General features: G+C 60.7%; 50 protein-coding genes and 2 pseudogenes (1 of these 52 running past the window's edge). 30 read left to right on the forward strand and 22 right to left on the reverse strand.

From position 1 onward, the window contains the following. Nucleotides 1-209: 209 nt before the first annotated feature. The 4 genes from V7778_RS19955 to V7778_RS19970 all read right to left on the reverse strand — a co-directional run bounded on the left by V7778_RS19955 (nt 210) and on the right by V7778_RS19970 (nt 3423). Nucleotides 210-548 (reverse strand): DUF1840 domain-containing protein, encoded by a 339-nt coding sequence (locus V7778_RS19955; protein ID WP_335558459.1) that lies wholly within the window; start codon nt 546-548, stop codon nt 210-212. 69 nt (nt 549-617) lie between these two features. Beyond that, nucleotides 618-2180: a hypothetical protein gene (locus V7778_RS19960; RefSeq protein WP_335558461.1), complete on the reverse strand. Its 1563-nt coding sequence runs from the start codon at nt 2178-2180 to the stop codon at nt 618-620. Beyond that, nucleotides 2177-2911, reverse strand: coding sequence for an ABC transporter ATP-binding protein (locus V7778_RS19965; protein ID WP_335558463.1), 735 nt, complete (start codon nt 2909-2911; stop codon nt 2177-2179). Before V7778_RS19965 ends, V7778_RS19960 begins: the two co-directional genes overlap by 4 nt. After that, complete coding sequence (locus V7778_RS19970) at nt 2911-3423, reverse strand: hypothetical protein (RefSeq protein ID WP_335558465.1); 513 nt, start codon at nt 3421-3423, stop codon at nt 2911-2913. Before V7778_RS19970 ends, V7778_RS19965 begins: the two co-directional genes overlap by 1 nt. 146 nt (nt 3424-3569) lie before the next feature. Between V7778_RS19970 and V7778_RS19975 the strand changes: the two genes are divergently transcribed. After that, nucleotides 3570-4532: a GlxA family transcriptional regulator gene (locus tag V7778_RS19975; RefSeq protein ID WP_335558467.1), complete on the forward strand. Its 963-nt coding sequence runs from the start codon at nt 3570-3572 to the stop codon at nt 4530-4532. A gap of 22 nt (nt 4533-4554) precedes the next feature. Here the strand turns inward: V7778_RS19975 and V7778_RS19980 are convergent, their stop codons facing one another. Next, nucleotides 4555-5109 carry an ATP-binding protein gene (locus tag V7778_RS19980; RefSeq protein ID WP_335558469.1) on the reverse strand — a complete coding sequence of 185 codons (555 nt, stop codon included), beginning with the start codon at nt 5107-5109 and terminating at the stop codon, nt 4555-4557. Between the two features lie 185 nt (nt 5110-5294). Here V7778_RS19980 and V7778_RS19985 point away from each other — a divergent pair, with 185 nt between their 5' ends. The 4 genes from V7778_RS19985 to V7778_RS20000 all read left to right on the forward strand — a co-directional run bounded on the left by V7778_RS19985 (nt 5295) and on the right by V7778_RS20000 (nt 10453). Continuing rightward, the gene (locus tag V7778_RS19985; RefSeq protein ID WP_335558470.1) at nt 5295-6353 is read left to right on the forward strand and encodes a tyrosine-type recombinase/integrase; all 1059 of its coding nucleotides are present in this window, start codon (nt 5295-5297) and stop codon (nt 6351-6353) included. Nucleotides 6354-6393: 40 nt separating this feature from the next. Beyond that, complete coding sequence (locus V7778_RS19990; protein WP_335558472.1) at nt 6394-8091, forward strand: hypothetical protein; 1698 nt, start codon at nt 6394-6396, stop codon at nt 8089-8091. Between the two features lie 818 nt (nt 8092-8909). After that, nucleotides 8910-10013: a hypothetical protein gene (locus tag V7778_RS19995; protein WP_335558474.1), complete on the forward strand. Its 1104-nt coding sequence runs from the start codon at nt 8910-8912 to the stop codon at nt 10011-10013. Between the two features lie 20 nt (nt 10014-10033). Continuing rightward, on the forward strand, nt 10034-10453 hold the full coding sequence (locus V7778_RS20000) for a TetR family transcriptional regulator (RefSeq protein WP_335558476.1): 420 nt from the start codon (nt 10034-10036) through the stop codon (nt 10451-10453). A gap of 173 nt (nt 10454-10626) precedes the next feature. Here the strand turns inward: V7778_RS20000 and V7778_RS20005 are convergent. Both V7778_RS20005 and V7778_RS20010 read right to left on the reverse strand, forming a co-directional pair. Further along, nucleotides 10627-11777 (reverse strand): IS3 family transposase gene (locus V7778_RS20005; protein ID WP_335558477.1). Its coding sequence is split into 2 segments (ribosomal slippage): nt 10627-11537 and nt 11537-11777, totalling 1152 coding nucleotides; the frame shifts between segments, so codons are not numbered across the junction. Between the two features lie 508 nt (nt 11778-12285). Beyond that, nucleotides 12286-12621 (reverse strand): H-NS histone family protein, encoded by a 336-nt coding sequence (locus V7778_RS20010; protein ID WP_335558479.1) that lies wholly within the window; start codon nt 12619-12621, stop codon nt 12286-12288. A gap of 140 nt (nt 12622-12761) precedes the next feature. Here V7778_RS20010 and V7778_RS20015 point away from each other — a divergent pair, with 140 nt between their 5' ends. Next, a complete protein-coding gene (locus V7778_RS20015; protein WP_335558481.1) occupies nt 12762-13388 on the forward strand; it encodes a tyrosine-type recombinase/integrase in 627 nt (208 codons plus the stop codon). A gap of 118 nt (nt 13389-13506) precedes the next feature. Here the strand turns inward: V7778_RS20015 and V7778_RS20020 are convergent, their stop codons facing one another. Further along, nucleotides 13507-14313, reverse strand: a complete 807-nt coding sequence (locus tag V7778_RS20020) for a nucleotidyltransferase domain-containing protein (RefSeq protein ID WP_335558483.1) — start codon at nt 14311-14313, stop codon at nt 13507-13509. Between the two features lie 209 nt (nt 14314-14522). Then, complete coding sequence (locus V7778_RS20025) at nt 14523-14822, reverse strand: hypothetical protein (protein ID WP_335558485.1); 300 nt, start codon at nt 14820-14822, stop codon at nt 14523-14525. A 378-nt stretch (nt 14823-15200) separates the two neighbouring features. On the opposite strand from V7778_RS20025, the gene V7778_RS20030 reads away from it, so the two are divergent. From V7778_RS20030 to V7778_RS20040, 3 genes are all read left to right on the forward strand, one after another. Next, nucleotides 15201-16703, forward strand: a complete 1503-nt coding sequence (locus V7778_RS20030; protein ID WP_335558486.1) for a recombinase family protein — start codon at nt 15201-15203, stop codon at nt 16701-16703. A 20-nt stretch (nt 16704-16723) separates the two neighbouring features. Continuing rightward, nucleotides 16724-18220 carry a recombinase family protein gene (locus tag V7778_RS20035; protein WP_335558488.1) on the forward strand — a complete coding sequence of 499 codons (1497 nt, stop codon included), beginning with the start codon at nt 16724-16726 and terminating at the stop codon, nt 18218-18220. A 114-nt stretch (nt 18221-18334) separates the two neighbouring features. Further along, complete coding sequence (locus tag V7778_RS20040) at nt 18335-18712, forward strand: hypothetical protein (RefSeq protein WP_335558490.1); 378 nt, start codon at nt 18335-18337, stop codon at nt 18710-18712. A 90-nt stretch (nt 18713-18802) separates the two neighbouring features. Here the strand turns inward: V7778_RS20040 and V7778_RS20045 are convergent, their stop codons facing one another. Next, nucleotides 18803-19126: a hypothetical protein gene (locus V7778_RS20045; protein WP_335558492.1), complete on the reverse strand. Its 324-nt coding sequence runs from the start codon at nt 19124-19126 to the stop codon at nt 18803-18805. A gap of 610 nt (nt 19127-19736) precedes the next feature. Here V7778_RS20045 and corA point away from each other — a divergent pair. Continuing rightward, nucleotides 19737-20735: a magnesium/cobalt transporter CorA gene (gene corA / locus V7778_RS20050; RefSeq protein WP_335558493.1), complete on the forward strand. Its 999-nt coding sequence runs from the start codon at nt 19737-19739 to the stop codon at nt 20733-20735. Nucleotides 20736-20741: 6 nt separating this feature from the next. Further along, on the forward strand, nt 20742-21707 hold the full coding sequence (locus tag V7778_RS20055; RefSeq protein WP_335558494.1) for a magnesium and cobalt transport protein CorA: 966 nt from the start codon (nt 20742-20744) through the stop codon (nt 21705-21707). 16 nt (nt 21708-21723) lie between these two features. Here the strand turns inward: V7778_RS20055 and V7778_RS20060 are convergent, their stop codons facing one another. After that, nucleotides 21724-22335: a hypothetical protein gene (locus tag V7778_RS20060; protein WP_335558496.1), complete on the reverse strand. Its 612-nt coding sequence runs from the start codon at nt 22333-22335 to the stop codon at nt 21724-21726. 1611 nt (nt 22336-23946) lie between these two features. Here V7778_RS20060 and V7778_RS20065 point away from each other — a divergent pair. The 3 genes from V7778_RS20065 to V7778_RS20075 are packed head-to-tail and all read left to right on the forward strand — an operon-like array spanning nt 23947 to nt 28818. Further along, nucleotides 23947-24351 carry a hypothetical protein gene (locus V7778_RS20065; protein WP_335558497.1) on the forward strand — a complete coding sequence of 135 codons (405 nt, stop codon included), beginning with the start codon at nt 23947-23949 and terminating at the stop codon, nt 24349-24351. 10 nt (nt 24352-24361) lie between these two features. After that, nucleotides 24362-28480: an RHS repeat-associated core domain-containing protein gene (locus V7778_RS20070; RefSeq protein WP_335558499.1), complete on the forward strand. Its 4119-nt coding sequence runs from the start codon at nt 24362-24364 to the stop codon at nt 28478-28480. Next, nucleotides 28465-28818: a hypothetical protein gene (locus tag V7778_RS20075; RefSeq protein ID WP_335558501.1), complete on the forward strand. Its 354-nt coding sequence runs from the start codon at nt 28465-28467 to the stop codon at nt 28816-28818. The genes V7778_RS20070 and V7778_RS20075 overlap by 16 nt, the downstream gene beginning before the upstream one ends. Nucleotides 28819-30304: 1486 nt before the next feature. Here V7778_RS20075 and V7778_RS20080 read toward each other — a convergent pair. The 4 genes and pseudogenes from V7778_RS20080 to V7778_RS20095 all read right to left on the reverse strand — a co-directional run. Next, nucleotides 30305-31342, reverse strand: a pseudogene (locus V7778_RS20080) (YifB family Mg chelatase-like AAA ATPase); the annotation flags it as partial. Nucleotides 31343-31427: 85 nt separating this feature from the next. After that, a complete protein-coding gene (locus tag V7778_RS20085) occupies nt 31428-31964 on the reverse strand; it encodes a hypothetical protein (protein WP_335558503.1) in 537 nt (178 codons plus the stop codon). 36 nt (nt 31965-32000) lie between these two features. Further along, the gene (locus V7778_RS20090; protein WP_335558504.1) at nt 32001-32513 is read right to left on the reverse strand and encodes an adenine phosphoribosyltransferase; all 513 of its coding nucleotides are present in this window, start codon (nt 32511-32513) and stop codon (nt 32001-32003) included. A gap of 89 nt (nt 32514-32602) precedes the next feature. Further along, entirely contained in the window at nt 32603-33031 is a 429-nt protein-coding gene (locus tag V7778_RS20095; protein WP_335558508.1) for a DUF1801 domain-containing protein, read from the reverse strand. 143 nt (nt 33032-33174) lie between these two features. Between V7778_RS20095 and V7778_RS20100 the strand changes: the two genes are divergently transcribed. Together V7778_RS20100 and V7778_RS20105 are read left to right on the forward strand one after the other, a co-directional pair. Next, nucleotides 33175-34170: a tetratricopeptide repeat protein gene (locus V7778_RS20100; protein ID WP_335558511.1), complete on the forward strand. Its 996-nt coding sequence runs from the start codon at nt 33175-33177 to the stop codon at nt 34168-34170. A 42-nt stretch (nt 34171-34212) separates the two neighbouring features. Beyond that, nucleotides 34213-35355, forward strand: a complete 1143-nt coding sequence (locus V7778_RS20105; protein ID WP_335558512.1) for an acyltransferase family protein — start codon at nt 34213-34215, stop codon at nt 35353-35355. Here the strand turns inward: V7778_RS20105 and V7778_RS20110 are convergent. From V7778_RS20110 to V7778_RS20120, 3 genes and pseudogenes are all read right to left on the reverse strand, one after another. Further along, nucleotides 35345-35725: a SirB2 family protein gene (locus V7778_RS20110; RefSeq protein ID WP_335558515.1), complete on the reverse strand. Its 381-nt coding sequence runs from the start codon at nt 35723-35725 to the stop codon at nt 35345-35347. The two genes, V7778_RS20105 and V7778_RS20110, sit on opposite strands and share 11 nt — an antisense overlap. A 43-nt stretch (nt 35726-35768) precedes the next feature. Further along, nucleotides 35769-38261 carry an adenosylcobalamin-dependent ribonucleoside-diphosphate reductase gene (locus V7778_RS20115; RefSeq protein ID WP_335558518.1) on the reverse strand — a complete coding sequence of 831 codons (2493 nt, stop codon included), beginning with the start codon at nt 38259-38261 and terminating at the stop codon, nt 35769-35771. 126 nt (nt 38262-38387) lie between these two features. Next, a pseudogene (locus tag V7778_RS20120) lies at nt 38388-38609 on the reverse strand (accessory factor UbiK family protein); the annotation flags it as partial. Nucleotides 38610-38885: 276 nt separating this feature from the next. Between V7778_RS20120 and V7778_RS20125 the strand changes: the two are divergent. The 5 genes from V7778_RS20125 (at nt 38886) to V7778_RS20145 (ending at nt 44540) form a co-directional block, all read left to right on the forward strand. Further along, entirely contained in the window at nt 38886-39626 is a 741-nt protein-coding gene (locus V7778_RS20125; RefSeq protein WP_335558522.1) for a TorF family putative porin, read from the forward strand. Nucleotides 39627-39645: 19 nt separating this feature from the next. Then, entirely contained in the window at nt 39646-39984 is a 339-nt protein-coding gene (gene glnK / locus V7778_RS20130; RefSeq protein ID WP_211521445.1) for a P-II family nitrogen regulator, read from the forward strand. A gap of 12 nt (nt 39985-39996) precedes the next feature. Beyond that, entirely contained in the window at nt 39997-41400 is a 1404-nt protein-coding gene (locus V7778_RS20135) for an ammonium transporter (protein WP_335558524.1), read from the forward strand. 138 nt (nt 41401-41538) lie between these two features. Next, complete coding sequence (gshA, locus tag V7778_RS20140; protein WP_211521443.1) at nt 41539-42840, forward strand: glutamate--cysteine ligase; 1302 nt, start codon at nt 41539-41541, stop codon at nt 42838-42840. Nucleotides 42841-42992: 152 nt separating this feature from the next. Continuing rightward, the gene (locus V7778_RS20145; protein WP_335558527.1) at nt 42993-44540 is read left to right on the forward strand and encodes a poly(ethylene terephthalate) hydrolase family protein; all 1548 of its coding nucleotides are present in this window, start codon (nt 42993-42995) and stop codon (nt 44538-44540) included. Nucleotides 44541-44690: 150 nt separating this feature from the next. Here the strand turns inward: V7778_RS20145 and soxR are convergent, their stop codons facing one another. Next, nucleotides 44691-45143, reverse strand: a complete 453-nt coding sequence (gene soxR / locus V7778_RS20150; protein ID WP_335558529.1) for a redox-sensitive transcriptional activator SoxR — start codon at nt 45141-45143, stop codon at nt 44691-44693. A 74-nt stretch (nt 45144-45217) separates the two neighbouring features. Here soxR and V7778_RS20155 point away from each other — a divergent pair, with 74 nt between their 5' ends. Further along, nucleotides 45218-45670 (forward strand): ester cyclase, encoded by a 453-nt coding sequence (locus V7778_RS20155; RefSeq protein ID WP_335558531.1) that lies wholly within the window; start codon nt 45218-45220, stop codon nt 45668-45670. Between the two features lie 14 nt (nt 45671-45684). On the opposite strand, the gene V7778_RS20160 is transcribed toward V7778_RS20155, so the two are convergent. Together V7778_RS20160 and V7778_RS20165 are read right to left on the reverse strand one after the other, a co-directional pair. Further along, nucleotides 45685-46071, reverse strand: coding sequence for a VOC family protein (locus V7778_RS20160; protein ID WP_335558533.1), 387 nt, complete (start codon nt 46069-46071; stop codon nt 45685-45687). Between the two features lie 137 nt (nt 46072-46208). Continuing rightward, nucleotides 46209-46856: a DUF4272 domain-containing protein gene (locus V7778_RS20165; protein WP_335558534.1), complete on the reverse strand. Its 648-nt coding sequence runs from the start codon at nt 46854-46856 to the stop codon at nt 46209-46211. Nucleotides 46857-47071: 215 nt separating this feature from the next. Here V7778_RS20165 and gshB point away from each other — a divergent pair, with 215 nt between their 5' ends. From gshB to V7778_RS20205, 8 genes are all read left to right on the forward strand, one after another. After that, nucleotides 47072-48028 (forward strand): glutathione synthase, encoded by a 957-nt coding sequence (gshB, locus tag V7778_RS20170; protein WP_335558536.1) that lies wholly within the window; start codon nt 47072-47074, stop codon nt 48026-48028. Nucleotide 48029: 1 nt separating this feature from the next. Continuing rightward, nucleotides 48030-48434, forward strand: a complete 405-nt coding sequence (locus V7778_RS20175) for a PTS sugar transporter subunit IIA (RefSeq protein ID WP_335558537.1) — start codon at nt 48030-48032, stop codon at nt 48432-48434. A gap of 57 nt (nt 48435-48491) precedes the next feature. Continuing rightward, complete coding sequence (locus tag V7778_RS20180) at nt 48492-48761, forward strand: HPr family phosphocarrier protein (RefSeq protein WP_211521435.1); 270 nt, start codon at nt 48492-48494, stop codon at nt 48759-48761. 41 nt (nt 48762-48802) lie between these two features. Beyond that, complete coding sequence (gene ptsP, locus V7778_RS20185; protein WP_335558566.1) at nt 48803-50572, forward strand: phosphoenolpyruvate--protein phosphotransferase; 1770 nt, start codon at nt 48803-48805, stop codon at nt 50570-50572. A 43-nt stretch (nt 50573-50615) separates the two neighbouring features. Then, entirely contained in the window at nt 50616-51767 is a 1152-nt protein-coding gene (metX, locus tag V7778_RS20190; RefSeq protein WP_335558541.1) for a homoserine O-succinyltransferase MetX, read from the forward strand. Then, on the forward strand, nt 51764-52393 hold the full coding sequence (metW, locus tag V7778_RS20195; RefSeq protein ID WP_335558543.1) for a methionine biosynthesis protein MetW: 630 nt from the start codon (nt 51764-51766) through the stop codon (nt 52391-52393). Before metX ends, metW begins: the two co-directional genes overlap by 4 nt. A 141-nt stretch (nt 52394-52534) precedes the next feature. Beyond that, nucleotides 52535-53431: a M48 family metallopeptidase gene (locus V7778_RS20200; RefSeq protein WP_335558544.1), complete on the forward strand. Its 897-nt coding sequence runs from the start codon at nt 52535-52537 to the stop codon at nt 53429-53431. Nucleotides 53432-53444: 13 nt separating this feature from the next. Beyond that, nucleotides 53445-54395, forward strand: coding sequence for a pseudouridine synthase (locus tag V7778_RS20205; protein WP_335558548.1), 951 nt, complete (start codon nt 53445-53447; stop codon nt 54393-54395). On the opposite strand, the gene V7778_RS20210 is transcribed toward V7778_RS20205, so the two are convergent. After that, nucleotides 54392-57410, reverse strand: partial view of an Ig-like domain-containing protein gene (locus V7778_RS20210; protein WP_335558550.1) — the 3' portion only. Its footprint extends 335 nt past the window's final position; the window shows 3019 of its 3354 coding nt (coding positions 336-3354); the start codon falls outside the window, past its right edge; it ends in the stop codon at nt 54392-54394. The two genes, V7778_RS20205 and V7778_RS20210, sit on opposite strands and share 4 nt — an antisense overlap.

Below are 57410 nucleotides of genomic sequence, written 5' to 3' on the forward strand. Positions count from 1 at the left end.
TTGGCGGGGATCCCAGTTCAATCAGCGCTCGCAGAACCCGAGCAGCGGCAGCAAGGCAGGCCACTCAGCGCCGCCTGTTCCTCAAGCACCAAGACAAACAGCCCCGTCGCTCACGCCACGGGGCTGTTTGTCTTGCAAGCGCACACACAAAACCCTTCCGTCACCCGAACGGGCTTGCCAGTACCGCGATCAATATCCGCGAGAGGTGCTCAAACACCCCACAGCACATCGGTACGGTTGTCCCGCGCCGAGCGCAGCATCTCCAGGAGCGGGTAGACGCGGGTCGGGAAGCTGACGACCTCGATCGTCTCGTGTTCCTTGTCCTCTTCCTCCCCGTGGGCCAGGACATCCTGGGCCACCTGGTCCGTCACCTGATGCTTGCGGCTTTCCTCGACCTCGCCTTCGATCAGCTGGACGGCACGAGGCGCTTCTTCAGCGGTGATCACCCCGCGTTCCGGATCCTTGTGCAGCATATCGAGGATGCGCTTGGCATGTTCCTGGTACATCAGGACCTCTGGATACGATTTGCATTTAAATTTGATCAACATGACAGTCCCGTGATTCAGTTAGTGCCTAAACGATAACACGTCTTCAAAACGGGGTCATCCCGCGCACGCTCACCATGCTTCTCCCTGCCGGTTCCGCGATAACCAGGCCGCCAGCAAGACAAGCACGGCGCCGGCGAGGGCGCCTATCGCTCCGAGAATCAGGGAGCTGGATCCGGAAGCAGCGTGTGCCGCCACCAGCAAGCCGCCCAGCGCTCCCCAGCACAGGCTGCCCGACATCTCGAGAAAATTGCTCAGGAAGTTGGCCTTGCCGCGTCCCTTGAAACTGCTGCGCAGCCCTGGGCGTCCGCACCACAGCACGACCAGTGCCGCGCTCCAGACCGATCCCACGACGGCGAGGCAGGCGAGTATTCCCGCGGCTGGTGCGTGGATGAGCAGCCAAGCCAGCGGCAGGGCCACCACGGCCAGCGGCGGCGCGACGACCGCCGCCAGTTTGGCAAGCCGCACGGTGCGTCCAGCCGCCGGTGCGGTACGCAACAGGTCGGGGACGTCTTCGGCCGAGATGACGATCCAGGCCAACGACCCGGCCAGGGAACCGCACAGCAGCGCCAGGCCGGCGGCGACGGCCGGCAGCTGCAGGGCTGACCGCGAGAAAACGACAAAGCACAAGGGCAGGAGGTAGAGCAGTTGCAGCAGCACCTGCGAGATCAGGTGGGGATCGCGCAAGATCAAGCGCCATTCCTTGATGACGATGGTGTCGAACACGCTGCGTCCGAAGCGAAAGTGCGGCCCTGTCGTGCCGGCAGGACTGGCCCGCAGCTCGGAGACCGACTGCTGCAGGCCTTGCACGAAGAAGCGATGCGTATAGCGGGCGGTCCCGAGGAAGGCCAGGCCCGCGAGCGCCAGCAGGCCGAGGGCAGGCAGCGGGTCGCCCAGCACCGCCCGCGCGGGCAGCCACAGTGCGCTGTCCGCGCCCAGGCTGTCGTCCCGCCCCAGGCGCGCCAGCAGGGCCGCCTCCGCGTCGCGCCGCCGGACCTGCGAGGTTTGCATGTAGAGCTGGGAAACGATGAAGACGGAGGCCCCGGCCAGCGCGCCCAGCACTTGCCCGACAACGCGCGTGCGGCGGGCGCCGAGCATGCGCACCAGGGCCAGGGTCATCAGCATGCCCGCACAGGCACACAGCACCGGCAGGCCGATCACGGCGGGGTAGAGCCCCAGCCACGCAGGCTGTCCGAGCAGCAGGCCGGCATGCGCGAACGGCGCCAGCAGAAAATAGTAGACCGAGGCCGTGCCGGCCGCGATGGCCCCCAGGCGCACGGTGAAGGTGCTGTGCGAGGGCAGCGGCGACGACAGCAGCAGGTCGAGGTCGCCGCGCTCGAACAGTGCCAGCACGCTCGCTTTCAGGCTCGACGACAGCATGGCGGTCGCACCCACGAGCATCACCACGCTGATGGCCGCCAGGAGCGGCAATGCGGTCCGGTCGAAGCCTTCCAGCCGGCGCAAGGTGAACCAGGCGGCCAGGTGCAGCAGGACCCAGCCGCCGGCGAGCAGCGCGATGGCGGCGCCGCCCGGACGCCGACCGCTTGGGGTGCCCGATGAGGCTCCGGCGTTGAACCAGGCCAGGCGCAGCTCGTGCGCCATCAGCCAGCGCACGCTTCCGGGCGCGGCCCTCATGGCCGCCCGGTCAGCGCCAGGAACACGTCTTCCAGGCTGCCGCCCTGGGTGCGGGCCCGCAGCTCGTCCAGTGTACCCTCGGCGATCAGGCGGCCCTGCCGGATGATGCCGATGCGCTGGGCCAGGCGCTCCGCCACTTCCAGGATGTGGGTGGTCAGGATCACGGTGCCGCCTTTCGCCACATGCGAGAGCAGCAGGTCCTTGACCTGGCGCGCCGCCGCCGCATCCAGCCCGGTGAGCGGCTCGTCCAGGATCAGCAGTTCCGGGTCGTGGATCAGGGCGCCGGCGAGCGCAAGCTTCTGCTTCATCCCGCGCGAGAAGCCTTCGGTCAGCTCGTGCGCATGCGGGGCCAGGTCGAGCCAGTCGAGCAGGGCGCGGGCACGCGGCTCGGCGTCCTCGGAACGCACGCCCCACAGGCCGGCCACGAACTCCAGGTATTCGGTGGGTTTCAGCTTCCCGTACAACATCGGCTCGTCCGGCAGATACGCCATCTTCATCTTGGCGGCGGCCGGCGCCGCCGCGAGATCGGTGCCGAGCACCTCGATGCGCCCCGCATCCGGCGCCAGCAGGCCGGTCACCATGCGCAGGGTGGTCGTCTTGCCGGCCCCGTTGGGGCCGAGCAGGGCGTACAGTTCGCCGCGCCTGACCTGCAGGTCCAGCCCGTCCACGGCTGGGCGGCCGAAGTGCTTGCGCAGGCCGGCCAGGCGCAGGGCGGGGACGGTCTCGGCCATCACTGCGGCGTGAAGGAAGTCAGGAACTGCTCCGCCTGTTCAGGCTCCACCGCGCTGCGCTTGCCCAGCACGATCACCTGGTAGAAGCGGACGCCGCGCGCCTCGAAGCGGCCGACCAGCCTGACCGGCTGGCCATTGCCGGTGCCGGTGGCGTCGACCCCGAGGCGGCCCTTGTCGTCGGCGACGGCGGCATCCTCCTTGGCGCCGATATTGCGCAGCAGCGCCTGGCGCATGGCGGGCAGCGCCGCCTGGGCCGCAGCGGCATCCGGCGCGGTGCCGGAACCGACGGCGAAGGTCACGCCTTCGACCTCGGCCGCGGTCATGGTCATGTCCACCCGCAAGCCGTTCAGGTCGACGCTGCGCGTGAAGGACGAGGGCTTGGCCGGGAACAGCACCGTGTAGGCGCCGTCCTGGCTGGGAACCTCGCGCCAGTTGTAGGTAGGGTTACAGGCGGCCAGCAGGGTCGCCAGGGCCAGCACCTGGGCGGCCCGAAAGAAGGGGGGAATTCGCATGGCAGGATGGTAACAGTACTGCGGCCGCCGGGCGATCCCCGCCGCCGGCTGGGTCCGCGGTGGCCTCTCCTAAACGGAGGAGGTGGGCTTTCCTGGTTTCCCTCTTGTCGTATGATCTTCGTGGCATCCATTCACCAGGGCACACCATGAAACGCAGAATCGGCTTCCTGTTCCCGCCGGGCTTCCAGGCGCTCGATCTGATGGCGGCCACCGTCTTCGAGATCGCCAACAACATGGATTCGGGGCCGCATTACGAGTTGACGATGCTGTCCGAGCAAGGCGGTGTCCTGGCCAGTTCCTCGGGCGTGGGCGTGTTCACCGAGGCGGCCGAGCGGCACGACTACGACACCCTGATCGTCGGCGGCACCATGCAGCCGCTGGGCTTGCACTCCACGCCCGGCTTCCTGGCCTTCCTGCGTGAAGCCAGCAAGCGCTCGCGGCGCACGGCCAGCATCTGCACCGGCGCCTTCATCCTGGCCGAGGCTGGCCTCCTCGATGGCCGCCGCGCCACCACGCACTGGGCCCTGGCGCGCGACCTGCAGCGCGCCTATCCGAAAACCCGGGTCGAGGAAGACCGCATCTTCATCAACGACGGCCGCATCTGGACCTCGGCCGGCATGACCGCCTGCATCGATTTGTGCCTGGCGATGGTCGAGAGCGACCTTGGACGCGACGCATCGAAGCACATCGCGCGCCAGATGGTCGTCTACCACCGCCGCAGCGGCGGCCAGTCGCAGTTTTCCGCCCTGCTGGAGCTGGAACCGAAGTCGGACCGCATCCAGCAAGCCCTGTCCTATGCCAAGCGCCATCTGCGCAAGCCCTTGTCGGTGGACGAGCTGGCGGGGGCCGCCAACCTGAGCACGCGCCAGTTCAGCCGCAGCTTCCGGCTCGAGACCGGGCAGTCGCCCGCCCGGGCCGTCGAAGTGCTGCGGGTGGAGGCCGCGCGCGCCATGATCGAGAGCAGCAACCATTCGATCGACGTGGTCGCGCGCGAAACCGGCTTTTCCGATCCCGAGCGCATGCGCCGGGCTTTCCTGCGCGCCTATGGCCAGCCGCCGCAGGCCATCAAGCGCGCTGCGCGCGAGCAGGCGTCCGGGATCGAGCATTGAAGTTCGCAAGCGCGCGCACCGGTCACTGTTCGCGCAGGGCACGCCGGTACTGGATCGCTTCGGCCACGTGCGCCGCCTCGACGTGCGGTGCACCCGCCAGGTCGGCGATCGTGCGCGCGACCTTGAGCACGCGGTGATAGGCCCGCGCCGACCAGTGCAGGTGCCGCGCCGCCGCATGCAGCAGCTGGCGTCCCGCCGCATCGGGCTGGCAGTGGCGGTCGACGGCGCCGCTTTCCAGGCGGCTGTTGGCCTGGCCCTGGCGCTGCAGCTGGCGCGCATGCGCCTGCTCCACACGCTGCGCGATCGTCCTGCTCGCTTCGCCGTCGGCCTCCCCGGCCATGCTGTCGGGCGGCAGCGCCGCCACCTGCAGCTGGATGTCGATGCGGTCGAGCAGGGGCCCCGAGATGCGGTCCTGGTAGCGCTGGACCAGGTCCTGGGTGCAGCGGCATTTTCCTGACGGGTGGCCACGCCAGCCGCAAGGGCAGGGATTCATCGCGGCGATCAGCTGTTCTGAGAGGTGGTAGTTGTGAGTTCGTGACGGAGCGATTAGTATAACTAAATCTTGCCAAGCCGACATTGCCGCGCTTCGTCGTGTACGTTTACCTGTACTGAAACCAAGGTCCTAGGTTGATGAGGTCCGTCATGACATCTCATTGCCTTAAGACACGATCGGATGACGTTTTGCGCTTAATTTTCAGCACAAGTGAGTATGAGTATGCGGGGCGACCTCGGCCCGGACTCCCCATCATCTTGTCGGATGACATGCATCCCGTACAGCCCTTTCAGCAGTTCTTAATCTGGAAGTTGCTGGGGCGCGGTGTTCAACTTTCGTCCATCACGTGGGAGGACTATGGCAGACGTCTGTGGGACTTCGCGCGATTTTTGCATGCCAACGGCTTAGCTTGGAACGAGCCCGTTTACGAATTGGGCAAAAGCGTTGTCGCAAGATACCGTGACTGGTCAGTAAGCGAACTTACGTTAAGCGCTAAAACCGTTAATGGAAGGTTGCGTTTGATCGTTGACTTCTACGAGTGGGCGCACACGCGAGAATTGATCGACCGTCTGCCCTTCGACTATGCAGACGTACGAGTGCCTCAGTTCGACCGTCTCCTTATGCACGTGGACGAAGGTGAACGGACCGTCGGTCGTCCTAATATCATGCTGCGAGAATGGACGGCAATGCCGGAGTTCTTAACATCCGATCAAATACGGATAGTTCGTGCGCTGCCTTTGTCGCCCACTCGCCGTCTTCTCTTCGAGTTGATGGTACGGGTAGGCTTGCGCTCGGTGGAGGCACGAACATTCCCACTACGTTACGTCTTTAATCCAGCCACAAGGCGTGATTGCGCCCCAGATCGAATGATCCGACTCCGATTGGATCCACGCCACATTCACACAAAGTTTGGAAAGGCGCGTGATGTGGATGTGCCGTATTCCCTTATGAGCGACCTATACAGCTACACGCTCTATGAAAGGAATCGCCTCGTTAACGGAGCTTCGCAACAACATCGGGCATCTCTACTTCTCACGACACATGGCATGTCATTTAGCAAAGACGCGGTCGCCGAAACATTCCGTACAGTTTCGGCCCTTGCCGGGTTTCGGGTAACTGCTCTCATGCTAAGGCACACCTATGCGATTTACACGCTTGCCCGGCTTAGAGCGAATCCTGATTACACCGGTGAACCGCTCCTTTACCTGCGCGACAGGCTGGGCCATGAAAATGTTCAGACTACGGCCGTATATCTGGCCCAAATCGAGCAGCTGGCGGGTGCAACGGTTCTATCGATTGCAGACGAGTATGAAGTCCTGTTCGCTTGAGCCAAGCTGATACGCAGGAAGTCCAACTGGAAAGCTCCTAGTGCCAAAAAAGAAAAATTACATTTCAGCTGCGACGTTTGAGCCGCCTGTGCTGTCCATGGGGGCACCGGGTATACGAACAGCCACGTTGGTTTTTAGCGACTTCGTCGGTGACTCCGACCGTACTCATTTGCAACACACTTTTGCCCTTGAGGAGTGGATGGGGCGTGGTATCGATGCATGGGTCTGGGGCACCCTAGAGAGCCTTGGGGATCAGCTGCGTAGTGGCACTAAATCACGTTCGACCATTGCGTCAGTGGGGAAGGGGATGAGGAAGTTTTTTGAGTTCATTACTGAGCACCCGCAACCTCTGGTGGCAGGGCCGTCAGAATTGGTGCCTCTGCATATTACCGCGTACATCGAATGGCTGCAGCAGCAAGCATTAAAGCTGGGCTGGACCACTGATACTGTCCGCATGCGTTACCAAAATCTTAAGTCAGTAGTTAGGCAAATGCATGCTAGAGGCGCCGTCAAGGCCGAGTTGGGCCGCCTCTTCCCAGACCGAGCGCTTCCAAATGGTAACAAGGTTGTGCGAGGGTACAGCGCATTCAGCGATGCCGAGTTACAACGCTTAGCCAAGGCAATTAAGGCTGATCTGACAGATCTGCATCATGGACGTTTAAAGCTTAATCCATCCGAGGCGATCGCGAACCGGTTCCTAATTGTCGCCATGCGAACCGGCATAAACCCGATTCCTCTCCTCGAAATAAAGCGCGATTCATTGAGTCCTGGCCTGTTGCCAGGAACAATGCGGCTCCGCACGGTCAAGCATCGCGGAAACCAAATTCAAGAACGCACGCTCGTGAGAGGAAGTCAGGTCGAGAAGCCGGTCCTCATTCCGACCGATGCTGTAGCTGTGCTTGAACTTACGTTAGCTGACACTGAATCTTTGATTGCGGAGGCCCCGAAGCAACTCCAAAACCGGGTTTGGTTGTATCGGTCCCTCCGGTCACAGGAATTTGGTCAGGTTGTGTGCCTGAGCTACTCCGTGATGCAGGAGTCAATTAAGCAATTGGTGCACCGGCGCGGCTTGTTCGCAGATGATGGTGAGCAGCTGCAGGTAAATGTCAGCCGGTTGCGTAAGTCTTTCGGGAAAAAGGCGTTTCGGATTTCTGACGGAGATGTAGTCACTACAGCCCGAATGCTCGGCAACTCACCGCGCATCGCAGATCTAAATTATCTTCGTGTCGACGAGCAGATTAAAGCCGACGGCGCCGTTTTTTTGGGCGAAGAATTCACAGGACGTTTACGGGGCGGGAGTAGCTCTCCGTGGGCGGAGCCGATCAAGAGCGCCGATAAAACGCCCGTTGCGAGCTGCAAGGACAATTTGTATGGTGAACATGCGCCCAAGGACGGCAACAACTATTGCGACCAGTTTGTGATGTGCTTATTCTGCCCTTCATTTGCGGTAGTCGGTGAGGAGGATGAACTGTGGCGTTTGTTCAGCTACCAGATCTTCGCGCGACACGAACTTTCCAGGCTAGACAAATCCTTAGAACATATCCGAGAGAGCGTCCATGTTCAGCGGTTAATCGACCTGTATCGCCGAGCTATTCCCTTCATTGATCAGTTCACGGAGCAATCTTTCGACAGCAGTCTTGTGAAGCACGCGCGAAAGAAAGCTGAGCTCACGCTACACCCATTCTGGAAGTTCCAGCTTGAGCGTAGCATCACCAGGATTGGTCGGGTCCTTTCATGAAGTCGACCATAGAATCCAGTTCTGCGCTCAAGTCAGGTGTGACTAGTGGTGTAGTTCGTCTCCCGGTTGATCGTACTCTGCGAGCCTACGATCTGCTCGCGGCACAGCCAGTCACGCTGGCGTCTTTAGACCAGTTAACACGTAATCGAGTAGTAGTCTCTGCAGTAGTGGATGACGAGGGCAGGGAGCACGTCGTTAGTAGGCTCGGCGATGACATATGGGACCTCACCGGCCTACGAACGACTCAGAATAATCAGAAATCAACGTGGTATATCAAGTGGCCCAAGGACCTTCCACAAGAGCTGGTAAATGACGCAAAAGCAGCGATCTATGTTTGGCTGAAGAAAGGGCGTGGGAATTCCAAGCGCCCGAGCGGCAGTACCCTTCGCACAGCTGTTCACGCCGGAATCCTTACACTTAGGTATCTTGCGTCGAAGGGCGTGTGTCGCTTCGAAGATGTGCGCCCTATCTACCTAAGCGATTTGGTGAGCGAGTTAAAGGTCATTTTGGAACCCCTTACAATCCGGTCGCGAATGAACTTAGTAGATGTGGCCTGGGACTGCAACTCAGATCTTCTGTATCCGCTAACGACCCATCCGTGGGGAGGCAAGAACTTGGGGGTTTTGTGTGGCGTTGACGACAGAGATGAAGAACTAGCCGGCAGGCGTGGCAAGACACCGGTCATTCCGCCATCAATACAAAGCACCCTGTTCAACTACGCCGAGGCGTGTGTGAACGAATCGGCAGCAGTGTTTGCTCGGTGCAAGGAGGGGCTTCACTCACCTGAGGGACAGCGAGCGAAGAGAGTGAGGAATGCCGTGCTATACCTCGTTCAGATCACCAGCGGCATGAGAAATAGCGAAGCTGTAGCTATCAAAAGCAATGCGTGGCGAATCGAAGTTCGCAATGGCGTGACTTACCATTGGGTTACCACCACCGAGTCCAAGACGGGCAAGGGGGTTGTCGATTTCCTTGTGCCGCCAGAGACTATTGAGGCGCTCCGAGTGTTGCAACAATACGCCGAGCCCCTTCAAGCACGGCTTGCTAAAGAAATTTCCTGGTTAGAACAGCAGCTTTGGAAGGCCGAAGACGACCCTCTCGCGATCACTCGAGGGAGCTTGGCTCGCGTCGAACTCCTGCAGCGCTTAACCGTAGCACGAGCCAGCATCGATAACCTATTCCTTGGACACAGCCAGTACTCTGCGGATGGTTCTGGCAAGCGTAGTCGAGTCGAAGTCATGACTAATATGTCGTCCCGTGCGGCTTTGATCCAGTTAGCCAGGGACGCTGGAGTAAATTGGAAGCTTAATAACCACCAATGTCGTAAGACGTTTGCCTGGACAGTAGCGAATTCCAGCTTAGGCAGAACAGCTCTTATTTTTGTGAAGTGGCAGCTAAAGCACGCAAGCATCAGCATGTCGCAGCTGTACGCAGCGAACCCGCGGCAGGATGCTTCCTTGTACGAGGAATTCTACGAAGAAATGGTGAGCGCACAAGCCGAAGTGCTTGAAAGCTGGTTCGACCCTGAGCAGGCGCTTTCTGGCGGCGGAGGTCGTAAGATTATGCAGACTCGCGCCATCGCAATTAAGGACCGTAAAAGTCTGTTACGCCACACTGCTGAGCACATCACGATTCGTAGTACAGGCCATTCATGGTGTCTCGCGGAGCAGTCCGGTTGCGTCGGCGAGGGAATTTACGAGGCGATTCGCTGCGCCAGTTGCTCTGCGGGTGTCATTGACGAGAGCCATGCCGCGACTTGGCAGAATATTCACCTCAGCAATTTGCAACTGGCGACCATTACCGACTGCGGACCTGTCGTACAACGCCGCGCCGATCGCGAGATCGCGACTTCCGTAGCTGTTCTGGACGAACTTGGCGTGCCTGTACCCGTACAACTAAAGAACCTGGATGAGGCGCTATGACAAGTCTACAGAGCGTGCCAATGGATGAGCTTGCATCGTCTAGCTCCAAGGTATCGGTGGCCAGCACTCGAGTAAGAGATAAGACCGCGACTCTAGAGCGGCTTCAGAGCTCACTGCTGCGAGTGATGGATAGCGGAAGGAGACTGAGCATCAAGGCAGTAGCGGAGGAGGCTGGCGTCACTCCATCCTTGATTCACCACGTTTACCCGGACGTTGCTGAGCAGATCCGCGCCACGATGGGGCGCTCGACACGAGCGCAACGGGATGCCAAGCACGATGAGCTTGTAGATGCAAAGCGTACGATCTCTGACCAAAAAGCTGAACTTCGAGAGTTACGCGCTGACTTGGCTTCGATCGCCTCCGTCAACTTGCAACTGCAGGACCGAATTGATGAGTTAGAGGCTCAACTCGAGGGCAAGCTAGCTCCAATCAGGATCTGACCGCCTCGTGAAAATCAATAAACACCTTCGAGACGAAGATGGGTGAGATACCGATTGGTCGTCTCAGTGCACTTGGGCTGAGACCTATCGCCCCATGGGAGGAAGAGACGTCGCAGTACCTTCAAGACCAGATGGCATACGCTTGTGCGAGCGCATGAATCGCCACCAGTTCGCTAGATACTCTGCAGCCGTAAGAAATGCCGTTTTTCGAATTCGACTGGAGACAGTCGTTCATTGAAGCTGTGACGGCGTTTCGGATTGTAGAACATCTCGATGTAGTCGAAGATATCCTGTCTAGCCTCATCCCGCGTTACATACACCTTGCGGCGAACCCGCTCTCGCTTCAGCAGCTGGAAAAAGCTCTCTGCCACCGCATTATCGTGGCAGTTGCCACGTCTGCTCATGCTCTGCACCAGGTTGTGCGACGCAAGGAAGTCACGCCAGTCGTAACTGCTGAATTGACTTCCTTGATCGGAATGCACCAAGACTTCGGTCGCCGGTTTTCGACGCCACACCGCCATCAATAACGCACTCATCGCCAATTCTTTGTCGATGCGCGAACTCATGGACCAGCCGATGACCTGGCGTGAGAACAAGTCGATTACTACAGCCAGATAAAGCCAGCCTTCGTAAGTGCGCAGGTACGTGATGTCCGTGACCCAGACTTTGTTGGGCTCGAGCACATCGAAGTTACGCCGCAAGTGGTTGGGCGCGACGACAGAAGGCGCGCCGCCGTTCTTGTACCTACGCTTGGAGTAACCGGTTTGGGATCGAATCCCTTCGCTGCGCATCAAGCGATGAACCCGATTGATGCCGCACCGTTCGCCGAGTTCTTGCAAGTCGTAGAAGACCTTGCGATACCCGTAGACCGCGCCGCTCTCCAGCCACGATTGCTTGATGTGACCAAGCAAACGCCGGTCTTCCTTTGCACGCAGACTTTCTGGACTTCGGCGCCAGGCGTAGTAGCCGCTAGGATGGATCTTCAGCATCTTGCACATGCGCTGAACTGAAAACACCGCCTGGTGTTGATGAATGAAGGCGTACCTTACCCTGACGTCTTGGCAAAGTACGCCGCGGCCTTTCGCAGGATGTCACGCTCCTCCGTGACGCGCTTGAGCTCAGCCTTCAGGCGCCGTACTTCATCGGCCTGTGCGTCCTGCGCCTTACGCTCCTCTTCGGGGAGGCTGTAATGCTTCGTCCAGGCATAAATGCTATGAACGCTTACTCCAAGTCGCTCGGCCACCTCTGCCGCTGGGTGTCCACGATCGGTCACCTGCTTGACCGCCGCGATCTTGAATTCTTCCGTGTACCGTTTTCCACTCATGTTGATTCCTTTTGCCTAGAATTATGGCTCAGGAGTATCTAGCGTAGTGGTGGCGATTCACACAGTGTCCCACCGACTCGTTCCAGAAAATCGCCCTTACCGGGTCTTCTTGACGCATTAATAATCCTTTTGGTGCGGATCAGGGATGTCCGCTTCTAGCCGAGTGCAGACCTTAGCGACTTGCGCTCCTATGCGCATGCCCCCAACCTTATGCAGCATTGATCTACGTCATGGTCGCGACAGACGGGCTCTTTATCATGGACCGATGACTACTCAACTTGAACCCAACCTCCACCGTAACGCTAGGTTGCTGGTCGCTGCAGTCCAGTTACGGAAGACGCACGGGCTTCTTATGCCATGCGATTCATCGAGGATCACAACTTCAGCAATGTAGTCATCTGGGAAGTACTGAACCTCATCCCACCTAGAACAGTGGGAGATGCTCCGCAACACTTAACAGGGTAAAAGCGCGCAACCCTAAGCGGTAGGAGTGAGGTCAATGCGGCTCTTAGATTCGGAAGTCGTCAAGCGACTTTCCGCCAGCGATGCCTTCTGCAATCCACTTTGGCTGGCGCCCGCGACCAGTCCATGTTTGAGTATTGTTCTCTGGATTTTTGTAGCGTGCCTGGACCTTTTGCCCTTTACCTTTTCCTTGTTTCAGCTTCTTGTCGCTGGTAGCTAGCAGTTCTTGAACCGATACACCAGCCTCTTGAGCAATCGCCAAGATCTGCTCGCGCGCCTTCTGCAAGTCCTGGTGTTGGCGACTCTTGATTTCCTTTTCAATGTCGTGTTGAAGGCCCTTCAGTTCGCTGAGGTTGTAGCCTGACAGATCGATGTTAGCCATTGATTAAATCCTTTAAAGTTAGTGTATGTTTCCAGTACTGCTTTATTCTACTATGCGACACAAACTGGCTTGACTGCGAATGGAACGTCCTGGACTAACTAGCGTATCAAAATCGGATCTTGCTCACTGAGGAGGTCAACATGAACACAAGTAGCGACACTGCTAGCCGGCGCGTTCCATGGAACAAAGGACGCCTGATTGGTCAGAAGCTTCCTTTGAAGCTGAAGGAAATCTGGGCGATTAGGATTCGACTGCAGCTTGCAGAACGTTTAAGGGATCTTGCGCTGTTTAATCTAGCGATCGACAGCAAGCTCCGCGGTTGCGACTTGGTCAGTTTGAAGGTCAACGACATCGCTCAAGGTGGCAACATATTTCACCGTGCGATTGTCATGCAGCAGAAGACCCATCGGCCTGTTCAGTTCGAAATTACAGAGCAGACTCGTCAGGCACTTCAGGGCTGGATCGCAAGCCGTCAGCTCGCATCAAGCAACCATCTCTTCCCAAGCAGATCGATGAACACTCTTCACCTGTCGACTCGTCAGTACGCACGTATTGTCGTCAAGTGGGTCAGATCCATCGGTCTAGATCCAACGGCGTACGGCACCCATACGATGCGACGCACGAAAGCAACGTTGATCTACCGCCGCACGAGAAATCTTCGTGCTGTACAGCTGCTTCTCGGCCATACTAAGCTAGAGAGCACAGTGCGGTATCTCGGCATTGAAGTTGACGATGCACTCGAAATCGCTGAACAGACCGAGGTCTGACTTCCGCTAGCGAGATTGCTTGCTCAGAACGGTCGAAAGTGGTTCTCAGTAAGGGCCGCTTTCGGCTGTAAAGGGGCGCTACAATCTGCCTGCTTCCGGCCAAGAGCAGACACACCCATCAAACAAGGTCTTCGATCTCTTCCATATGAGCAAACACCGCTTGCTCAACGTCTAAATTCCGTACCAGGTTAGGAAAATCCTTACGCAACTGCTGGTATAGAGTGGCACTGACACGAAGTGCACGAAGGCAGTCGCCCTTTGAATATGTCGGGATTGTCTTCTGCAAGGCCATTGCGAAGTCCGGGTCGGCAAGCTCCATTCGGCGGACTCCCTGAGGCCTTGCGCCGACTCGCCGCAGGGCTAATGGCCCCAAAACTGTTGAGCGAATGTAGTTGATCATGTCGATAGCTTCGAAAATTTCGCCCCGTCCGATCTTCGATGCACCGTAGTGAATCCAGATCCAAAAGCGGTCATCTATCCAATGAATGTTCGGTTGCGGATACGGGCCAAGTCCATGTGTCAATGCAGCTGACGCGCGCTCGTCGCGTTGCCAAAGCAGAGCAGGCTCTTCGACTCGTACATGCGCATCTACCAATGAGACAAACTTCAGGTCGACGTGCAACAAAGGGGAATCGTACAAAGTGATGAGTACTCGTGAGTCCCCTACATGCTCTCCAGTGAACCCAGCGAGGTAGGCGCCAAGCTTTCTTGCTATTGCAAGACGGTCGCGCAAAACTTCCTCTTGGTACTGCGGTTCTGTGACTATGATCAAATCAAGATCAGAGAACTGGTCCATGTTACCGGTGAGATAAGATCCAGCAGCTGCAAGTGCAAGAATTCTTGGGTCTGCAGGGAGAACCTGCAAGGCGTTATCAATGAAAGCGCGAGCCGGCTTCGGCAGTGTCTCAGGGTAGCTGTTTTCCATGGCCAAGCTAAACTGGTAAAAAAGCACAGCTTACCCGACGATGTCATGGAACTTGTCAGATTTTCGTAATCGATGTCTGCGATGGGTCGGCAGCGGACCTTAGGCCGGAGTATCACATCGAGTACTGAGCTAGCTAACCAGGTTGCGGCCGCTAAATCATTCTAGCGCGGGAGCAGGCCTAGTCAAATGCTCTGCTTTTTTCGGTGCCATCAACTGTTCCGGGTAACAGCTATGTATGCGTGGCCCATGGCTTCGCCTGCTGCACTGATCGTTTCGTGGAAAGCAAGTACTTTGGGTATAGCTTGCTTTAGTTCTTTCAGAAAGCTTGAAGGGTTGTCCACATCGAGTACGTTGCCCAAGATAGCCATGTCGAACTGAACAGTATTGATTGCAGTTCGAGCAGCCTTGGCAGTGTGGACAGCGACACGTAAATAGAGCCTCTTATCCAGCCCAAAATCCAATGAGATGTCACGCTCTTTAGTCGAGTCAACAACCAGTACAGTCTTCATCAATCTGCGTTTATCAATAGGGAATGGTTTCGGGTCGGCTTCTCTCTCATAAGTCTAAGATCTTCCCAGTACCATCTGATTGCGCTAAATCAAGCCCATGTGCTGTTGAGCTCGACTTACTTCCGCCCCATTGCTTTGCTCTCGGACGAGGAGGATCACTTACCCTACTGCCGAGCAAGTCCACCGCTACTTCTACATCGATTCCGGAATCAAGTAGATAGAACGCGGCATAGCGCACTCCGTGCAGACGCGCCAGTTCGAGTGCCGTAGCTAGGACCATTGAACTCATCGCTCATCCGTGTGACGTCGTTACTCATCCTCATATAGTCTTCCAGTTGATGTGCCGGGTATTGAGACTACTCAACACTGGAGACTCCCATGGCTCAGCAAAATGCCAACCGGGCGGTGATGTACGTTCGAATGTCAACGGAGAGCCAGGACTACTCGACAGATCATCAGCGTGCGAAGATTAGTGAGTATGCTCATGCGCGTGGGATGGAAATCGTCCGGGAGTACGTGGACGACGGCAAGAGCGGGCTCGACATCAAGCGCCGTGCCGGCCTGTTGAGTCTGATGCGGGACGTACAGTCGGATCAGCCTGACTTCAGCCATATCATCGTCTACGACATTAGCCGGTGGGGGCGATTCCAGGATATTGATGAGGCGGCATATCATGAGCACACCTGTCGCCGTGCCGGCATCGACGTGGTCTACTGCGGAGAGCGCTTCGGTGAGGACTGCGGGCCCTATACCTCACTCCTGAAGAGTATGAAGAGGGTCATGGCCGCAGAATACAGCCGCGACCTTTCCGACAAAGTGTTTATCGCCCAATCTCGCTTCGTTGAGATGGGCTTCAAACAAGGTGGACACGCTGGCTATGGATTGAGGCGCCTGGCACTCAAGGCGTGCGGTACACCAAGAGAGATTCTCCAGTACGGAGAATCGAAAGTTGTCGCTACTGACAGAGTGATACTCGTGTGGGGGCCGGCAGAGGAAGTGGCTGTCGTGCGTCGAATCTACGACCTTTATCTGCGCGTACGGCTCAGCGAGGGCACCATCGTAAGGCGCCTCAACAGCGAGCAGATCCCAAGTGAGTTCGGCCGGCCGTGGACTCAGCATATGCTCAAGTCGGTGCTAACCAACGTAAAGTACTGCGGCACCCTGGCGTACAACAGAAGATCACGCAAGCTCTCCACTCCGTGCCGACACAACGTACGCGATGAATGGGTCGTTAACACTGCAGCGCTCGATCCGATAATCGAGCCGGCAATATTCGAGCAAGCCCAAGCCGAGCGTGCGCGACGGACTCACAGATACTCTCCTTCCGAGCTGATAGATCTTCTACAAGCCTGCCACGGCAAGCACGGCATGATCAATACCAAGATCATTGCGGCAGACCCGACGATGCCTGATACGAAGATGTTCGCCAAGGAGTTCGGCTCTCTGCCACGCGCCTATGTTGCGGCCGGTCTTCCGCGCACCATAGCGTTCGCAGCGGCCGATACCAGAAAGAAGGTCTTAGCGACGCGGAAAGAGCTGCTCGACTGTGTAATTCAACACGCTCAGGCAGGAGGCGCCATCGTTGAAAGAACGTCCAAGCCTTTCGTCCTATCGATGAATGGAAACCTGCTGGTGCGAGTCGATGCATCGGTGCGTCGCAATCCCAGGCGCGGACTACCAAACTGGCTGCTGACTACAGAGCCAGGACTCGACTTCATCATCATGGCGCTTATGAACACAGCCGTGTGTCCCGCGGCCGAGTATTTGCTGGTCCCCACTCGAAATTTACAGCAGAAAGCAATCTACCTAAAGACGACGAACTTCGCCGAGCACTCGGCGCTAAAGTGCGATTCAATAGGTGCGATGTTTGGAAGAGTCTAATCCGGGAACTTGGAGGCCGCATGCTGAAGCCATTTAGCGATCGCGCAGCGCTGTATGTCCGGGCCTCCACTGAGCACCAGAACTATTCGACGGATCACCAGGAAGCAGCCCTACAAGAATATGCCGCTGCGCATGGCTTTCAGATCGTTTGCATATATCGCGACAAGGGACGGAGCGGCCTCACCCTGGATGGACGAACTGGACTGCTGCAGCTCCTTACCGACATTCAGTCAGGATGCGCAGACTTCAATGTTGTCCTGGTTTACGATGTAAGCCGCTGGGGCCGCTTCCAGGACGTTGATGAAAGCGCCTACTACGAGTACGCCTGCAGAAGAGCTGGCATCGCCATCGCCTACTGTGCAGAGCCATTCACGAATGATGGGTCTCCTCTGGCAGCGGTACTCAAAGGGCTCAAGCGGGCAATGGCAGCTGAATACAGTCGGGAGCTGTCTACAAAAGTCTTCCAAGCTCAGTGTCGGCTCACTGGAGCCGGGTTCAAGCAAGGTGGCGTGGCCGGATATGGGCTGCGGCGCATCGCGATCTCTGCCGCCGGCCAGGTCAAAGGCGTACTTAGTCCCGGGGAGCGTAAGAACATGCCCACCGACCGCGTCACTTACACCCGCGGTCCAGACGATGAGGTTGCGGTAGTACATCGCATCTACGACATGTACCTGCTCGAGTCCTTAACTGATACTGGTATCGCGCGGCGCCTGAACAACGAAGGTGTCGAGAGCGGGCTTAGTCGCCCCTGGTCGGCATACCATATCAAGCAAATCCTCACGAACGACAAGTATGCCGGGACTCTCGCGTTTAACCGCAGCACTCAGCGGTTTAGAAGCTCAAGGCGTGCAAACGCACCCGGGACCTGGGTGAAGGTCGAGGACGCCTTCGAGGCGATCATATCGCGGGAAAAGCTGGAGGAAGCGCGAGCCGAGCGTAAACGTAGGCGCAAGTCGTGGACGAACGATGAAATGCTTGATGCACTGAGAGACATTTTCATCGAGCATGGCAAGGTCACCCTCGATCTGATCAACTCCAGCGGCGGGCCTTCTGTGAAGTCCTATGCCTTTCGTTTCAACGGCATCACCTCCGCAATAGGGCTTGCCGGCCTCAGCTGGTCGACCATGTCCCGAAGCACGCTCACCAGGTATCGCATGCGCTGTATCACCCGGGATATGGCGATTGAGCTGGAGCGGTGTGCTGCAGCGGCACAAGCCAGGATCGAGAAGCTCAGCCTTCGGACCTATACCCTGAATGGGGTCATCGTGCGTCTGCTCTGTACGCGCTGCCGGTTCGAACGAAGCCACCCTTGCTGGAAGGTCACGCTAGTACACAAACCAACCGTCGACTTTGTGATATGGGTGCGTGCTACTCAGGACAACGAGAGGGTCGGGCGCATCTATCTCATCCCTGTAGCTGACTTCCCCACCCGCCTCTATATATGGCCATCTCTACGCACGCTTCCCCGGTACGAGCAATATGCTCACTCATCGCTGGCAGCAATGTTTGGTCTATGAAGACATGTAAAGCGCGGCGTAACCCTGCTGGCTCTTGCAGACCGTGACACTGCGCGGTAGCTTTAAGCGATCTACAAACCCTGCTATTGGCCCGCACACAGAACAGGACTATAAATGACCTTTAACCCTTACTGGATGTTTAATCCTTCACTCTTGGGAAGCAATACTCAACGAATCGTTACATCATGGTTTTCTCCAACCATCACCTTTGCCGGCAACGCGGCAATTGAAGAACGAGTCGTACAGGATGTAGCCAGCTACGGCAAACAAATAGGTTGGCTAAATGAAATTGTTCTTGCCTTAGCCTCTGGGAAGCCCGTTCCCGCTGACACACTAGCGTCCATGATCAAAGCAATCGAAAAGATCGAAAGAATTAAGGACGATCTCGCGCAGGACAACTACGACGCAGCAGTTGAGGCGCTGGATCGTTTAAAAAAGACAAACCCGGAGGGATACGAAGCTCTACTTCTTGCTCGAGCCCAGCAGTCTTAAGATAAACGACGGCCTCCCTATTCGCGCCGCAAGTACAAAACTGATCCTTAGCACGGGGCCGCTTTCGACCCGAAGCAGACGCTGATGCGATTAGAGAAACCTCGATAGGAATAACACTGCGAATGGGCTGATCAGTACTGCTACGGTCATCAGCCGCAGTGCTAAAGCTACACCCGACCGGTTTTGAGGGTTTGCCCGCACCAAATCCCATGACCAAGCTGCACTTGTGCCTGCGACTGCGGCCGTCATGATGAAGCCCATGATGAACGGGCCAATCATGCCTATTGGATCCATTATCGGGATGATCGCTCCATGCTCGGGTGTCCAGGTCAGGAGTCCGACGAGCCATACAACAAAGAACATCAAGGGAATTACCCCGATGGTCATCAGCACGTTGGCGATTACCAGCTTCATATGTGTCGACATATGCGTCCTTGGCAAAGACTTGCTATAGCGTCCGCTTTTGGCCGAACCCGGCCGTTGAGCTCAGCATAGCAGGTCGTCAAGGGTCAGAAATCGCAGACTGTCACGAAGAGTAGGAACCGACCCTTAGCTACCCTTTGCTTCTAGAATGTTCAGCGCGTAGCCTTAGTCGCGCGATCCCACACCGCTCAAATTCTTCTTCCAGGATTTCAACGTACGCTAAATCGGATAGGTCTAACGGCTCCGAAGCAAGCCCGCCGTAGGCGTCTCCATCGTGTTTAGCATCGTAGTGCAGCAGCGCACCGGACTCGTACTGCTCGACTTGTCGAGTCGGCAGGCTGTCCTCTGCGACTTCAAAGTACCACCAAGAGGTACCCCAGTCATCATGCTGGTCACCGCCGGTCTCGTTCCAGTGTCGCTTTACATACCTGAGCATTTTTGATCGACTGATAGATTAAACGAAGGTATCGCGACTGCCGAAATCGACCAAGCCTTGTCTGTCGCGACAGGCGGCTCCCGACCCAAAGCAGACATTACAAGGCCGCCTGTGCGACAATCTGCAGGATTGCAAATCTGTCGATCTGATCTTTCAGCGCTTTTCATGATAAATACCTTTGTCCTTCGGAATGGTCGGCTCTGCCAATACCCTGCATCGAAGTACCATTCGGAAGACATCGTCCCAGTTTGGGTTGATCTTGTTGCCACCAGTGACGATGAGCGAGCGATAGTTGAAAACCGCTACGGTGTGACGTTGCCTAGTCATGACGAACTCCAGGATATTGAAGCGTCGGCCCGCTACTACGAAGCAGAAAACGGTCACATTCACTTGCGGACCGATTTCCTGCTGGAGGACGATGGGGGCCCATCCCGTGTTATTACTGTCGCTTTTGTCCTCACCGAAGACATGTTGTTCTCAATACATGCGGAAGACTTGCCAGTTTTTAGGTTGGTCCGGATGCGAGCTAGATCCCGGCCCGGATCGGTAGCGGATTATAGGGATGTCCTCCTTGAGCTGTACGCGACTGATGCGGAATACTCAGCAGATGCTTTAGAAGGAATCTACCAAAACCTAGAGAGCGTCAGCCAGACAGTGCTCCAACACCAGCTTACAGATGAAACCGCAGCCGAAGTACTGAACTCAATCGCACAAGAGGAAGACCTGAACGGACGAGTACGTGGCAACATGATGGATACGCGACGGGCTGTAAGTTTTCTGATGAGGGGTAGATTATTGAATCCTTCGCAGTTTGATGAGGCCAGGCAAATCCTGCGCGACATTGAATCGCTTGATGGTCACACTGTTTTTTTGTTCGAGAAAATAAATTTTTTGATGGATTCGACTGTTGGTTTTATCAACATCAATCAAAATAAGACGATCAAAATATTTTCCGTTGCGTCGGTTGCTTTTCTACCGCCAACACTGGTCGCAAGCATATACGGGATGAACTTCGAAAATATGCCTGAGCTTGGGTGGAAATTTGGGTACCCTATAGCAGTTGCAATTATGATTGCCAGCGCCGTGTTGCCTCTTTTTTACTTCCGGCGACGAGGTTGGTTAGGGTATTCCCGCGTTGTTGCTAAAGGTATAACTTTTGCTTAAATATATATGTTGATCAATTGCGTCGCTTATCAAGACGGCAAAAAGCTGTCAGATATCCCTGTTGCAGATATTAGCGAATATATCATCCTGCCTAATGCATTTGTATGGGTCGCACTGAAAGATTCGTCACCAGCTGAACTAGCGGAAATGCAGTTCGAGTTTGGTCTGCACGAGTTGGCGGTAGAGGACGCACTGGTTGGCCACCAACGACCAAAGATTGAAGAGTATGGCGACTCGCTCTTCGTCGTCATGCACACCGTGGAAGTTAATGATGACGGGCTCCATGTAGGGGAGGTAGGTGTTTTCGTCGGCACTACTTATGTGCTCTCAAACCGCCATGGCTATGAGCAGAGCTTTAACGACGTTCGTACGCGTTGCGAGCGTGAGAGCCACCACCTTAAGCAAGGCCCTGCTTTTGTGCTCTATGCTTTGATGGATGAGGTTGTTGACCGATATTTCCCTGTGCTTGAGACGCTTGAAAACGAGCTATGGAAAATCGAAGAACAGATGTTTGCGACGCCGGCATGTCGCACAACGCTCGAGCAGCTATACCAGCTCAAGCGAAAGTGCGTGCAATTCAAACACGCGGCTGGGCCGTTAATGGAAGCCGTTAGCAAACTCGATGGAGGCCGCGTGCCATATGTAGTCGCCAACTCTACCGAATACTTCCGAGACGTGCACGATCATCTCCACCGAATAAATTCCGGTATCGACTCCATTCATGAAATGGTCAGTACAGCGATTCAGGTTAATTTATCCCTCATCAGTCTCGAAGACAACAACGTCAATAAGCGACTTGCAGCTTGGGCAGCGATCTTTGCAGTCGCCACTGGCATGGTAGGCATATGGGGTATGAATTTCGAACACATGCCGGAGCTTCAGTGGCAATACGGTTATCCCCTCGCACTTTCCGCGGTTTTGTCGACGTGCGGATATTTGTTTTATCGATTCCGAAAATCAGGATGGTTATAGGGATCGCTTTGAACAGCTACCGATTGTTAGTGAAAAACACTAGGCCAGGCGTTATTATACGGTCAGCACCGGGTGTGTTCATGCGCTTGCCGTAACTAGCGTCGACTTGTACATGGTCTCGCATTAACCAATACTTGACGCCTAGCTGAAATAACGGCTTGTCACCCTCCTGTCCAGCTGCCTCGATAATGAATGTTGACCTTTCAGTCGTCCCGAATTCAGCTCCTATACCATAGGTGCCAATGGATCGGCCAGAAGATTTGACACGTACGAGACCCGCGTTCATATGAAGCAGCACTTTGCTATCAGCGAACGAAAAGCTGACGGGAACGGTTGTGTATAGATCACCCAACCCACCTTTTTCAAGAACCGTTTGCGATCCGAATACCAAACCTATTCCCCATCCGTTATCGTTCAACGGCTTAAGTAGCGTTTTTCCCTGAAGAACGCCGATGACGTCGCGTTGACCCGCAGCGTTGATACGTGCGCCTCCAATGGCAAGCTCTAAATTGCCTCCAAGATTGCATGCTGGTACGGCCCAATATTCGCGGCTAAAGCCCGTGTCTGCCGCCCAGCTTTCAAGCTGGCAGTTTTTTGGGCCTACGATAGCTGCGTCGTCGACGATCATCGGTCGACCTGCCTGCGCCGATGTAGTCAAAAACCAAAAGGTCAGGAACGCGGCACTGCGGTTTGACCATATCACTAACGGTTCCCTATACTTTTTTATCACATTAAACATTCACATTTTAGCAAGTGGCAAATCGTGTCTAGCTTCGCAACGAGACGACTCCAATCTCTCGCGGGTTGATAACACAACACGTTTCTTCATACCTCGTAGTAGTCAATAATTGGCATAACGGTCGAGTGCATTGTAAGCTAAAGCTCGAAAATCTTCCAAAGCGCCAATATCAATTGGTGGCGAAAACTAAATTCGTTCGCGACGCTGTTGGAGTCTGTACTTTCGTTTTTGTCTGGCAAGATGTCCGCTACTGGCCGATTGCGGACCTATTGTAGCGTCCGCTTACGACCCGAAGCGGACCTTTCCTCTCTACGCCTGTTTCTTCTTTTCTTTTGCTTCCTTGAGGATTGACGTGCACTTTTCCGCCGTAGGGATCGTGCGTTCGGTAATGATGTCGTGCCAGCCGCCACAGTTAGAATCAGGGCACCCACAGACGGTCGCTCGTATAGGATGCATGGTTAAACCATTCCGCTTCCGTATAGCGTTCGTTCGCTCTTCGCTCTTGATAAGATCAACAATCGCACCACGCTTCAAGAATTTTCCGACCATTGTGTTCTCCTGATACGGAAGCAATTTAAACATGACAACACGCGCCGACAATGTCCGTGTCTAGCCGATTGCGGACCTATCGTAGCGTCCGCTTACGACCCAAAGCGGTCATCGTGCTCAGTTCTCGCACGCCTGGCTTTCCTTAGTCTGCTAGGTGTCGGCTCGCCATTTTGCGACTGCTTTCGTAACCTTGTCCGAGTAAGTGCGTGATATGTCCCGCCCTTTAAACCGGGAAGTGCTGCCAATGACAATCGGCGCAGTGTCCTGGATCTCAGTTGCTAAACGACTGATAAATTCTCGTCCTTCGTGTTCGTACGCTCTGCGCTCTTCTGCGCTTAGCTCAACCAGAAAGTCGTAACCCACGGCGCTGTGATTGCAATTGGCATCTAGGAAGAGCGATCCTTCCTCTTCTAGCAAAAACCACCATTGTGGCTCGTGATCAACCACTCTCATCATTTCCACCGTTTCAGATTTTCAAAGTTCTTGAGTAGCACCAAGCGTCCGCTTTTGGCCGAAAGCTGACGCGCAGAATGGCTCAGTGTACGGTGTTGCCGTCAGGACAAGCAACGGATTTTGTTAAGCGCTTTTAGAGTTTTGCGTTCACCAGTTGAATCCAGGGCCGAAAGCAGACAGTCAGTACAGATCAGTGTGCCCGGCTGTTGCCGCGAGAGCAATTAATCGGTTTGTTAAGCTTTCTTAGCGCGGTGAGCCCCGGACGGATGCTTAGCGCCCGCACCCAGCGCTGGATGCACCGCGAAAGCATCGTCGCCGCGCTCGCCGAGCGCAACTAGTTTCCCGCTTAGTTAACTATTTTTTAAGCTTTTAAGCGCCGAGACGCGGAAGTGCCCAACTTCATAAAATTTCCTCTAGGAAAGTGATTATCTGTGAGACTTCATTGCGGGTATCTGCTGTAAAACGTGAGGTCGGCATAACGCCGAGACAGGAGAGATTATGCGATATAGATTGATCTGTTTAACAGTAATTACAGTGCTCTGCTCGACTACTTTAAGTGCTAAAAACCTTTGTGGGGTAAAGGTTGTGGGAGGGGATGGAAAAAAAGCAAATTTGTCAATTTCGAATAAGGAAGATCTGGCTATTCTTTCTCGGAGTGACCTTGGCCAACGAGCACCCATCTACTATAGCCTTAAATCAGGGCGCCTCGAACGCGAAGGTATACCTGTAGCAGAAATTGATGCGGAAATGGACTCCACTGTTTATGTCGCTGATGGCATTGTTCGAGGATGTGTGATTAGGACAGAAGAACGCAATGGTAAAAAAGTTCTTTATCTAGAAGAACTCTTCCACGCACCAAAGCAGGAGCCGCGAATTGAAACGCAAATTATCGAATTAGAATAGGGCCTTGCATATGAAAAATGCAATCAAATTTAGCGTAATCACGACAGTGTTATTTTCGGTTAGCTCCGCTTTCGCTCAGATGCCGTCGGTCGATGTGAGTGCGCCTAAATATAACCCAGACGATTACCGCCCAAATGCCATGAAGGTAAATCCGACAGATTGGCCAGATTCAAGCGGCATTACCATCGGACGTAACAACAGAGCAGCAGTCCGCCCACCCGGCCTGACTAATAGCCCGTCCGATGATAAAGAAAGCTCCCCGACTGGATGCCTTCCAGTTATATACGGGACAGGAGAGAAGATTATCGAAGAGAGCGACTTTACGGACGCTTCTCAGAGTGCATTCAATCAAATCCGAAGTTATCGATCGTCACCGTCCGAACGACCAGCTAATATGTTTGGTCAAAGATGGTATTCCTCTTGGGATTTCCCGCTAATGCAGTTTTCCTCAACTTGCAGTACGAGGTCTGGCTATTCATTCATGGGTTGTATGCCCGATTACATCAACATTGAAATTCCGGGCGGCTCGACATATCAGTATGTCTATGCGACATATCCTATGTATTTCCCAGTAGGGTTTTATGGTGGGAATAGCCTAGCTGGGTATGTTCAGACACAAGGGACAGGAAACTACAGCATGATTGTAGGCTCACGAGCCTATAACTATAGTCCGCAAACGAAGCGCTTAATGTCTATTGATGAGGCTGGCTCTCGCCTTTATACTTTTACGTATGACCCCGCTTCTGTGGCTCCTCAACTCAAGACCGTGACCGGGCGAAATGGGAAAAGTCTAAATTTCACGTGGAGTCAAGCTTACACAAATGGTCGGGTGACTAGCATTACAGATGCTAGCAATAATACTTGGACTTATGACTATTACCCAAGCGGAAACCTCAGAAAAGTTACTCCTCCGTATGGAACAAGTGGCGTGAAGGAGTATTTTTATGAAGACCCTTCGGACAACCAACTCTTAACCGGATTCTCGGTTGATGGGGTACGCAAGACAAGGTATGCCTATGATATTAGCAAGCGTGTTATACACACCGGCTATGACAATAATGAAGAGTTCCAGGACATCGTTTATAGCTCATCGCCTCTATACACTGAGGTTACAGATCAGCGCGGACAGGTTACACGATATAATTTTGAGTCTCAGGGCAACTTCAAACGCCTTACCAGTACCGAACGGCAATCGACCAGCAGCTGTAGCGCGACTAATAAAAATTTGGTATATGGTGGCAGCAATTACCCAACCACGAAAACGGATTGGAATGGAGTTCAAACCATTACTACCTACTCATACGGTGGATTGAAAGATACCGAGATTGTTGCTGCAGGAACGCCAAATCAGCAAACTAATGTATACACATGGAACGGCACAGACCTCTCCACAAAAACGACAAAGAACAGTAATGGACAGGATTTTTACAAACTTGAATTACTTTATGGGTCGGGAGTTCCAGGGCATCCATCTGCAGAGATTCACCATGACTTAATCCGAAATGAAACTCGCCGCACAAACTATTCGTTTACATTTCATGCAAGCGGTCTCATCGCGACAAAAACTGTCAGTGTAGTTTTGCCTGCTGGCACCGCTAAGACTACATATAGCTATGATTCGATTGGCAATCTTACGAGTGTTCAAAACGCTTTGGGGCATCTAACGACTTACTCAAATCATAATGCTCGCGGCCAACCGCAAAAAGAAGTCGATCCGAACGGGCTAACTACCTCTTATGTGTATGACAACTCGGGAAAGATTACTTCTTCAACATCTAACGGTCGCAAAACAACGTTCACCTATAATGGACATGGAGCTATTACTAACGTCACATACCCTACTTATCAGGAGGTAAAATTTACCTACAACTCTTCTGGACGCCTTACGCAAATTGGAAACGTTTGGAACGAATATGTAACGATGCCTTTAACTGCTCAAGATGTAGCAAACAGGACGAAGTGGGTGAAATCAGATCGACACTCAGCCACAGAGGGTTCCCCTTATCCAGTAACAGGATATGTCGGCGAATTCGTAAAGCAAACCCAGCAAGACAGCCTTGGCCGTGACTGGAAAATTTACGGGAACAATGGTCAGCGAGTTGACTATTCATACGATGGAAATGGCAATATTATCTCAAAAACAGATATGGGTGGCCGAGTTACCACATATGAATACGATGAGTTTAACCGAGTTACTCACGTGACTGCTCCGGATGGAGGAGTCACCAATTTTAAGTATAACCCTGAGGGCCAGTTGTGGATTGTCACGGATCCGCGTAATGTGGTTACTCAGTATACTTATAACGCATTTGGTGACCGGTTGACTGAAACGAGTCCGAGTACAGGAACTACTACGAATATTTACGATAGTGCGGGAAGATTACTGAGCACAACATTTACAGATGGTTCAACTATTAGCTACGGTTATGATGCGTTGGGGCGGAACACTACAAGGACTGTGGGTGCGATAACCGAAACAAAGTCTTATGATGCTGGAGCTTACGGCAAAGGAAGGCTTACTGGCCTTATTGACTCGTCTGGATCGACGTCCTTCATTTACAATATTTTTGGTGAAAAGCTGAGTCAGTCGACTACACTTTCCGTCGCTCCTGGCGGGACCTATAAGCTGGATTGGACCTACGGGACCAGCGATACCGCTGGATTCCCTGAAAGTATAACTTATCCGGATGGTACAAACATTTTTTATAGTAGTAGCCGCGGTTTAGCTTCCGGGGTTTATAGCAACATCACTGGCTGGCACACAATTACTAATCCTATATACCGTCAACCAGCCACTGGAAAGCCTTATGCTGTAATGTTTGGCAACAATATACCGCGCATTAATTCTCTCGATGCTGACGGAAGAGTGACAAGCATTAGAAGCAAGTCGATTCATAATATGGCGATTGCGTATACTCCAAATTTAGACACAATCGCTTCTATTCTCGACAATGTTTATTCGGCCCAGAGCCAAGTGTTTGGCTATGATGTTATTGACCGCCTCACCTCCGTGCAGCGTTCTTGGGACGATCAATCATTTGCGCTGGACAAATCTGGCAATCGTTATATTCATACGCGAGCCGGTGTGAACACGAGTTTAGTGATTGATGAGTCGAGCAATCGCTTGGCCAGTATGAGCGGTCAAATCAATCGTATTTACAGTTATACGGCGCGTGGAAATGTTTCTAATGATTCGCTGCGCAATTACACGTACGACGGTTTTAACCGCTTGAAGACCGTTACGTTGGGTGGGGTCACAACAACATATAATTACAATGCGCTCCAACAACGCGTTTCTAATGGTTCTAAAGCATGGATATATGACGAAAATGGTAAGCTGTTATATGAGCATGGGCCTACTCCTACTGCGTACATCTGGCTTGAAGGGGAATTGCTTGGCATTAAGAGAAATGGGACTTTCTACGCATCGCACAATGATCAACTTGGCCGTCCCGAAGTAATGACAGATTCATCGGGAACCGTTGTCTGGCGTGCGAAAAATGATGCCTTTGGCCGTTCCGTAGTAGTAGACTCTATAAGCGGAATGAACGTTGGATTTCCTGGTCAATATTACAATGATGATACGCAGCTTTGGTATAACTATTTTCGCGATTACGACGCACAGACTGGACGTTATGTGCAATCTGACCCTATCGGTCTCGAAGGCGGCATCAACACGTATGCCTACGTCAATGGCAATCCGCTGAGCTTCGTGGACCCGAATGGGCTGCAAGCGTCTGGTGGCGGCGGTGGTGGCTCTAGTCCATGCTTCGACTTCGACCAGTTCGCTAGGCAGGTCGAGGAGAACCGTTCCAGCACTGCGGCGAACTTGGCCGTCCTCGTCAGTGCGGGGGCGGTCGGAACCATGCCTAAGACACCAGGCGAGCTTCGAGGTCTTGGGGTGCCGAAGGGGGAGCTGAACCCTTACACGAGCCAGATGAGTCGTTGGTCGAGCCGGCTCGGTATTCGTGAACTCCGGACGTTTGGCCGCACCGCTGGAGGCGTTGCGCTTGGTGCAACTGCCACAGGCGCGCTTGTCTTAGACGGTTTCTACAACTGGGGAGTCATTGGCAAGGCTGCATGGGATGCAACTTCGTCAGGAGGGAGCTGCGGATGTGGTTCAAAGTGAAAAAACCCCCGACCGCAGTTCCTTCGGAAGAGGTTGTTCGCCAGCACTCGTTGCGGCATCTGGCCGAGGTGTTCGGCGTGCCTGAGGCGTCGCTGTCCCTTGATGCCCGCTTCGGGCGAGAGTTGAAGGCTAACCCGGCTTCCGACTTCAAGGCCAACCAGTTCGACATCGTTGACGGCGACATCAAAGATGTCGCTGACAAGCACCTTCTCAAAGAGATGGCGCAAGGCAAGTTGGTCATCCAGACCGTCGGCGACTACTGCGAACACATGGTTCGCTGCAGCAAAATTAGTCCCGAAGAGGTCGTCCGCGTTCTTCGGCTGCCTATGATGGAGTAGCGCTGTTCGCGGTGAGCGCCGTGTCCAGGCTGGCCAACGGCCACCGAAGGGCTCGGCCTTGACGCAGCGGTGCAACGCTCACCGCTCGCCGTAGGCGGTGCATGCGGACGAAGTGGCATGCACCGCTGGCGGCAGAGGGCGACTCGCTCTCCTTCCTGGGAAGGGCGGGGATGGGTTGGAGCCGCCACCGCAGGACGGCGGGCGGCCCAGGCCGGCGCCTGGCCTGACGCGAGGGCGCACCCGCCCCCAGAGCGGGTTGCCGTAGCGTCGGAGAAGCCAGGTTCATCGAGGCCCTGTCCAAGGGCCGGTGCGCGCCCACGCGCACGATGGAGCTGGAACCGTAGACTACGCGCAGCGAGGGAGTGAGGCTCTCCGCTGACGAAGCGAGAGCGCAGGAAGCCGCCCTGTGAGACGGCGAACGTCCAGTTCGAAGCACGCATTGGCACGATGAACGCTTCCCGGCGCACGGAGTGGCTGCCTGCGCGGAAAACCCGACAAAGGCAGTGTGTAGAGCAGGCAGCTGCGCCGGTGACGGGTGACGAGTGACGAGTGACGGAGGGCGTCGACCCCGTAGAGGTGGTGTGCAGCCCTAGCGACCGAAGCCGCCGTTCGACTGCCTGCAGTTCCTGTGCGCTGGCAGCGCCTGCTGCGAGCGTGCTGGGGCTACAGACGCATCGGCCGATGCGTCATCGCTACACGTCGCTTCCCCGACCCGAAGGGGGCCATGCGAGTCTCATCCGATACCTTGGCTGGCCTGGTGTATTCGCCGCCCCTAAACATAACCAACCACGGCGTGCGGGCACGCGGCCGCGAACCAGCTCGCATGCTGCAGGCAATAGCCGAGCACGGCTCGCCGCGGTGCGCCGACCTAGCCGCTGCGTACTTGCCTGCGGCGAGGTTCGAAGAGTCGGCCCTGCACACCATGCTCACTAATGGGGAACGTCGAGCTGATGTCCCGACGCAATTCCTAGTGCGGGCCTTGCCCCTAATTGCTGTGTGCAGCGTTACGCATGAGTTCTTAGGCAAAAGGCTTCTGGTGTGCTTCGCAATATGAAATCCAAAAAGACATGGCGGTATTTGTTGCCGCTAGGTTTGCTGCAAGACGATTTACATCGCGCCCATTGTCGGTTTCATGCAATACCTCACCTGTTCCGCCATTCTCCGTAAGGTCGCCATTTATCTGTGTCTAAGTAAGTGTTGGGTGGAGACTGCACTACCGCTAAGTGTCTGCTTTTGGCCGATTGCGGACGGTCAGCACGGCTCAGTGTACCCGGCTGTTTCCTACAGAGCAACTAGCGGGTTTTGTTAGGCGTTCTTAGACGGATTGCTTGATATGGTCAATACCGCTAGGACCTGGCCTGATCCGACAATCACCAGCGGAGCAAGAGAAACGCGACTTCTCGGGCGATAATGTGTGAGTACAGAAATCTTGTTGATCTTACGGTAGTTTTAGTCAGATCACTGTGAGTACCTTTCAGAACGGATGGAAGCGCGCCGGGAAGTCGGCCTGGTGGGCCGCGCGCGAAATCGTGATGTGACCCGACTCCAGCGGCTCACGCAACACCTCCAGCACGCGGCGGTCGAATTCCGGCAGCTCGTCGAGGAACAGCACGCCGTGGTGGGCCAGCGAGACCTCACCGGGACGCGGCAGGTTGCCGCCGCCGACCAGGGCCACGCCCGAGGTGGTGTGGTGGGGACTGCGGAAGGGCCGGCGGCGCCAGCGCTCGTGCGAGAAGCCGCCGGCCAGCGACTGCACCGCGGCCGACTCCAGGGCCTCGTCGTCGCTCATCGGGGGCAGCAGGCCGGGAAAACGCGCCGCCAGCATGCTCTTGCCCGCGCCGGGCGGCCCGACCAGCAGGACCGAATGGCAGCCCGCGGCCGCCACCTCCAGCACGCGCTTGGCCTGCTGCTGTCCCTTAACCTCGGCAAAGTCCGGATACAGCGGCGCGGCCGGCAGCCGCTCGCGCCGGTGGCGGGCCAGCCTGGGCGCATCCGGCAGGTGGGAAAAATGTGCGCAGACCTCGAGCAGGGTGCGCGCCGGGTAGACCGCCGCGTCTTCCACCAGCGCCGCCTCGTCCGCGTTCGCGTGGGGGAGGATGAAGGCGCCGGCGCCGGCGAGGCCGTCGCGCTGGCGGTGCATGGCGAAGGCCATGGCCAGGGCGCCGCGTACCGGACGCAGCTCGCCCGACAGCGACAGTTCACCCGCGAATTCGAAGCGCTCGAGCTGCTCGGCGCGGATCTGGCGCGAGGCGGCCAGGATGCCGAGCGCGATCGGCAGGTCGAAGCGGCCCGACTCCTTGGGCAGGTCGGCCGGCGCCAGGTTGACGGTGATGCGCCGCGCAGGCACCTCGAAGCCGGAGTTCTGCAAGGCCGCGCGTACGCGGTCCTTGGCCTCGCGCACTTCGGCGTCAGGCAGGCCGACGATGGTCATGCCGGGAAGCCCGTTGGCGAGATGGACTTCGACGCTGACGGCAGGGGCGTCCATGCCGGCCAGTGCGCGGCTACGTAACACGGCGAGACTCATGGGTTTCCTGGCAAGTGGATGACTCGCAGGATGGTCGCACCGCCTTCGGCTTCGCCTGTTGAGCGCACCCAAGGGTGCGCAGCGCTCAGTTGCGCCTGACTTCGTAGCGCGCGAAATGCTTCCAGGAACCGTCAGGCTGTGCGGATTCGAGGACGAAGGTCCAGGAAGCGGTGTCCGGATCATAGCTCAGCGCATTGCGGAAGTCGCCGCCCTGGTAGGGGAAGAGCAGCTGGATGGTGTTGCCGGCGATCCGCCCCGTGGCGTGGGGGATCGAATGCTTCGGCCCGAAGCTGTCGATCCAGTGGGCGATCACGGCCTGGCTCGCCGGATCGACGCCGATGAAGACGACCGCTTCGTACCTGGCGGGCACCTGCACATCCTTCATCCGCATCTCCGTGAAGGTCCCGTTCAGGGCGGGGGCGGCGGTCATCGCGTAGGTCACCGGCTTGCCCCGCACGTCGCCCGCCATGCGCCAGCTGCCGTCGAGCGCGCGCAGGATAGCCGGGCGGGCATCGCCCGCGCTTGCGGCGACCTGGGCCTGGCTGGGCACGGCCGTGCCGAGCAGGGTGAGGGTGAGGGTGAGGGTGAGTGAGCCTGCGAAGAGCAACCTGCTTGTGTTCATGGGCAATGGTCGCCTAAGGGAAATGAGCAGGAGGCGTTAAACGTCGCGCAGGGTCACGACCGGCATCGTGAGCGCACGCCTGTCCTTGAAGAAAGCGATATCGAACAGGGCCGCCGCGCCCACGACTTCCTTGCCCACCTGGCGCAGCAGCTGCGCCGCCGCTTCGATGGTGCCGCCGGTGGCGAGTACGTCGTCGACGATCAGCACACGCTCGCCCTTGATGCGTTCGGGCTGGATCTCGATCGTCGCGCTCCCATACTCGCGCCGGTAGTCGATCTGGATCGCCTTGCCGGGCAGTTTGCCGGCCTTGCGCGCCATGGCGAAGCCGACCTGGCGCTCGTAGGCCAGCGCGCCGGCGATCATGAAACCGCGTGCATCCATGGCGAGGATGAAGTCGAAGTGCAGGTCCTCGGTCTTCGCGTGCAGGGTGTCGATGGCGAGGCGCCAGTGGACGGGGTTGTCGAAGATGCAGCCGACGTCAATGAAATTGACGCCCGGTTCCGGATAGTCCTGGAAGAACTCCAGGGGAAGCTTGTCGAAATCGTTCATAAGGGTTGGGAGGCGTAAGGGCGTGAAGTGGGATTATCGCCGCTCTGCGCAAAGACGGGGGGCCGCGCCTCCAAGGGCCGCCAGCCGCATCACGCCTTCTTGCGCTTGCTGCCTGAAGCCGCGTTCTGCGCCGCGGCGGCGCGAACGAGCGTCTTGAAGGCCTCTTCGTCGATGGCGCCGCCCTCGGGAATGTCGATGGCGCGCCGCACATTGCCCTCCAGGCTGGAGTTGAACAGGCCGTTCGGATCTTCCAGCGCGGCGCCCTTGGGGAAGGTCAGCTTGACCGCCTTCTTGTAGGCTTCGCCGGTGCACAGGATGCCGCCGTGCGACCACACCGGCACGCTCCACTTCCACTCTTCGACCACGCCCGGCAGGGCGTCCAGCACCAGGCGGCGGACCCGCGCCAGGGTGGCGCCGCGCCAGTCGTTCAGTTCCCCGATGCGGCGGTCGATCAGTTGCGCGGCGGAGGCCTGTCCCCTGCTGTCCTGCGGGTCCTGCGCTTCGGTGCTCGTTTCCATTCCAGTCTCCGTGGTGGGCAGAACGCGTATTGTCCAGCCTTGCCGATGAGATGGCAATACTGCCAGGCTTGTTAACTTCGCATTCGAATTGTTGACTAACAAACACTTTCATGTGAGGATTTCTAGATCTTAAAAGGAACTCCATGCTCGCGACCATCAGGCCGTGGTGCGGCGCAGCCTTGATTGCGAGCGGCGTGCTGTGGGACGCCCGCGCCGCGCCCGTGCACCCCATCACCCAGCTCGTCCAACAGAAACGCTTTCCGGATGCTGCGCGCGTCATCGCCGAGCGGCTGGCCGCCGATCCGGGCGATGCGCCCGCCCTGGCCGGCATGGTCGACCTGGTCGTCGCGCAGGATGCGGCCGGCCGCGTCCCGGAAGCCAAGGCCGCGGCCGAGCGCTGCGTCGCCGCGAATCCCACCAGCAGCACCTGCGCCGAAGCCCTGGGCAGGGCGCTGGAAGCGCAGGCCAGCGGCTGGATGGCCGCTTCGCTCGGCAACACGCGCGCGCAGCGCGACGCCTACGAGCGCGCCGTGCTGCTCGATCCCACCAACTACCGCGCCCGCGTGTCGCTGGTGCGCTTCTACCTGCGCGCGCCCTTCTTCCTGGGCGGGAGCACGATCCGCGCGCGCGAGCTGGCGCTGGAAGTCAACCGCACCGACCCCGACCTCACGCGCCTGATGCTGGCGTTGTGCGCGCACAGCGAAGAGCGCCCGCAGGATGCGGAAGAATACGTACTCGCCGCCGATCTCGGCAAATACGAACTGGTCACCAGGGTGCACCGCGACCTGCTGTCCAGGCTGGCGGAAGCGCACCTGGATGCGCAGCGCTTCGCCGACAGCGCCCGCCTGTACGCCGAACTGCACCGGCGCATTCCGTCGAGCGAGTCCGGCAGCTACGGGCTGGCGCAGGTGGCGCGCGCCCGGGACAAACTGGCCGACGCCGCCTTCTACCTCGAACGCGCCGTGGCCATCGGGCCCAAGCCCTACGTCTTCGCTTCCCTGGCCGAGGTGTACCAGGCGCAGAACGACAACCCACGCGCCATCGCCGCCTACCAGTCGGCCCTGGGCGCAAGGCCGGCCCTGGAACGGCGCCGGCGCCAAGAGATCATGGCGCGCCTGGCGCAATTGCAGCAGCGCTGACGCGCGCATTCCTCACCTTCCCCTTACCGCTCTTCCGTATTCGTGAATCATCAGCGTCTTCCCGGGCTCGACCTCCTGCGCGCCCTGGCCATCCTCTGGGTCATGGCCTACCACCTCGCCAGCCATGGGCCGAGTTTCGGTCCCGTCCTCAGGCCCCTGGTCGAGCTGGGATGGATGGGCGTCGACCTGTTCTTCGTCCTGAGCGGTTTCCTGGTCGGCGGGCAGGTGCTGGCGGCCCGCGCTTCGCGAGGCGGCGTGGACTGGGGCGGCTACCTGCTGCGGCGCGGCCTGCGCGTGCTGCCGGCCTACCTGGCCGTGCTGGCGCTCTACCTGTGGCTCCCGAGCTGGCGCGAGAGCCCCGGCATGCAGCCCGCGTGGCAGTTCCTGAGCTTCAGCGCCAATCTGTTCCCGGACTACTTCCGCAACCGCGCCTTTTCCCACGCCTGGTCGCTGTGCGTGGAAGAGCATTTCTACCTGCTGCTGCCGCTGGCGGTCGTGGTGCTGGCGCGCCGCCCGAGCCTGCGCAAATCGGCGCTGTGCGCGCTGGCGCTGCTGCTCGCCGGGATTGCGCTGCGCGCCTGGGCCTGGCGCACACAGGTCGCGCCCTACCTGCACGTGGGCGAAGGCGAGGACTGGTTCTTCCTGCGCTATGTCGAGCATGTCTACAACCCGACCTGGGCCCGGCTGGACGGCCTCCTGGCGGGCGCCACGCTGGCCGCGATCCGTATCCACCGGCCGGCGTGGTGGGACTGGATGGCGGCGCGCGCCTGGGCCTTCCTGGGCGGCGGCTTGGCCGTCGTCGCCGCGGCGGCGCGCCTGTTCGAGGGATTCGTCAGCGAAGCGGGGGCGGTGATCGGTTTCCCCCTGCTGTCCATCGGCCTGGCGGCGGTGCTGGTCGGCATGGCCAGCCCCCGGATCCTGCCGGGGCGCATCGCGTTGCCTGGCGTGCGCCTGATGGCGACGCTTGCCTTCAGCCTCTACCTGACCCACAAGGCGGTGTTCCACCTGGTCGAGGAGGTGGCGGGCGCCCGGCTCGCGCAATCCGCCTTGCTGGCCCTGGCTTGCTACGGCGGCGCCGCGCTGGCGGTGGCGGCGCTGCTCTACCTGGCGGTGGAGCGGCCGGGGCTGCGCCTGCGCGAACGACTGGCGCGTCCACGCGCGCCGCTGGCCGCGCCTAGCCGATGACCAGGGGGGTTTTGGTGACGGCGACCGCCACGATATAGAAGAAGCAGGCCAGCGCCGCGATGAAGGCCGCCAGGCGCACTTGCGGCGTGCGGCCGCGCTTGAGGGCGATGGTGCCCAGCACGATGTAGGCGAACAGCGCCAGCACCTTGGCCGTCAGCCAGGGCGCGGCGAAGGGATACTGGCGGCTCCAGAGCGCCAGGCCGATGGCGCTGGCCAGCAGCAGGGTGTCGACCACATGCGGGGCGATCCGCACCCAGCGCCGCTGGAGCAGCGCGGAGCCCGACAGCATCCACAGTCCACGGATCAGGAAAAAACCGCCGCTCAGGACGGCGAAGCTCATATGCAGGTGTTTGAGGGCGAGGTAGCTCATCCGCCTAGTATAAGCGCCCGGCAGGACTGGGCCGCTATGAGAGTCAGCCGCACTCGCCCACGTAGTGGCACTCGTCGCAGCGGGTACAGCCGTCGACCTTGCGCAGGGCGCGCGCGCCGCACTCCGGGCACTTGGCCCCGGAAGGGACGGGCAGGGCGCCGCCCGCGGTGGGCGGTTGCGGCTCGACCTCGGGCAGCGGCGCGCCGCCGCGCTCGGAAAACGCGCGCGCCAGTTCCGCCACCGGCACCTGGTTGCCGTAGGCGTCCAGGAAGCCGCGCCGGATCAGGATCCGCTGCAGCATGAAGGCGATCGCCGCCACTTCCGAGTCATGGTAGACCGGCACCTGGACGCCGTCCTCGCGCGTCAGGTGGCCGCAGCGCACCGGACCTTTTTCCCACACCACTTCGCGCATGTCGGCCAGGGCCTTGGCGATCGGCCCGCCGGCGCGCGCCACCATCGAAAGCAGGCGCATCGAGGCCGTGATCCACTGGTGGCCGCCGGTGCGCTGGTTGCCGGGCATGAAGAACTCGAAGGGCCGCTCGATGGTCGCCGGCCGGCCTTCCAGGCGGCCCTCGGCGCGGATGAAGCTCACCGTCAGGTAGGCGCTCTTGCGGCCTTCCTGGGTCGAGTACTCGATCTTGGAAGTGACCGACTCCAGCTCGCCCAGTGGACGGCGCTCGAAGCGCTTGAGCAGGGGATCGTCGTCCGGATCGGTGCGCGCGGGCTGCGCCACGGGAAGCGAGGGTGAGGAAGGCGTGGACGTGGACAGCACGCTGCCCAGCACCGTATTGGGACGGTAGGTGGCCAGCCCCTTCAGGCCCGCATGCCAGGCCTGGCTGTACAGCTCGCGGAAGTCCTCGTAGGGATAGTCCTCGGGCACGTTGACGGTCTTGGAGATCGCGGTGTCGACGAAAGGCTGGACCGCCTCCACCATGCGCAGGTGGTCGATGGCGCGCATCTCGAGCGCGGTCACGAACTGGGGCGGCAGGCCGGCGTCAGGATCGTGTCCGAGCTGGCGGTACAGGCGCCAGGCGTGGTCGAGCACCTCGTAGCTGCGCGTGCCGCCGTCGGCGGTGCGCTTCTTGCGCTGGTAGGTCCAGGCATAGGGCGGCTCGATGCCGTTCGAGGCGTTGTCGGCGAAGGCCAGCGAGATGGTGCCGGTGGGCGCGATCGACAGCAGGTGCGAATTGCGGATGCCGTGCACGCGGATCGCGTCCAGCAGCACCTGCGGCAGGCGGCCCACGAACTGCCCGCGCAGGTAGTGGTCGGCGTCGAACAGCGGGAAGGCGCCTTTTTCGCGCGCCAGCTCGATCGAAGCCGCATAGGCGGCGTCACGCATGGTCTCGGCGATGCGCGAGGCCATGGCGCGTCCTTCGTCGGCGTCGTAGCGCAGGCCCAGCATCACCAGCGCGCTGCCCAGGCCCAGGAAGCCCAGGCCGATGCGGCGCTTGGCGCGCGATTCGGCGGCCTGCTGGGGCAGGGGCCATTCGGTGGCGTCCAGCACCAGGTCGAGCATGCGCACGGCGACCGCGGCCACGTCGCGCAGGCGTGCGAAGTCGACTGTGGCGTTATCGGAGAAGGGGTGGTCGACGAAGCAGGTCAGGTTGAGCGAGCCGAGGTCGCAGCAGCCGTAGGCGGGCAGGGGCTGCTCGCCGCAGGGATTGGTGGCGCCCAGCTCTTCGCAGTACCAGAGGTTGTTCTCGGCGTTCATGCGGTCGATGAACAGCACGCCGGGCTCGGCATGGTCGTAAGTGGAGAGCATCACCTGCTCCCACAGGGTGCGGGCGCGCACTTCGCGGTAGACCCACAGGCCGTCCTCGCGCCGGTGCGCGCCCGCCGCCATGTCCTCGTCGCCCGGCTCGGCGCGGTGCACCAGCGCGAAGCCGGCGTCTTCCTCGACGGCGCGCATGAAGGCGTCCGTCACGCCGACCGAGATGTTGAAATTGGTGAGCGCGCCCAGGTCCTTGGCGGCGATGAAGCGTTCGATGTCGGGATGGTCGATGCGCAGCACGCCCATCTGGGCGCCGCGCCGGGCGCCGGCCGATTCCACCGTGCGGCAGGAGGCGTCGAACACTTCCATGTAGGAGACCGGACCGGAGGCGCGCGAGGCGGTGCCCTTGACCTTGCTGCCCATGGGGCGGATGGCGCTGAAGTCGTAGCCCACGCCGCCGCCGCGGCGCATGGTCTCGGCGGCTTCCGACAGGGCGGTGTAGATGCCGGGCAGGCCGCCGTCGACGCCGGAGATGGAATCGCCCACCGGCTGGACGAAGCAGTTGATCAGGGTGGCCTGGAGCCGCATGCCGGCGGCGGAGTTGATCCGGCCGGCGGGCACGAAGCCCTGTTCCTGGGCCCACAGGAAGCGCCGTTCGAGTTCGGCGCGCTTCGGCGCCGGTTCGAGCAGGGCCAGGGCGCGCGCCACGCGGGCGCGCACGTCGGCGATCCCGGCTTCCTCGCCCTTGGCGTATTTCTCGCGCAGCACGTCCAGCGATACGTCCTGCGGCGCCAGCGTGCCGTCCACCTTGTCTTTCGCATTCATGTTCGCCTTTCGCTCATGCATGAATGCCGGAGGCACGTGTTACGGCTTGTCGAGGTTCGGCGGGGTGATGATGTGCGGCGTCTCGGTGTGAGCCGCGGCAGGCGCAGATGCGGACTGGCTTGCCAGGCGTGTTTCCAGCTCCACCACGCGCAGTTCGAGCGCTTCGAGCTTGGCGCGCGTCTTGGCCAGCACCTGGGCCTGGATATCGAACTCTTCGCGGGTGACCAGGTCGAGCTTGGCGAAGCCCTGGGTCATCACCGCCTTGACGTTGCGCTCGATGTCCTTGGCCGGTCCGCTTTCCAGCGCCTGGTTGATCTTGCCCTGCAAGTCGTTGAAGAAAGTATTCATATCCTGGGGTTCCTTGGTAAGGCCGGGCTGGGCGCACCACAACGGTGCGCGGCAGCCTGATTTGGTGCGCGTCGGACTCCGCATCGCCGCTGCGCTCGCGCGTGGTGCGGACGATCGGGGTGGTTCAGTTCGGATGTGGGGGGTATGGCCGGAAAAACAAGCCTGTTTCCCACGGTTTACGAGCTGGCACGCATCCTGCTAAATCCAGGGTGAATGCAGCAATAACAGAATTGTAAACCGCAACGGCAGCAACCGTTCAAACTGAGGGGGTTTGTCATGAAGTGCACCATCAAGCAATGCGCAGCGGCAGTCGGCCTGGCCGTCCTGGCTTTCACCGGCGTCCCGGTCTTCGCGCAGGAACAACCCGCCGAACATCAGGTGAGCTATAACGCGGCCATCACCAGCGACTACCGCTACCGCGGCCTGTCGCAGACCCGCCTCGACCCGGCCCTGCAGGGCGGCGTCGACTACGTGCACGGCCCGACCGGCTGGTACGTCGGCACCTGGCTGTCCACCATCAAGTGGACCAAGGACCTGGGCGGCGACGGCGACATCGAATGGGATATCTACGGCGGCAAGCGCGGCCAGCTGACGGCCGATGTCAGCTACGACGTGGGCGGCCTGTACTACTTCTACCCGGACAACGGCCTGAATCCACGCGCCAACACCTTCGAGCTCTATGGCCGCCTGGGCTTCGGCCCGGCCTACGTCAAGTACTCGCACTCGACCACCAACCTGTTCGGCACCGCCGACAGCAAGCGTAGCGGCTACCTGGACGTGGGCGCCGACATCGACGCCGGCAACGGTTTCATCGTCAACCTGCACGTCGGCCGCCAGCGCGTCGAGAACAACAGCGCCTTCTCGTACACCGACTACAAGGTCGGCGTGACCAAGGACCTGGGCGTGGCGAGCCTGTCGCTGGCCTGGATCAAGGCCAATACCGACGCCTACCTGAGCCCGCAAGGCAAGAACCTCGGCAAGTCGGCCGCGGTGCTGAGCCTGTCGAAAACCTTCTGACCGCACACGAGGCCAAGCCATGAAAATGATTACTGCCATCATCAAGCCCTTCAAGCTCGACGAGGTGCGCGAAGCGCTGTCGGAAATCAACGTCCAAGGCATGACGGTGACCGAAGTGAAGGGATTCGGCCGCCAGAAGGGGCATACCGAGCTCTATCGCGGCGCCGAGTACGTGGTCGACTTCCTGCCGAAGATCAAGATCGAGGCGGCGGTGGACGACGCCGTGGTCGACCAGGTCATCGACGCCATCCAGAACGCGGCGCGCACCGGCAAGATCGGCGACGGCAAGATCTTCGTCGCCGACCTCAACCAGGTCATCCGTATCCGTACCGGCGAAACCGGCAACGAAGCACTGTAAAAGGACACTCCCATGAAGCGAATCCTTCCTTCCCTCCTGGCCGCCGGCCTCGGCCTTGGCGCCGCGCTCCCGGCCTGGGCCGCGCCCGCCGTCAACAAGGGCGACACCGCCTGGATGTTCGTCGCCACCTTGCTGGTGATCATGATGTCGATCCCGGGCCTGGCCCTGTTCTACGGCGGCCTGGTGCGCGCCAAGAACATGCTGTCGATCCTGATGCAGGTCTTCACCATCTTCTCGCTGATCATCGTGCTGTGGTGCGTGTACGGCTACTCGCTGGCCTTCACCCAGGGCGGCACCCCCTTCATCGGCGGCTTCGACCGCGCCCTGCTGAACGGCATCTACGACGCCGCGGCCGGCAGCTTCTCGATGGCCGCCACCTTCAGCAAGGAGACGATGATCCCCGAGTTCATCTTCGTCGCCTTCCAGGGCACCTTCGCCGCCATCACCTGCGCGCTGATCGTCGGCGCCTTCGCCGAGCGCGTGCGCTTCTCGGCCGTGATGCTGTTCACCGTCCTGTTCTTCACCTTCGGCTACCTGCCGATCGCCCACATGGTCTGGTTCTGGGCCGGTCCCGACGCGATCACCGACGCCACCACCCTGGCCAGCGTCACCGACGCCGCCGGCTACCTGTGGCAGAAGGGCGCGCTCGACTTCGCGGGCGGCACCGTGGTCCACATCAACGCGGCGGTAGCCGGCCTGGTCGGCGCCTATGTGATCGGCAAGCGCATCGGCTACGGCCGCGAATCCATGGCCCCGCACTCGCTGACCATGACCATGATCGGCGCCTCGCTGCTGTGGGTGGGCTGGTTCGGCTTCAACGCCGGCTCGGCCCTGGAAGCGGGCGACATCGCCGCCCTGGCCTTCATCAACACCCTGCTGGCGACCGCCTGCGCCACCGTGTCCTGGGTGATCGGCGAATGGTTCGTCAAGAAGCGTCCGTCGATGCTGGGCGCCGCCTCGGGCGCCGTGTCCGGCCTGGTGGCCATTACCCCGGCCTGCGGCTTCGTCGGCCCGATGGGCGCCTTGGTCATCGGCTTGCTGGCTGGTATCATCTGCCTGTGGGGCGTGACTGGCCTGAAGCGCCTGCTGGGCGCCGACGACTCGCTGGACGTGTTCGGCGTGCACGGCGTGGGCGGCATCCTGGGCGCACTGCTGACCGGCGTGTTCGCATCGCCGCAGCTGGGCGGGCAGGGCATCTGGGACTATGTCGCCAACAAGGCGTCGCCGGACTTCTCGATCGCGAACCAGGTGTGGGTGCAAGCCCAGGCCGTCGGCATCACGATCGTGTGGTCGGCGCTGGTGTCCTTCGTCGCCTTCAAGCTGGTGGACGTCGTGATCGGCCTGCGTGTGCCGGAAGACCAGGAACGCGAGGGTCTGGACATTACCAGCCACGGCGAATCGGCGTACCATTCCTGATATCCGCGCGGCGGTATCCAAAAGGCGCCTGCGGGCGCCTTTTTGCTTTTTTGCAACGTGCGGCCTTGCAACTGGTTCGTCTGCCCCCACATCGGTAGCCACAATTCATTGCAGCGCATTGTAAGGACGTCCACTTTCATGGTTCCGCACCTCGTCACCGCCCAAACCGGCCCCTTGCTCGATCTGGAAAAGAAAATCCTCGAGGCCACCCCCGCCATCGAGCGCTGGTTCCGCCTCGAGTGGCAGGAGCATACGCCGCCGTTCTATTGCTCGGTCGACCTGCGCAATGCGGGCTACAAGCTGGCGCCGGTGGACACCAATCTGTTTCCGGGCGGCTTTAATAACCTGGCAACCGAGATGCTGCCGCTGACGGTGCAGGCCGCGATGGCCGCGATCGACAAGTATTGTCCGGACGCACGCAACCTGCTCCTGATCCCGGAAACCAACACGCGCAACCCGCTCTACCTGCAGAACGTGGCGCGCCTGATGCAGATCTTCCGCCAGACCGGCCTGCACGTGCGCTTCGGCTCGCTGTCGCCGGAGATCACCGAGCCGACCCCGCTGGCGCTGCCGGACGGGAACATGCTGGTGATCGAACCCCTGGTGCGCTCGCCCAACGGCCGCCGCCTGGGCCTGGCCGATTTCGACCCCTGCACCATTCTGCTCAACAACGACCTCTCGGCCGGCATCCCGCCCATCCTGGAGAACCTGCACGAGCAGTCGCTGCTGCCGCCGCTGCACGCCGGCTGGGCGCTGCGCCGCAAGAGCAATCACCTGAAGGCTTTCGACGAGGTGGCCAAGAAGTTCGGCAAGCTGATCGACATCGATCCGTGGATGGTGAACCCGCTGCACGCCACCTGCGGCGAGGTCGACCTGCAGGAGAATGTCGGCACCGAGGAGCTGGCCGACAATGTCTCGATGCTGCTCTCGAAGATCAAGAAGAAGTACAAGGAATACGGCATGAAGGAGCAGAAGCCCTTCGTGATCCTGAAACCCGACGCCGGCACCTATGGCATGGGCATCCTGACCGTGAAGGACGCGAGCGAGGTGCGCGACCTGAGTCCGGCCCAGCGCAGCAAGATGTCGGTCATCAAGGACGGCGTCGCCGTCACCGACATGATCATCCAGGAAGGCGTGCCGACCTTCGAGAGCATCAACGACGCGGTGGCCGAGCCGGTGGTGATGATGATCGACCGCTACGTGGTGGGCGGCTTCTACCGCGTGCACGCCGAGCGCGGCATCGACCAGAACCTGAACGCGCCGGGCTCGCAGTACGTGCCGCTGGCCTTCGCCCAGCAGCATGCGGTGCCCGACCTCAAGGCCAAGCCGGGCACGGCGGCGCCGAACCGCTTCTACGTCTACGGCGTGGTGGCGCGCCTGGGCCTGCTGGCGGCTTCGCTCGAACTGGAGCGTACCGATCCGAATCCGGAAGTGTACTAAGAGCCTAAGACCCTAGCCCGGCGGGCGCGCTTCGCTGCGGACGCGCCTGCCATGCATCGCCCGGGCCGGAAGGGTATGGTGATCATTCGAGAGACTTCCGCTACGGTCGTTTTTCTATACTGACAACCATTCCCATCACTTCCGGTCCCGCCATGCGCCACTGCCTCCTCGTCGTCTTCTTCCTTGCGACATCCGCGCGTGCCGCCGATGTATTTACTTTTCCGCTTCAGCCTGGCCCCCATGCCGTAGGCATGCAGGTCAAGCAGCAGTATGACTATTCCCGCGTGTACAAGACGCGTGTCTCCCTCGTTACCGGCAAGGGAACCAGCGGTGAACGGGCGCGGCCGATGCAGGCGCTCGTCTGGTATCCGGCGGCGCGCGGCGGCAAGCAGGTGAGCTTCCGCGACTACTACGCCACCGCGGCCACCGAGGCGGACTTGACACGCGATGCGGCCACCGTGAATCGCATAACGGACACGGAGTTGGCCGAGCAAACGGAGGGCTGGCCGGCGGGGGCGCAGGCCCTGACGCGCCCGATGTGGGCGGTGCGCGACGCCCCTGCGAAGGCCGGCACCTTCCCTGTCGTGATCTACGCGCCGGGCTACAGCGCCACGGCCGCCGAAAACGCCGACCTGTGCGAATACCTCGCCAGCCACGGCTACATCGTGCTCTCCAGCGCGTCGCAGGGGGCGCGCCAGCGCGCGATGACGGTGGACGTGGAAGGACTCGAAACGCAGGCGTCGGATATCGGCTGGCTGATCGACCAGGCGAGCAGGATGCGCAATGCGGACCTCAGCCGGCTCGCCGTGGCAGGCTTCAGCTGGGGCGGGCTCGCCAACGTGGTGGCCGCTGCAAAGGATGACCGTATCAAGGCGCTCGTCAGCCTGGATGGCTCGGTACGCTATTTCCCGCAAATGGTCGACGGGGGCAAGGAAGCGATCCCTTACGTGACGCCGGCCAGGCTGGCGCTACCCATGCTGTATGTGGGCCGGCGACCCGCGACCATCGAGGAATTGAACCGGAAGAAAAACAGCACGGCCTACAGCCTGCTGAACAGCATGACCTATGCCGACATGGCCGTCGTCACCTTGCATGCGATGAGGCATCAGGACTTTTCCTCGCACGGACTGCGCCTGGCGCGGGATAGCGAGTTCGGCGAGTACTCGCGCGCCGAAGTCACGCAGGCATACGGCGTGATGGCGCAGTACGTGCACCGCTTCCTCGATGGCTATCTGAAAGACGACATGGCGGCGCGTGCCTTTGTTGCGAACAAGCCAGCAGCAAACGGCGTGCCAAGACACACGGTGTCGGTCGAGGTCCGGCGCGGCAGCGGCGTGGCGCCCACGCGCGAAAACTTCGCCGGGCAACTCGCGGCGCGAGGCTTCGATAAAGCGATGATGATTTACGAAGAACTGCAGGCGCAAGGGGCCACGTTCAAGCTCGAACCCCACGACATCAACGGATGGGGTTATGAATTGCTACACGGTGGAATGCTGGCGGAATCGGTGGCGGTCTTCCGCTTCGGTACGCAAATGCATCCGAAGGACGCCAATCTCCACGACAGCCTCGGTGAAGCATTGGCGAAGGCGGGGCAGCGGGCCGAAGCGATCGAACACTACCGGCGTTCGCTGTCGCTCAATCCGAAAAATACGAACGCGGTGGAGCGCTTGCAGGCATTGGGCGCGCCGGCAGCCCCATGAGGCGTTTTCGCGGCCCTTCCTCGTGCGCTTCGCTTTTTACGTGTGGCTCCGGCATGGCGGCGAGTACCTTGCGCGGCCAGGCCACGATCTCCTTGAAGTGCACCACCCGTAGCGCCAGCCTGGCGCCATCGACCTCGCGCGGCTGCAGCATCACAAGAGCCGCGGGCCGCTGCCCTGGTCCGACAGCGTATCCAGCGGATTGCGCAGCCTGCAAGCCTCGATCGACAGGCAGCCGCAGCCGATGCAGCCGTCCAGCTGGTCGCGCAGGCGCGTCAGCTGCAGGATGCGTTCGTCCAGCTCGTGGCGCCACAGGCTGGACATGCGCGCCCAGTCGCCGGCGGTCGGCGTGCGTCCCTCGGGCAGCGAGGCGAGGGCGGTGCTGATCGAGGCCAGCGAGATGCCGATGCGCTGGGCGACCTTGATCACTGCCACCCGGCGCAGCACGTCGCGCCCGTAGCGGCGCTGCTGGCCGGCGCTGCGCACGCTGCGGATCAGGCCCTTGGATTCGTAGAAGTGCAGCGCCGAGACCGCCACGCCGCTGCGCCGGGCCACTTCGCCCACGCTCAGCAGCTTGCCGAGATCGTCCGGATCGATTTTCGCCATGCTTTCCTCTTGACCTCAACTTAAGTTGAGGTTCTACACTCCTCGACATCGATTGACAAGCCCTGGAGAAAACGATGAGCATGGAACCGACGAGCGTCGAGGCCAACAAGCGGCTGATCCGCGCCCTCTACGAGGACTGCATCAACACACGCGAGCTGGACCGGCTGGACAGCCTGGTCGCGCCGGACTTCGTTGGCGCGCGCGGCGAACGGGGACCGCGGGAATTCCGCGCCGGCATCGAAGCGGTGCTGACCGGCTTTCCCGGCGTGCGCTTCGAGATCCACGACCTGTTCGGCGAAGGCGACCGGGTGGCGGCGCGCTGGACCTTCCGCGCCACGCACCGCGGCCGTTTCGCCGGCCTGGCGCCGACCAATGCCGACGTCATCCAGGAAGGACACGTGATCTACCAGTTGCGGGCAGGGCGCATCGTCCATGCCTGGCTGCAGGCCGACCGCCTCGGCGTGCTGCAGCAGATCGGGGCCATCCCGCGCTCCTTCGCGGACGCCAGGCCGGACCGGCCGCTATAGACGCGCTCAGCGCCTTACTGGCCCGGAGGCGGCTGCCAGAGTTCGACCTTGTTCCCCTCCGGATCGATGACCCAGCCGAACTTGCCGTACTCGGAGTCGTCGGTCCGGTCGACAACATTGCAGCCCTCGTCGCGCAGGGCCTGGAGCAGGGCGGCCAGGTCGTCGACGCGGTAGTTGATCATGAAGTTCTTGTCCGGGGCGAAGTTGCTGTCCTCGGTGCGCGCCGCTACCGACCAGATGGTGGTGCCGCCGGTCGGCCGGCCCGCCTCGTCGGTCCAGGTGAAGGCGGCGCCGCCCCATTCCAGCACCGGGATGCCCAGGTGACGCTGGTACCAGGCGCGCATCGCCACAGGATCTTTTGCATGGAAAAAGATGCCGCCGATGCCAGTCACACGCTTCATGTGCTCTCCAGTCTGGAACAGTGATCGCCCGGCGGCGCAGGCGGCCGGGCAGGGAATGGAAGGGCGTCCGGACGGGCGCCTCGCATCAGTGTACGGGGAGGCTTGCCATCGAGGCAAGCGAGCGAGCGCAGGACGGTTCAGGTATCGGTGCCGACCTCGTCCCAATCGTCCTCGCCGTCGTAACGGGTCATCCAGTTGACCGCGTAGTGCCACTCGAAGACGGCGCCCGACACCAGGCCTCCGGGCGTCGGACGGCCGTGCAGGCGCGCGTCGCGCACCGCCCAGTGCAGGCGGTAGAGGCGGTCGGACCAGTCGAGGATCTCGCGCGCCGGCCGTACGCGCAAGGCCTCGCGCAGGGCGGCGGGATCGGCTTCGTCTTCCGGGAAGAAGTGCAGGAAGGCGCGCGCGCTCGCCTCGCTGCGCGGCAACTCGATGCGGTCGACCAGGCCGCCGCACCAGGCCAGGAAGTACAGGGCTTCCACGCGCCAGGAAAAACGGAGGTAATCGGCGTCGAGCGGGACCGGATCGAACAGGAAGCGCGCTTCTTCGCCCGAGAGCCAGGCGCGCCGCTCGCCGATCGAAAAATAGTCCTCGAAAAAATCGTTCTCGCGCAGCATCGCCGTGCCGACCACGCCCCACAGGGCCATCAGGCGCCGGCACAGCGCGTCGGCCGAGCGCAGCCGCACCTCGTTCTCGTCCTCGATCCAGGGCAGCTGGGGATTGACGGGGATGCCGTGCTCGCGGAGCAGGGTTTCGGTGGCGGCCTGGCGTTGGGCGGGTGTCATGGGATGGCCTGGAAGGTCGAACACAAACGATATCAAACAAATAAGCATCCGGACAAGCCGAACCGGGCCCAGGCTTGCGGGGACGCAGCCATGACTTTGTTCCCGCACAAAGTTGGGGATTGCATTTTGGCAGCAAATCCCGCCCGCCGGGGGCGGCAGCCGCGAGCTTTGGCGTTTCCAGCTAAAATCGATGCATTGCCCCTATTGGATGCACCATGAAAATCGCTTTTCTTGCCGATCCGCTTTCCGGATTCAAGATTTACAAGGATTCGACCTTCGCCATGATGCGCGAGGCGCACAAGCGCGGGCATGCCGTCTACGCCTTCGAGCAGCGCGACATGGCGCTCCAGGAAGGCGTCGTGATCGCGAACGTGGCGCGCATCCACCTGACCGGCGACGCCCGGGACTGGTACCGCGCCGACCCGGCCGAGACGGTGCAGCTGTCCAGCTTCGACGCCGTCATCGAGCGCAAGGACCCGCCCTTCGACATGGAGTACGTCTATGGCACCTACCTGCTGGAGCTGGCCGAGCGCCAGGGGGCCCGCGTGTTCAACCGTCCGTCGGCGATCCGCGACCACAACGAGAAGCTGTCGATCTGCCAGTTCAGCGAATTCACCTCGCCGACCCTGGTCAGCTCGAACCTGGCGCAGCTGCGCGCCTTCCACGCCAAGCACGGCGACGTGATCTACAAGCCGCTGGACGGCATGGGCGGCGCCGGCATCTTCCGCGTGCGCGAGGACGCCATGAACCTGGGCTCGATCATCGAGACCCTGACCGACAACGGCCGCCACACCATCATGGCCCAGAAGTACATCCCGGCCATCGTCAAGGGCGACAAGCGGGTGCTGGTCATCGACGGCAAGCCGGTGCCCTTCGCGCTGGCGCGCATCCCCCAGGGGACCGAGGTGCGCGGCAACCTGGCGGCCGGCGGCGTCGGCGTGGCCCAGCCCCTGACCGAACGCGACCGCCATATCGCCGAAACCCTCGGGCCGGTGCTGGCCGCGCGCGGGCTCTTGCTGGTAGGATTAGACGTGATCGGCGATTTCCTGACCGAGGTGAATGTCACCAGCCCCACCTGCTTCCAGGAGATCGCCGACCAGACCGGATTCGACGTGGCCGCGATGTTCATCGACGCGGTCGAGCTGCGCGCGCAGCAGGCCAGGAAACATTGACATGGTAGGCATCCTGCTCATGACCCACGCGCCGCTGGGCCAGGCATTCATCGCGGCGGTCGCGCACGTGTTTCGCGGGCCGACCGAACGCTTCGAGGCGATCGACGTGACCGCCGACCAGGACCCGGGCGAGGTCAACTGCCTGGCCAAGGAGGCGATCGCGCGCCTGGACGAGGGAGACGGCGTCCTGGTGATCACCGACATCAAGGGCGGCACGCCGTCCAATTGCTGCAATTCGCTGGCCGATGCGGGCCACGTGGAAATCATCGCCGGCATCAGCCTGCCCATGCTGCTGCGCGCGATCACCTACCGCCGCGACACGCTCGACGTGGTGGTGGAGATGGCGCTGGCCGGCGCCCAGAACGGCGCCGTGCGGGTCGATAACCGCATCCGGCTGGGTACTTGACCGGGCGAGTACTTAGGTTCGAGCTGAAGAACGAGACCAGACAACGACAACGAGAATATGATTCAACAGGAACTTGAGATCATCAACAAGCTGGGCCTGCATGCCCGCGCTTCCGCCAAATTCACGCAGCTGGCCGCGAAGTTCCAGAGCGACGTCTGGCTGACCCGCAACGGCCGCCGCATCAACGCCAAGTCGATCATGGGCGTCATGATGCTGGCTGCGGGCAAGGGCGCCAAGGTGCTGCTGGAAGCGGATGGCCCGGACGAGCAGCAATGCGTCACCGCGCTCGCCGGCCTGATCAACGACAAGTTCGGCGAAGGCGAGTAATGCCGCGCGAAGCGGCGCTCGCCCGCCATACGGGACCCTCGATGGCATCGTTCACGCTCCACGGTATTCCGGTCTCGCGCGGGATTTCGATCGGCCGCGCACACAAGCTCACGCCGGCCGCGCTCGACGTCAAGCACTACCTGGTGCCGGAAGAGCAGGTCGAGGCCGAGGTGCGCCGCCTGCAGGACGCCATCGCCAAGGTTCACCGCGACCTGCAGGAACTGTGGACCGACCTGCCGAAGGACGCTCCCACCGAGCTGGGCGCCTTCATCGACGTCCATGTGCTGATCCTGTCCGACCCGATGATCTCGGAAGCGCCGCTCGACATCATCCGCTCGCGCCACTACAACGCCGAGTGGGCGCTGGTGACCCAGATCGACGAGCTGTCGCGCCAGTTCGATGAGATCGAGGACGAGTACCTGCGCGAGCGCAAGCACGACATCCAGCAGGTGGCCGAGCGCGTGCTCAAGGTCCTGCTGGGCACCGCGCTGAGCGTGCCGCCGCTGTTCGTCGGCGAAGACCAGGCGCCGCCGCAGATGATCGTGGTGGCCCACGACATCTCGCCGGCCGACATGCTGGCCTTCCGCGACCGCGACGGCGGACCGCGTTCCTTCATCGGCTTCGTCACCGATGTCGGCGGCCAGAACTCGCATACCGCGATCGTCGCGCGCTCGCTCGACATCCCGGCGGCCGTGGGCATGAGCCAGGCCTCGCGCCTGATCGAGCAGGACGACTGGCTGATCATCGACGGCGACGCCGGCGTGGTGATCTGCAACCCGAGCCAGCTGGTGCTGGAGCAGTACCGCGCGCGCCAGAACGCCCTGATGAAGGCGCGCAAGCGCCTGCTCAAGCTCAAGAAGACGCCGGCCGTGACCAAGGACGGCACCGCGATCACCCTGCTGGCCAATATCGAGCTGCCGGACGACTGCCCGGCGGCGCTCGAGGCCGGCGCCAACGGCGTGGGCCTGTTCCGCTCCGAATTCCTGTTCATGGGACGCGGCGCGCAAGGCCTGCAGATCCCCAACGAGGACGAGCAGTTCGAGCAGTACCGCAAGGCCGTGCTGGCGATGAAGGGCCGCCCGGTGACCATCCGCACCCTGGACGTGGGCGCCGACAAGCCGCTCGACACCACCGAGCACACGGCGCTCAACCCGGCCCTGGGCCTGCGCGCGATCCGCTACTGCCTGGCCGAGCCGCAGATGTTCCTGGTCCAGCTGAGGGCGATCCTGAGGGCGTCGGCCTTCGGCCCGGTGAGAATCCTCGTGCCGATGCTGGCGCACGCCTTCGAGATCGACCAGACCCTGAACCTGCTCGAGCAGGCCAAGGCGCGCCTGCGCGAAGAGAGCGTCAAGTTCGACGAGAAGATCGAGGTCGGCGCCATGATCGAGATCCCGGCCGCCGCGCTGGCGCTGCCGATGTTCGTCAAGCGCATGGACTTCCTCTCGATCGGCACCAATGACCTGATCCAGTACACCCTGGCGATCGACCGCGTCGACTACGAGGTGGCGCACCTGTACAATCCGCTGCACCCGGCGGTGCTGCAGCTGATCGCCAACACGATCGCCACCGGCCACAAGGCCGGCCTGGATGTGGCGGTGTGCGGCGAGATGGCCGGCGACGTCAAGCTCACCCGCCTGCTGCTGGGCATGGGACTGCGCGAGTTCTCGATGCACCCGGCGCAGCTGCTGGCGGTGAAGCAGGAAATCCTGAACTGCGACCTGAACGCCATCACCAGCCGCACCCGGCGCATTCTGCGCATGATGGAACCGAGCGAGATCGCGGCCGCGGTCGAGCAGCTGCAGGCGCTCTGAACGCCGACGGGCGCCACATAAAAACACCACACGAAACACCTACATGGGATCTCTTGGAATAGTCACACCGCAGGCGATGCATTTTCCTGAGCCGCTGCGCCTGCAAAGCGGCGCGCAGCTCGGCGACTACACGCTGATGTACGAAACCTACGGCACCTTGAACGCCGACAAATCGAACGCGGTCCTGGTCTGCCACGCACTCAACGCCTCGCACCATGTGGCCGGCATGTACGCCAACAACCCGAAGAGCGCCGGCTGGTGGGACAACATGGTCGGTCCCGGCAAGCCGCTGGACACCAACCGCTTCTTCGTCATCGGCGTCAACAACCTGGGCTCCTGCTTCGGCTCGACCGGTCCGATGCACACCAATCCGGCCACCGGCAAGCCCTATGGCGCCGCCTTCCCGGTGGTGACGGTGGAAGACTGGGTGGCGGCCCAGGCGCGCCTGGCCGACCGCCTCGGCATCCAGCAGTTCGCCGCTGTCATGGGCGGCTCGCTGGGCGGCATGCAGGCGCTCTCGTGGAGCATCCAGTTCCCCGAGCGCCTGCGCCACTGCATCGTGATCGCCTCCACCCCCAAGCTCTCGGCCCAGAACATCGCCTTCAACGACGTGGCGCGCCAGGCCATCCTGACCGACCCGGACTACCGCGGCGGCGATTTCTACGAGCACGGCGTGGTGCCGAAGAATGGCCTCAAGGTGGCGCGCATGGTCGGCCACATCACCTACCTGTCGAACGACGACATGGCGGAAAAGTTCGGCCGCAAGCTGCGCAACGCCGCGGAAAGCGACGAGTACAAGTTTGACTTCGGCATCGACTTCGAGATCGAGTCCTACCTGCGCTACCAGGGCGACAAGTTCTCGGAATACTTCGACGCCAACACCTACCTGCTCATCACCAAGGCGCTCGACTACTTCGATCCGGCGCGCGAGCACGGCGGCGACCTGGCCAAGGCGCTCGAGGGTACGCGCGCCCAGTTCCTGGTGGCCTCGTTCAGCACCGACTGGCGCTTCTCGCCCGAACGCAGCCGCGAGATCGTCGAGGCCCTGGTGTCGAACCGGCGCAAGGTCAGCTATGCCGAGATCGACGCGCCGCACGGCCACGACGCCTTCCTGCTGGAGGATCCTCGCTACATGAACGTGGTGCGCGCCTATTACGACCGCATCGCCCAGGAATTCGCCGGGGAGGGCGCATGAATTTCAACGAACTCAACGCCCTGCGTCCCGACCTGGCCTTCATCGCCCATTGGGTCAACCCGGGCGCCCACGTGCTCGACGTCGGCTGCGGCGACGGCGCCATGCTGCGCTACCTGGAGCTGGACAAGCGCTGCACCGGCTACGGCATCGAGATCGCCGACGACAAGGTCCTGGAAAGCACCAGACGCGGCATCAACGTGATCCAGCACGACATGGAGCAGGGCCTGGGCCTGTTCGGCGACAACGCCTTCGACACCGTGCTCTGCCTGTCCTCGCTGCAGATGATGCAGCACGTCGAAGCCCTGCTGCGCGACATCGTGCGGGTCGGCCACGAGGCCATCGTTTCCTTCCCGAACTTCGCCCACTGGCCGCACCGCCTGGCCCTGCTCAAGGGCCGCATGCCGGTTTCGCGCGCGCTGCCTTACCAGTGGTACGACACCCCCAACGTGCGCTGCGCCACGATCTACGACTTCAAGGAGCTGGCCGAGGAATGCGGGCTGGAAGTGCTCGAATGCGTGGCCCTGGCCGAGGGCCAGCCGGTGACGCTGTTGCCCAACCTGCGCGGCAGCCTCGCGGTGTTTCGTTTGCGCAAAAAAGTCAAACCGGTCGTAACCGGCCATTCCTGAAACAGGTCTTTACACTTTATGTGCGGTGGCGGCTTGTCCGTGCTCAGTCCGTGGGCGAAGATGGCACCGTTGAGCGTGTTGCCCATCCCGTTTACTTTCTGAGAGGATAGTGCTGCCAAAAACAGCCTGTCGAAGATGAACATGAAGAAACTTAAGCAACTTGTCGTCTGCCTGTCCCTGGCGGGCATGGCCGGCGCGATGCCGGTAGCGGCCCAGGAAGCGCCGCAGGCCGAAGTCCAGGACGGCATCCGGGTCAAGCCGCTGTCGCGCACCCGCGTGCTGGTGCCGGAAGAGCAGCTGAACCAGGCCGCGGCCCAGCAGTACACCGCCATGATGAGCGAGGCCCAGCAGAAGGGCGTGCTGCTGCCGGCCTCGCACCCCGAGGTCAAGCGCCTGCGCGCCATCGCCCAGCGCATCATCCCGCACGCGCCGCGCTGGAACCAGTCCGCCGCCCAGTGGCAGTGGCAGGTCAACCTGGTGCAGTCCGAGCAGGTGAACGCCTTCTGCATGCCTGGCGGCCGGATCGGCTTCTTCAGCGGCATCCTGACGTCGCTGAAACTGACCGACGACGAGGTCGCGGCCGTCATGGGCCACGAGATCGCGCATGCGCTGCGCGAACACGGGCGCGAGCGCATGGCCAAGTCGAGCCTGACCGGCATCGGGGCGCGCGTCGGCGGCGCCTTGATCTCGGGCATCTTCGGGATCGACCCCAACATTACCGGCACGGTGGCCAACTACGCCGGCCAGATGCTGGTGCTGAAGTTCTCGCGCGACGAGGAACGCGAGGCCGACCTGGTGGGCCTGGACATCTCCTCGCGCGCCGGCTACGACCCGCGCGCCGGCATCGCCCTGTGGCGCAAGATGGCGGCGCTGGGCAAGCGCACCCCGCTCGAGCTCCTGTCGACCCACCCGGGCGGCGAGACCCGCATCGCCGACATCGAGTCGCACATGAACGTGCTGCTGCCGCTGTACGCGCGCACCAAGGGCACCAGCGCCAACAAGCTGCCGCCTTACCGCACCAACGTCGCGCTGCGTTGAAGGAAACGGTGTAATGGGTAGTGGAAGGAAGGGGCACCAGGCCGAAGCCAACGCCTACGTGCCCCTGCCGGTGCGCGACGGGGTCGCGCCCAGCTACCTGTGGCTGACCGAGACCCGCGCCGGCGGCATGCTGCGCTTCCTGTCCGAGCGCTATCCGGACGTGGCTTCGAGCTCCTGGGCCGCGCGCCTGGCGCGCGGCGAGATCGTCGACGCCAGGGGCGAGCCGCTGCGCGCCGACAGCCCGGTGCGCCAGGGCATGCGCATCTGGTACTACCGCGAGCTCGATCAGCCCGAGACCCCGATCCCCTTCCAGGAAAGGGTGCTGTTCATGGACGAGCACCTGCTGGTGGCGGACAAGCCGCACTTCCTGCCGACCATCCCCACCGGGCGCTTCTTGAAGGAGACGCTGCTGGTGCGCCTCAAGCGCGCCCACGACCTGCCGCACCTGGTGCCGATCCACCGCCTCGACCGCGAGACGGCGGGCGTGGTGATCTTCTCGCACAACCCGGACACGCGCGGCGCCTACCAGTCGATGTTCCAGAAGCGGGTGGTGAGCAAGACCTACGAAGCCCTGGCGGGCGTGATCGAGGGCCGCGACTTTCCCTTCACCTACCGCAGCCGGATGCGGGACGGCCTGGACCAGTTCTTCATCAGCGAGGAAGTGGAAGGCGAGCCGAATTCCGAGACCCTGATCGAACTGCTGGAGCGGCGCGGCCAGGTGGCGCGCTACCGCCTGCATCCGCACACCGGGCGCAAGCACCAGCTGCGCCTGCACCTGGCGGCGCTGGGCGCGCCGATCCTGAACGACGCCTTTTATCCGGTGGCGCTGCCCTGCAAGGGCGACGACTTCAGCGCGCCGCTGCAGCTGCTGGCGCGCTCGATCGGCTTCCCCGACCCCTTGACGGGGGAAACGCGCAGCTTCGCCAGCGCGCTGGCGCTGGACTGGCCGCCTGCCGCCGGCTAGGACGACAGCGAGAGGTCGAACTCGAGGAAGGGCGCCCCGATGATGGCGGCGTTGCCCGCCACATCCTGGATGGCGTCGCTGGACAGCTGCATATTGAACAGGCCGTTGAAGGCGGACATCGAGAACAGCAGCTCGTTATCCTGCGGCTTGCTCCAGTTGCCGCCGCCGGCGGTGAAGCTGGTCTTCAGGGACAGGTCCTGGTACATGTCGACGTTGCCGCCGGCCGCGAACACGATGGTCTCGTTGAAGGACAGCGTATAAGTGCGGCCGAGTCCATCGGCCGTGGCGGAGGCCGAGGTCGGCGCCGCCGTGTCGACCACCAGGGTCGTGCCGGACGAGATGTCGGTCTGGCGTTCGTTGCCGGCGTCGACCTCCGCGGCGGTGATGGTGTAGGTGCCGTCCGCCAGGGCCGACTCGTTCGCCACGGTGATGTCCCAGGTGCCGTCCGCGCGCGCGATCGTTTCGCCGATTTCGCTGCCGTTGGCGAGCAGCTTGATGGTGCGGCCGCCGACGGCGCCGCTGCCCGAGTAGGTCGGCGTGTCGTCGTTGGTGATGCCGTCGCTGCTGGATGCGCCGCTGTCGCTGGCTGCATCGAGCTGCGGCTTGCCGAAGGCTTCGATGGTCACTGTCAGCGACACCTCGGGGCCTTCCAGGCCGGCCGCGTCCCGCTGCCAGAAGCTCAGCGTGTGCACGCCCGCCGCCAGGTCCGTGTAGGGCTGCCATTCCCAGTCGCCGTTCTCGTCCACATACGCCGTGTCGTCGTTATCGACGCCATCGATCTTGATGCGGACCTGGGCGTCCGGTTCCGCGCCCGAACCCGTGATGAGCGGGTCGTTGATGCGGGTGATGCTGTCGTTGGCGGCGCCGGTATTGCTCTCCGCGGCCAGGGCGGGCTGGGGCAGCGCGCCGGGCGCGGTCTTGTCGACTTCGATGAAGTTGCCGTAGCCGTCGCCGAACACGGCGAAATCGATGCTGGCGTTGTCCAGGACGTTGCCGGCCAGGTCCCTGACATAGCCGACCAGGCCGTCCAGGTCGGCGACGCCCAGCTGGGCGACCTCGGCGTCGTCGGCGTCGACGGTATAGCGGAAGTGGATTTCGCGTCCGTTCTCGTCGAAGCTGACGAAGTCCGCGCGTCCGCCGTTGTTCATGTCGACGTAGTAGGAGAAGTCGCCGGTCAGCTCAATGGGTTCGTTGAAGGTGACCGAGAACTCGACCTCGTCGCCCACCGTCATCGCCTCCAGCCAGCCGGCATCGGCGCGCGTCGCCACCGGCGCCACGGTGTCGATGAAGCCGCCCGTGGTCTCGAAGCTCAGGCTGCCGCTGTTGAGGTTGTTGCCGGCGCGGTCTTCCAGGCCGGGCAGCCACATCGTCACCGAGGCGCCGGGCGGCAGGTGATGGTCGTTGGCCGGGATGGTGAGGGTCTTGCGGTCCAGGGACAGGTAGGCGTCGCTGAGCGGAATGTCCACGTAGCTGATCACACCGTTCTGGTCGATCTCGAGCTCGACCCTGGGTTCGCCGTTGGTGAAGTACACGGCCTCGTCGAACACCACCACCAGGCCGTCGGCGACGTCGAAGGGCGGCGGTGCGACGCCGGACGCGGGCGATTCGACGATGGCCGGCGCGGTGGTGTCGACCACCACGTGCCTGGCCGTCTGCAGCGGGCTGCCACCCGTGGTCGTGATGGCGGCGACCACATCGTATTCGCCTTCGTCCCAGTAGCCTTCGCCGCCATAGGACCAGAACAGCACGCCTTCGTATTCGTAGAAGTCGATTTCGCCGTTGTAGATGGTTTCGCTGCCGATGGTGAGCGTGAACGAGGACGTGTCGGCGAACTCGCCGAAGAAGAAGCCGGTGATGTAGCGCTGGGCGTCGCCGATCACGCCATCGTTGTCGAACACGCCGTTATCGTAGACGAACATCGTGGACGCGGCGGCGTTGACCGCGAACGAGGGCGAGGTGACGGCGCCGCTGCCGGCATTGCCCGCCAGGTCGGCGATCTGGTACAGCTCGACATCGAAGCTGCCGATGAAGGGTTCGGCGTCCGGGTCGTGCGAGGACAGCTTCACGGTCCAGGTCTTGCCGCCGTCGCTGCTTGCCAGGTCGGACAGGCTGGCGCCGTCGGCGTCGAGCGCATCCATCAGGCCTTCGGCCTGCACCGCTTCCGAAAACACGATGGTGGCGACGATGTCGTGGGCGGGGTCGACCGTATAGCTGTCAAAGCTGATCGATTCGACGCTGGGGCCGGTGAGGTCGTCCATGACGCGGGTGTCGACCGTGTAGCTGGCCGAGACGGCGCTGCCGGAACCGGCATGGCCGGCCTGGTCGAGCACCTTGGAGAGGTCGACGTGGAACTGCAGGTCGGTTTCGTACAGCAGGGGCGTGTTTGGCGACATCTTGACGGTCCAGGTCTTGCCGCCGTCGCTGGTGACCGGATTCGACAGGCTCACATGTGGAGCGGTGAACGCATCGGTGTCCAGGCCGATGACCGCTTCCGAGAAGGTGATCGTGACCTCGACCTCTTCGCCGGAGAGCAATTCGGTGTCCGGCAGCGTGATGGTGGCGGTCGGCGGCGCGCCGTCATCGACCAGGTAGGCGGCCGACAGGACAATGCCGCTGCCCGCGTTGCCGGCGGCATCGCGCACCTGGGCGAGGTCGAGGCTGACCTGGTTGCCGCTCGACGATACCGTGCCCGGGGTGGTCAGCGCCGCCTTCCAGATCGTGCCGTCGCCGACCGGACGCAGCGAACCGATGCCGGCATTCGCGGCCTGCAGCGCGTACGCCGGCAGGCTGGAGACCGGTTCCGAGAACACGATGGTCAGCTCGGCGCCGGCGCCGGTGGTCAGGGTACTGTTGGACAAGCTCATCGACTGCACCGAGGGACCGCCATGGTCGACCACGGTGAAGTCGACCGTGCCGGGCACGGTGACACCGGCGAAGCTGCGCAGGGTGGAACTGAGCAGGACGCCTTCGTTCATGAACACGTTGTAGGCATGGCCCTCGGCCAGGCCGCTGGCC

Origin of the sequence: Massilia sp. DD77 (assembly GCF_036961685.1) — a bacterium.
GTDB lineage: Bacteria > Pseudomonadota > Gammaproteobacteria > Burkholderiales > Burkholderiaceae_D > Telluria.

Excerpts from the sequence above, each read along its gene's own strand:
- V7778_RS19955 (WP_335558459.1), bottom strand. The coding sequence starts at position 548 with ATGTTGATCAAATTTAAATGCAAATCGTATCCAGAGGTCCTGATGTAC.
- V7778_RS19960 (WP_335558461.1), bottom strand. The coding sequence starts at position 2,180 with ATGAGGGCCGCGCCCGGAAGCGTGCGCTGGCTGATGGCGCACGAGCTG.
- V7778_RS19965 (WP_335558463.1), bottom strand. The coding sequence starts at position 2,911 with ATGGCCGAGACCGTCCCCGCCCTGCGCCTGGCCGGCCTGCGCAAGCAC.
- V7778_RS19970 (WP_335558465.1), bottom strand. The coding sequence starts at position 3,423 with ATGCGAATTCCCCCCTTCTTTCGGGCCGCCCAGGTGCTGGCCCTGGCG.
- V7778_RS19975 (WP_335558467.1), top strand. The coding sequence starts at position 3,570 with ATGAAACGCAGAATCGGCTTCCTGTTCCCGCCGGGCTTCCAGGCGCTC.
- V7778_RS19980 (WP_335558469.1), bottom strand. The coding sequence starts at position 5,109 with ATGTCGGCTTGGCAAGATTTAGTTATACTAATCGCTCCGTCACGAACT.
- V7778_RS19985 (WP_335558470.1), top strand. The coding sequence starts at position 5,295 with ATGCATCCCGTACAGCCCTTTCAGCAGTTCTTAATCTGGAAGTTGCTG.
- V7778_RS20000 (WP_335558476.1), top strand. The coding sequence starts at position 10,034 with ATGGATGAGCTTGCATCGTCTAGCTCCAAGGTATCGGTGGCCAGCACT.
- V7778_RS20010 (WP_335558479.1), bottom strand. The coding sequence starts at position 12,621 with ATGGCTAACATCGATCTGTCAGGCTACAACCTCAGCGAACTGAAGGGC.
- V7778_RS20015 (WP_335558481.1), top strand. The coding sequence starts at position 12,762 with ATGAACACAAGTAGCGACACTGCTAGCCGGCGCGTTCCATGGAACAAA.
- V7778_RS20020 (WP_335558483.1), bottom strand. The coding sequence starts at position 14,313 with ATGGAAAACAGCTACCCTGAGACACTGCCGAAGCCGGCTCGCGCTTTC.
- V7778_RS20025 (WP_335558485.1), bottom strand. The coding sequence starts at position 14,822 with ATGAAGACTGTACTGGTTGTTGACTCGACTAAAGAGCGTGACATCTCA.
- V7778_RS20030 (WP_335558486.1), top strand. The coding sequence starts at position 15,201 with ATGGCTCAGCAAAATGCCAACCGGGCGGTGATGTACGTTCGAATGTCA.
- V7778_RS20035 (WP_335558488.1), top strand. The coding sequence starts at position 16,724 with ATGCTGAAGCCATTTAGCGATCGCGCAGCGCTGTATGTCCGGGCCTCC.
- V7778_RS20040 (WP_335558490.1), top strand. The coding sequence starts at position 18,335 with ATGACCTTTAACCCTTACTGGATGTTTAATCCTTCACTCTTGGGAAGC.
- V7778_RS20045 (WP_335558492.1), bottom strand. The coding sequence starts at position 19,126 with ATGAAGCTGGTAATCGCCAACGTGCTGATGACCATCGGGGTAATTCCC.
- corA (WP_335558493.1), top strand. The coding sequence starts at position 19,737 with ATGATAAATACCTTTGTCCTTCGGAATGGTCGGCTCTGCCAATACCCT.
- V7778_RS20055 (WP_335558494.1), top strand. The coding sequence starts at position 20,742 with ATGTTGATCAATTGCGTCGCTTATCAAGACGGCAAAAAGCTGTCAGAT.
- V7778_RS20060 (WP_335558496.1), bottom strand. The coding sequence starts at position 22,335 with ATGATCGTCGACGACGCAGCTATCGTAGGCCCAAAAAACTGCCAGCTT.
- V7778_RS20065 (WP_335558497.1), top strand. The coding sequence starts at position 23,947 with ATGCGATATAGATTGATCTGTTTAACAGTAATTACAGTGCTCTGCTCG.
- V7778_RS20070 (WP_335558499.1), top strand. The coding sequence starts at position 24,362 with ATGAAAAATGCAATCAAATTTAGCGTAATCACGACAGTGTTATTTTCG.
- V7778_RS20075 (WP_335558501.1), top strand. The coding sequence starts at position 28,465 with ATGTGGTTCAAAGTGAAAAAACCCCCGACCGCAGTTCCTTCGGAAGAG.
- V7778_RS20085 (WP_335558503.1), bottom strand. The coding sequence starts at position 31,964 with ATGAACACAAGCAGGTTGCTCTTCGCAGGCTCACTCACCCTCACCCTC.
- V7778_RS20090 (WP_335558504.1), bottom strand. The coding sequence starts at position 32,513 with ATGAACGATTTCGACAAGCTTCCCCTGGAGTTCTTCCAGGACTATCCG.
- V7778_RS20095 (WP_335558508.1), bottom strand. The coding sequence starts at position 33,031 with ATGGAAACGAGCACCGAAGCGCAGGACCCGCAGGACAGCAGGGGACAG.
- V7778_RS20100 (WP_335558511.1), top strand. The coding sequence starts at position 33,175 with ATGCTCGCGACCATCAGGCCGTGGTGCGGCGCAGCCTTGATTGCGAGC.
- V7778_RS20110 (WP_335558515.1), bottom strand. The coding sequence starts at position 35,725 with ATGAGCTACCTCGCCCTCAAACACCTGCATATGAGCTTCGCCGTCCTG.
- V7778_RS20115 (WP_335558518.1), bottom strand. The coding sequence starts at position 38,261 with ATGAATGCGAAAGACAAGGTGGACGGCACGCTGGCGCCGCAGGACGTA.
- V7778_RS20125 (WP_335558522.1), top strand. The coding sequence starts at position 38,886 with ATGAAGTGCACCATCAAGCAATGCGCAGCGGCAGTCGGCCTGGCCGTC.
- glnK (WP_211521445.1), top strand. The coding sequence starts at position 39,646 with ATGAAAATGATTACTGCCATCATCAAGCCCTTCAAGCTCGACGAGGTG.
- V7778_RS20135 (WP_335558524.1), top strand. The coding sequence starts at position 39,997 with ATGAAGCGAATCCTTCCTTCCCTCCTGGCCGCCGGCCTCGGCCTTGGC.
- gshA (WP_211521443.1), top strand. The coding sequence starts at position 41,539 with ATGGTTCCGCACCTCGTCACCGCCCAAACCGGCCCCTTGCTCGATCTG.
- V7778_RS20145 (WP_335558527.1), top strand. The coding sequence starts at position 42,993 with ATGCGCCACTGCCTCCTCGTCGTCTTCTTCCTTGCGACATCCGCGCGT.
- soxR (WP_335558529.1), bottom strand. The coding sequence starts at position 45,143 with ATGGCGAAAATCGATCCGGACGATCTCGGCAAGCTGCTGAGCGTGGGC.
- V7778_RS20155 (WP_335558531.1), top strand. The coding sequence starts at position 45,218 with ATGAGCATGGAACCGACGAGCGTCGAGGCCAACAAGCGGCTGATCCGC.
- V7778_RS20160 (WP_335558533.1), bottom strand. The coding sequence starts at position 46,071 with ATGAAGCGTGTGACTGGCATCGGCGGCATCTTTTTCCATGCAAAAGAT.
- V7778_RS20165 (WP_335558534.1), bottom strand. The coding sequence starts at position 46,856 with ATGACACCCGCCCAACGCCAGGCCGCCACCGAAACCCTGCTCCGCGAG.
- gshB (WP_335558536.1), top strand. The coding sequence starts at position 47,072 with ATGAAAATCGCTTTTCTTGCCGATCCGCTTTCCGGATTCAAGATTTAC.
- V7778_RS20175 (WP_335558537.1), top strand. The coding sequence starts at position 48,030 with ATGGTAGGCATCCTGCTCATGACCCACGCGCCGCTGGGCCAGGCATTC.
- V7778_RS20180 (WP_211521435.1), top strand. The coding sequence starts at position 48,492 with ATGATTCAACAGGAACTTGAGATCATCAACAAGCTGGGCCTGCATGCC.
- ptsP (WP_335558566.1), top strand. The coding sequence starts at position 48,803 with ATGGCATCGTTCACGCTCCACGGTATTCCGGTCTCGCGCGGGATTTCG.
- metX (WP_335558541.1), top strand. The coding sequence starts at position 50,616 with ATGGGATCTCTTGGAATAGTCACACCGCAGGCGATGCATTTTCCTGAG.
- metW (WP_335558543.1), top strand. The coding sequence starts at position 51,764 with ATGAATTTCAACGAACTCAACGCCCTGCGTCCCGACCTGGCCTTCATC.
- V7778_RS20200 (WP_335558544.1), top strand. The coding sequence starts at position 52,535 with ATGAAGAAACTTAAGCAACTTGTCGTCTGCCTGTCCCTGGCGGGCATG.
- V7778_RS20205 (WP_335558548.1), top strand. The coding sequence starts at position 53,445 with ATGGGTAGTGGAAGGAAGGGGCACCAGGCCGAAGCCAACGCCTACGTG.